Below are 57671 nucleotides of genomic sequence, written 5' to 3' on the forward strand. Positions count from 1 at the left end.
GTAGCGTCGGTTGCAGTAGCGTCCATGAAACGTCAGTCCCTTACAGCAGAATTCATGCGGCAATATACAGACGGCCCGGTCGTGGAATCGACCGGGCCGTCTGTATCACGATGCCGTCACGTTACCACAAAGCGGCAAGATTGCTTTAGCCGCTCACTGCGCCAGCCGAGATGCATCCAAAGCGCTTCACGCGGGCACGAAGCGCAGTGCGACGCCGTTGTTGCACCAGCGCAGGCCGGTGGGCTTGGGGCCATCCTCGAAGACATGCCCCTGGTGCCCGCCACAGCGCGCACAGTGATATTCGGTGCGCGGCCAGACAAGTCCGTAGTCGGTCTTGGTCAGAAGGCGTCCTTCGATATGATCGAAGAAGCTGGGCCAGCCGGTGCCGGATTCAAACTTGGTGGCAGAAGAGAACAACGCCAGATCACAGCCGGCACAGCGATACTCACCCTCGCGATGCTCCTTGTTGAGCTCGCTGGAGCCAGAACGTTCGGTGCCCTCCTCGCGCAGTACGCGATACTGCTCCGGACTCAGGCGTGCGCGCCATTCGTCTTCCTCGAGGGTCAGCGGCGTGATGTCCGAACCACGCTCGAGTTCCAGCTCCGGGCGCGCGGCAGACAGCCTGGGCAGCGCCAGCATCGCTCCGCCTCCCAGCACCAGCCCCATGAATTGGCGACGTTGCATGACATATCTCCTTGTAGCAATGAACGGCAACACTGACTTCTACGCGCAGCAGCCAGCGTTGGATGCATGCGCCATGAGAAAGCCCCCACGATGCTGCCATCGCGGGGGCTTGGGTCTCATCGGCTGACGCCAGCCATCGGGTCAGATGCGCAGACCACCATCACACTCGATCACTCGCCCGGTGAAGTAGTCATTGTCGAAGATGAAGGCCACGCTGCTGGCGATATCTTCCGGGCGGCCCAGGTCGCGCATCGGGATGCCACTCTTGATCTTGTCGAGCATCTCGGGCTTCATGCCGGCGGTCATCTCGGTGGCGATGAAGCCCGGCGCCACGGCACCGACGCGAATCTTGTAGCGTGCCAGCTCCTTGGCCCAGGTCACGCTCAGCGCCGCGACACCGGACTTGGCAGCGGTGTAGTTGCTCTGCCCCATGTTGCCGGCGCGCGAGATGCTGGAGATATTGACGATCACCCCCGGCTGGCCGGCCTCGATCATCTGGCTGGCCGCTTCACGCGTGCACAGGAAGACACCGGTCAGATTGACATCGATGACCTGCTGCCAGCTGGACAGCGACATGGTCTTCTCCACCACGCCATCACGCGCCTTGATCAGCAGCCCATCGCGGGTGATGCCAGCATTGTTGACCAGACCGCTCACCGGCCCCAATGCGCCCTTGATGGCCGAGAAGGCCGCGGTGACGGAGTCCTCTTCCGCGACATTGGTCACGAAGCCCTGCGCCTTGATGCCGGCAGCCTCCAGACTCGCGACGGCGTCATCCAGGCCGTCCTGCTCGATGTCCAGCAGCGCCAATACCGCTCCCTTATCGCCCAGATAGCGCGCCATGGCCAACCCCAGCCCACGAGCGCCGCCCGTAATCGCGATGACCTTGTCGTCAAGCTTCATGTCCCGTCTCCCAGGTTGTCTGCCGGCAGTGAGGAACGTCTGCCGGATGCGAGGCCCGCATGCCGTACGGGCGTCACGATCTATGTGTCGAGTGACCCGCACCGCGTCCTTCAGTGTTGAGCGTCATCGTGACAGAGAATGCCTCGGGATGACGCCTGCTGCCAGCTCGCGGTGAGTTTTCATGATGCAGTGCAACAGATCGCGGCGTGTCCTGCCTCAACGCAGGCGAGATCCGCCAACGCAACGCACTGACGGCGTCAACAGCGTGCACGAAAGCAGGGAATGCTGATGAGTGAGCCTCGGCCCGCCCCCTGCGGCCGTCATGGGCTCGGCCTGTCCGGCTATCCCTGCTCAGCTCTCGCTGCCCAACTCGCCCTGTCCGGCTCTCTCTGTCCAGCCCTTCTATTGTGCACTGCAACATACAGCATGGCACCGCTACTCCTACAGCGCCAGCCATGCACGCCGCCGACCATCAGTGGCTCATCAGTGGCTCATCAGCGGTTCATCAACAGTTCAGGGCCCGTTCATGAGCCCGATTCGACTGTTCCCCATCCGGCGGCTGGTTTACCCTTGACGCATTGGCGCAACCTGCTATCTACCTGCTTCGGGAGAGACGATGCCCATACTGTTAGTGATTACCCTGTTCGGGTTATTGGATTTCGTGGTGCTGTTCAGCCTCGGCAGCCAGATCGGCCTGCTGCCGACCCTGGCGCTGGTGCTGATCACCGGCGCCGTCGGCCTGCATCTGATTCGCCGTGAAGGTCGCGCGACACTGTTGCGCGCCCAGGAGCGCCTGCAACGTGGCGAGATGCCTTCCGGCGAGCTGATGGAAGGCGCGGCGCTCATCTTCGGCGGCGCCCTGTTGATGGCGCCGGGCTTTCTGTCTGACGCCTTAGGCCTGCTGTGCCTGCTCCCCGCCTCACGGGGACTGTTGACGCGCGGCCTGAGCGGCAACGGCGCGATCGCACGCTTCTTCAAGGGCCGCTTCTCGGCTGCGGGAAGCTCGCGCAGCACCCGCACGGGCGACTGGGAAGCCGACGCCAGTGCTGACAGTGCATCACGCAGCGATGGCGATCAGCAGCACGCAAGCGGCAACCGTGCAGGACAGCAAGGCAACAGCCAGCAGACCGGCGAGCCGCTGGAAGGCGATTACATCAGCCGTGACGAGCCGCGCCTCTAGCGCCTTGTCACGCACAAGCACCACGCGCAATCGCCTGCTTGAGAGTCATGTTTGAAAGTCTTGCATGAGAACGATGGGCCCGGTACTGGAAGCCAGTGCCGGGCCTTCTTGATTCGGGATACCTCGCCTCACAGGCCCCATCATGCTCTTCTGTCCTCTTCTGTTCTGTAATGACCTGCCCTGTCCTGCCCCTGTGCCAATGCCAGTCACTGGTCGGATTCGCGCTCCGTGAGCTACCCGTCCGAACCTCGCATCCTGCAAGGACGCTCCCCCTGACCGATGACCACCCTCTGGCGTCTTGTACCAATGGACACCGTCTGGAGGCTGCCAGCTATATGCCTACGGTGAACGGCTCGGATACACTCAAACCGTTGATTCATCTAGTGGAACCTTGCGGAAGACAGACTGCACTCAGGGTGCGTAGCTTTCATGCGACGCACGAGATGCGCCGATTTGAAATTTTTTTATGATCGCCTACTTGAAAGCTGTCCCCCCGCCACCATAAAAGCGGTGCAATGGATAACGGCCACGCCCCCAGCGGCGGGGCCCAACACTCGGTAGGCAACCCCATTGAACGCCAGACTCACCGACAAAGAACGGGAGCTGGCGGGATTTACCATCAGGAGAACGTGAGCAATGAACATTCGTCCCTTGCACGATCGCGTCGTGGTTCGTCGCGTGGAAGAAGAACAGAAAACTGCAGGTGGCATCGTTCTGCCCGGCAGCGCCCAGGAAAAGCCGACCCGTGGCGAGATTCTCGCCGCCGGTAACGGTCGCATCCTCGAAAACGGTGAAGTTCGCCCGCTGGACGTGAAAGTCGGCGATACCGTGATCTTCAAGGATGGCTACGGCGTCGAGAAGCAGAAAATCGACGGCGAAGAGGTGCTGATCATGAGCGAGAGCGACATCCTCGCCGTGGTGGAAGGCTGAGTTTCAGCTTTTTCGGGTTCCAACGCTTCGACTTACTGATTAAAGGTAGAGATAAACATGGCTGCAAAAGACGTTCGTTTCTCCGATGATGCACGCAAGCGCATGGCGCGTGGTGTCAATGTCCTGGCCGACGCGGTCAAGACTACCCTCGGCCCGAAAGGCCGTAACGTGGTACTGGAAAAATCCTTCGGTGCTCCGACCGTCACCAAGGACGGCGTTTCCGTCGCCAAGGAAATCGAGCTGAAGGACCGCTTCGAGAACATGGGCGCCCAGATGGTCAAGGAAGTCGCTTCCAAGACGTCTGACGTGGCTGGCGACGGTACCACCACCGCCACCGTGCTGGCTCAGTCCATCGTCAACGAAGGCCTGAAAGGCGTGACCGCGGGCATGAACCCGATGGACCTGAAGCGCGGCATCGACAAGGCCGTCATCGAAGCCGTCAAGGCCGTGCGTGAGCTGTCCGTGCCGTGCACCGACACCAAGGCCATCGCCCAGGTCGGCACCATCTCCGCCAACGGCGACTCTCGCATCGGCGAGATCATCGCGGAAGCGATGGAGAAGGTCGGCAAGGAAGGCGTCATCACCGTCGATGAAGGTCGTGGCTTCGAAGACGAGCTGGAAGTGGTCGAAGGCATGCAGTTCGATCGCGGTTACCTGTCTCCGTACTTCGTCACCAACCAGGACACCATGGCGGTCGAACTCGAAGACCCGTACATCCTGCTGGTCGACAAGAAGATCTCCAACATCCGCGAACTGCTGCCGGTGCTGGAAGGCGTTGCCAAGTCCGGCAAGCCGCTGGCGATCATCGCCGAAGACATCGAAGGCGAAGCGCTGGCGACTCTGGTCGTCAACACCATGCGCGGTATCGTCAAGGTCGCTGCCGTCAAGGCACCGGGCTTCGGTGACCGTCGCAAGGCCATGCTGCAGGACATCGCTGTCCTGACCGGTGGCACCGTGATTTCCGAAGAAGTCGGCCTCAACCTCGAGCAGGCCAACCTGGATCACCTGGGCACCGCCAAGCGCGTGACCATGTCCAAGGAAAACACCACCATCATCGATGGCGCCGGCAACGAAGGCGATATCGAAGCTCGCGTTTCCCAGATCCGCGCTCAGATCGAGGAAACCTCCTCTGATTACGACCGCGAGAAGCTGCAGGAACGTGTCGCCAAGCTGGCCGGCGGCGTTGCCGTCATCCGCGTCGGTGCTGCCACCGAAGTCGAGATGAAAGAGAAGAAGGCTCGCGTCGAAGACGCCCTGCACTCCACTCGTGCAGCCGTCGAAGAAGGCGTCGTGCCTGGCGGTGGTACTGCCCTGGTTCGCGTACTGGGTCAGCTGGTCGACCTGAAAGGCGACAACGAAGATCAGACTCACGGTATCGCCATCGCACTGCGTGCCATGGAAGCGCCGCTGCGTCAGATCGTCACCAACGCCGGTGAAGAAGCCTCTGTCGTGCTCAACAACGTCAAGGCTGGCGAAGGCAACTACGGTTACAATGCCTCTACCGGTGTCTACGGTGACATGTTCGAGATGGGCGTTCTGGACCCGGCCAAGGTAACCCGTTCTGCACTGCAGTCCGCGGCCTCCATCGGCGGTCTGATGATCACCACCGAATGCATGATCGCTGAAGATCCGGAAGACAAGGCCGCTGCCGGCGGCGGCGACATGGGTGGTATGGGTGGCATGGGTGGCATGGGCGGCATGATGTAAGCCAGCCTCACCCCACGACTCCCCCGTCGTGACCCGAACCGCTCCTGCGCAAGCAGGGGCGGTTTTTTCATGCCTGTCATCCGGCGAGCGCTGCGAGCTCCGCACGGTGAGCAGCGCGGCTCTCGGCACCTGACGCCTCCCGCTCACCACGCTACACTAGGCGCCACTTTTTGCCGCGACCCGAGTCATTGCGCTTGGTGATGACAGTGCATCGAGGCTGACGATGTATTGATGCTGAAATGCATACGGTCACGACCGATGACGCCAACCGCTCAGGCCGCGCGCCTCGCTTGCCCAGGACCTTCTCATGACTGATACCCCCGCCGCTTCCCCGACCACTAGCGCCCTCGACAATGTGCGTGTCGTGCTGGTGCAGACCTTCCACCCCGGCAATATCGGCGCCACCGCTCGCGCCATCCTGACCATGGGCATCAAGGACCTGGTGCTGGTCAATCCGCGCTGCTTCCCCGATGAGGAAGCGACACGCATGGCCAGCGGTGCCGCGGAGCTGCTGGAAAATGCGCGCGTGGTCGAACGCCTGGAAGACGCCGTCAATGACTGCCAGCTGGTCATCGGGGCCAGTGCTCGCCTGCGCAGCGTTCCGCTGCCCCACTTCGATGAGCCACGCGAGATGGCGGCGCACGCCATGGATATCGCGCGCGATGGCAAGGTGGCGCTGGTATTCGGCCGCGAGCGCTTCGGACTGACCAACGAGGAGATCGCCTGCTGCACGCATCAGGTATCGATCCCCACCAACCCGGACTACGGTATCCTCAACGTCTCACAGGCCGTCCAGGTGCTGGCGCACGAGTGCCGCAGTGCATGGCGCCTGACGCTCGACAAGCCTCAGGAGGCGCCTGTTGCGCGCCGTGAGGATGATCAGCTGCCGACCCGCGAACAGCTCGGCTACTTCCATGAGCATCTCGGTCGCGCCCTGCAGGGCTCCGGCTTCCTCAACCAGCCCCACTCCCAGACCGAAGAACGCCTGCGCGCCCTGTTCGCGCGTGCCGAGCCGACACGCCGCGAGCTCTCCATCCTGCGTGGCATGCTCTCCAATCTTGAGCGCCAGACGGCAGCGGCGAACGCTGGCACAGACAGCGAGCAGAGCGACCACGAGGCGTCCTGAGTCGTGCACGGCCGCCCCGTCATGTACCGAGACTCGGGCCGTTGCCACTTGGCTCTTGCCCACTTGGCTCTTGCCACTTCGCAACAGCCTGTCAGCGCAACGTCATCCTTCTGACATGGATCAAGGTGCACTGTAGACCTTCCGCTATGCTTGGTAGGCAAGACGTCAGGCACCGCAGAACCCGTCACACAGCTTAGGTATAGCGATACCGGCACAGACATACGGCACAGACCCATGCAGTAGCTGCAGCCCAGCAAGGAGTTCACGTGCGAAGGCTGCAGTGTCAGGCAAAGGCTCCTATGCGACCTTGAGACCTGCCATGCAGGTCGAGAACTGCCGCAAGAGCAGGCAGACGCCGCCACGCCAGCACATGAAAGGCCGCGTGGCGACGCCCCTTGAGCACCCACACGAAGAGCCGACCCTGATCCCATCCACGACCATGGACTCACGGAGCGCCTTTACATGACTCAGACAGCCGCACGACAGACTCAGACCCCGGACGCGGAACAGCTGGCCAGCGACATCCACCAGCTGGAAGCTCGCCTGCTCAAGACCGACCCGACGCAGGAACCGACGCTCTACCGCAGCCTGTACTGCACGATCTCGCTACGCCAGATGCAACTGCTGGCCAAGGTCAGTCAGCCCGCAGCCTCGCAGGCGCATTGAACAATGCCAGATCAGGTGGTTGGCAGGTGGCGACTGCTAATGGCCAGCAACGATCAGCAATGACCAGCAGCCACCCGTAACGACCAGGCATGAAAAAACCGCCACCCCGAGGGGTGGCGGTTTTTTTCGTCCCCGCATGAGGGAGAACCTCAGACAGGATACCGATTCGGAGACGCTGAGGTGGCAACCAGAGGCATGTCACCTCAGCGTGGATCCGGACACCCCACCTCACGAGGAGGCGAAGTGTCTCGGGATCACTCCTGACCCAGCTGCTGCTTGATCAGATCACCGATGGTAGTCGGGCCGTTGCTCTCGACTTCCTGGGTACGCGGCTTGGCAGCATCGCGACGCGGTGCTTCAACCTGGTCCTTGGACTTGACGGACAGGTTGATCAGGCGGCTCTTGCGATCCACACCGACGATCTTGGCTTCGACAGCATCGCCGACGCTCAGGACGTTGCGTGCGTCTTCGACACGGTCAGCGCTGATTTCAGAAGCCTTCAGGATAGCGATGACGTCAGTCGCCAGCTCTACCTGAACTTCCTTGGCATCGATGTCGACAACACGACCGGACACGATGGCGCCCTTGTCGTTGACGGCCAGGTACTCGGAGACCGGATCGCTCTCGAGCTGCTTGACGCCCAGAGAGATGCGCTCACGTTCCGGATCGATGGACAGGATGACCGCTTCAGCTTCTTCGCCCTTCTTGTAACGACGCACGGCTTCTTCGCCAGCTTCGTTCCAGGAAATGTCGGAGAGGTGAACCAGGCCGTCGATGCCGCCTTCCAGACCGATGAAGATACCGAAGTCAGTGATTGACTTGATGGTACCGGAGACACGGTCGCCCTTGTTGTGCTTGCCGCTGAAGTCTTCCCACGGGTTGGTGGTGCACTGCTTGATACCCAGGGAGATACGACGACGCTCTTCGTCGATGTCCAGAATCATCACTTCCACGTCATCGCCGACATTGACGACCTTGGACGGGTGGATGTTCTTGTTGGTCCAATCCATTTCGGATACGTGGACCAGACCTTCGACGCCCTCTTCCAGCTCGGCGAAGCAGCCGTAGTCGGTGAGGTTGGTGACGCGTGCGTTGATCTTGGCGCCTTCCGGGTAGCGAGCCTTGATGTTGACCCACGGATCTTCGCCCAGCTGCTTGAGACCCAGAGACACACGGTTGCGCTCGCGGTCGAACTTCAGCACCTTGACATTGATCTCGTCGCCGACAGCAACGATCTCGGACGGATGCTTGATGCGCTTCCATGCCATGTCGGTGATGTGCAGCAGGCCGTCAACGCCGCCGAGGTCGACGAAGGCGCCGTAGTCGGTCAGGTTCTTGACGATACCCTGAATCTGCTGACCTTCCTGCAGAGTGGCCAGGAGGGCTTCACGCTCAGCGCTGTTCTCGGCTTCGAGGACGGCACGACGAGACACGACAACGTTGTTGCGCTTGGCGTCGAGCTTGATGACCTTGAAGTCCAGTTCCTTGTTCTCGAGGTGGGCGGTGTCGCGCACAGGGCGGACATCGACCAGAGAACCCGGCAGGAAGGCACGGATGGTGTTGATGTCGACGGTAAAGCCACCTTTGACCTTGCCGTTGATCACGCCCTTGACGATCTCGTCTTTCTCGAAGGCGGCTTCCAGCTCTTTCCACGCTTCGGCACGCTTGGCCTTCTCGCGGGACAGGCGGGTCTCACCGAAGCCATCTTCCACGGCTTCCAGTGCAACCATGACTTCGTCGCCGATGCTGATGGACAGCTGGCCACTTTCATCACGGAACTGTTCAGACGGAATCTGACCTTCAGACTTCAGACCGGCATTGACAGTGATCCAGTCGCCATCGATATCCACGATGGTAGCGGACACGATTGCGCCCGGCTCCATGTTGATGTCCTGGAGTGACTGTTCAAATAAATCAGCAAAGCTCTCGCTCATGGTATTCCTACATGATCAACGTTTGGGGCGGCTTGCACCGCAGTCTCCGTACCACCAGCAAGCACGGGCCATATCTACATATCCCCGGGGGCGTTGACGCTGGTTCGAGATACACCGGCTTTCCGCTTGCCGCCGATGCACCCCATGACACCTTGCCGGGGGGTTGATGACACCTCGGTGTCATCTGGGTTCTGCATCATCACTCGCGAAGCGAGCGAAACCCGCTGCTGCCCGACCCGGAGGCCGTATTGCAACAGCAGGCGATCAATCCGTTGTTCTGACGATTCACAGGCTGAGACTCGAGTCTCAGCGCGCCGCTACCAGGCCGTATTCGACCAGCAGCTGCTGGATGCGTTCGATCACCTGGTCGATGTCGAGATCCGTCGTATCGAGGATCACGCCGTCGTCTGCAGGCTTGAGCGGGGCGACTGCCCGGCCCATGTCACGCGCATCGCGCGCCTGTATTTCTGTCAAAAGGCTCGAAATATTAGCATCGACACCCGCTTCCTGCAACTGGGCATGACGACGACGCGCACGCTCCTCGGCGCTTGCCGTCAGGAAGATCTTGAGCGGCGCACCGGTGAAGACCACCGTGCCCATGTCGCGACCATCGGCCACCAGGCCCGGCGCACGCGCGAAGGCACGCTGACGCGCCAGCAGTGCGGTGCGCACGCGCGGCTGGGCCGCGATGATGGAGGCATTGTTGCCGACCGACTCGAGACGGATGTCGCGGGTGACGTCCTCGCCTTCCAGAATTACGCTGGTGGCATCGCCTTCGGCATCGAACTGCACATCGAGGTGCTCGGCGATGGTCGCCACGGCATCCTCGTCTTCCAGCGCCACGCCATGACGCTCGGCGGCCAGCGCCGTCAGGCGATACAGCGCACCGGAATCCAGCAGATGCCAGCCCAGGCTCGCTGCCACCAGCCGGCTGATGGTGCCCTTGCCGGCCCCGCCGGGGCCATCAAGGGTCAGCACAGGCGCGTCGCAGATCTGACTGTGATGAGGTGTCGCTTCCCCGCTCATGAAGCCTCCTGGCCGGGTGCCACGGCACCGAGATTCTCGACCTGCATGCCGACTTCCGTTGCCAGCGCGACGAAGTTCGGGAAGGAGGTCGCGACATTGGCGCAGTCATCGATCAGGATCTCGCCCTGGGCGCGCAGCGCCGCCACGCTGAAGGCCATCGCGATGCGGTGATCGCCGTGGCTGTCGACCAGACCGCCACCGTAGGCGCCGCCACGGATGTCGATACCGTCCGCGACCACTTCGTGCTCGACGCCGATCTGCGCCAGGCCATCCGCCATCACCTGGATGCGATCGGATTCCTTGACGCGCAGTTCCTCGGCGCCACGCAGACGGGTCATGCCCTCGGCGTTGGCGGCGGCGATGAACAGCGCCGGGAATTCGTCGATGGCCAGCGGCACCTGGTCTTCCGGAATGTCGATACCCTTGAGCGGCGCATAGCGGATGTGCAGGTCTGCCACCGGCTCGCCGCCGACTTCGCGCTCATTGGAGACGCTCAGGTCGGCACCCATCGCCTTGAGGATGTTGATCACACCGATGCGTGTCGGGTTGATGCCGACGTGTTCCAGCACCAGATCGGAGCCCGGCGTGATGGCCGCAGCGACCAGGAAGAAGGTCGCGGAGGAGATGTCGGCCGGCACGTCGATCGGGCAGGCTTCGAGGCTGCCACCACCGGTCAGCCACGCCTCGGCGCCCTGACGCTCGACCTTGTAGCCGAAGCCATTGAGCATGCGCTCGGTGTGGTCACGCGTCGGCGCCGGCTCGATGGCACGCGTCTCGCCTTCGGCGTAGAGACCGGCCAGCAACAGGCAGGACTTGACCTGGGCGGACGCCATCGGCATCTCGTAACGGATGCCCTTGAGCGGCTGGCCACCGTGGATACGCAGCGGCGGACGGCCGTTCTCGGCAGTATCGATCACCGCCCCCATCTCGCGCAGCGGGTTGGCGACGCGATCCATCGGACGCTTGGTCAGCGAGGCATCACCGGTCAGCTCGGTATCGAAGGCCTGACCGGCCAGCAGACCGGCGAACAGACGCATCGCGGTGCCGGAGTTGCCGACATACAGCGGGCCCGGCGGCTGCTTCAGGCCGTTGAGGCCCACGCCATGAATGGTCACACGCCCCTGATGCGGGCCCTCGATGACCACGCCCATGTCGCGGAAGGCCTGCAGCGTGGCCAGGCTGTCTTCACCCTCGAGGAAGCCCTCGACCTCGGTCACGCCGTTCGCCAGCGCGCCCAGCATGATGGAGCGATGTGACATGGACTTGTCACCCGGCACACGAATGCGCCCCTGAACCTGCCCACCCGGCAGTGCACGGTACCGCACGTTCTGCTGTTCCATTGTCTGATAACTCGTCTGTTTCAAGAGGGTATTGAAGTAGTGTCGGGCGTGGCTTGCGCGGGTGAATATCCCCAGCATCGCCTCACCATCGCCCGCGGTCACGGCAGCGCGCACCCGCGCTACCCCGGCCTCGAATTCATCCAACGCCTCCAGCACCGCATCGCGGTTGGCCAGATAGACGTCGCGCCACATCACCGGGTCACTGCCCGCGATGCGCGTAAAATCACGGAAACCGCCCGCCGCGTAGCGGAAGATCTCCAGCCGCTCATCCTGACGCGCCAGGCTGTCGACCAGCGAGAACGCCAGCAGGTGAGGCAGATGGCTGGTACGCGCCAGCACTTCATCGTGGCGCGCCACGCTCATGTTCAGAAGCTGGGCACCACATACCGACCACATGGCCGCCACACGTGCCACGGCCTCGGGGTCGCTGTCCGGCTCCGGCGTCAGAATCACCTTGTGATCGAGATAGAGCTCGGGATTGGACGCCGCGACACCGCTCTTCTCGGACCCGGCGATCGGGTGACCGAGCACCAGATTCGGCGGCATGCGACCGAAAACGCCGAGCGCCGCGTCGCGGATCGCGCCCTTGGTACTGCCGACATCGGTGATGACGGCGTCATCCTCCAGCAACGGCGCCAGTTCGGCCATCACGCTTTGCATCGCCATCACCGGTACGCACAGCACGATCAGCGAGGCGCCCGGTACCAACGCCGCCAGCTGCGTGCTGCCACCGTCGATCAGCCCCATGCGTTGACCGAGGCAGATCTCGTTGGAGTCACGATCACAGGCGAGAATCTCGCCGCGATGGCCCGCCGCGCGCAATGCCGCGGCCAGCGAGCCACCGATCAGACCCAGCCCGACCAGCAGGATACGCCGCTCGCCGGCCAGGCGCTCCGCTGACGGCAGCGAGGACAGCAGGTCAGACGACGCAGCATGGCGCACGTGGTCAACCTCGCTCACAGCACACCGGCCGGGTAGGACCCGAGCACCTTGACGTCCGCCGCGCATTGACGCAGCTCTTCCAGCGTCGCCGTGATGAGCGGGTCATCGCGGTGGCCACGGAAGTCGATGAAGAAGACATAGTTCCAGGCACCGGAACGTGACGGACGCGTCTCGACACGCGTCAGGTCGATCTGGTGGCGGTGGAACGGCGCCAGCAGGTCGTGCAGTGCCCCCGGCTGGTTGCGCATCGCCACCACGATGGAGGTCTTGTCATCGCCGGACGCCGGCACCGAGCTGTCACCGATGATCAGGAAGCGCGTGGAGTTGTCGGGGCTGTCCTCGATCTTCTCCTCGACCTTCTCCAGCTCATAGAGCTTGGCCGCCATGTCACCGGCAATCGCCGCACTGTGCCACTCGGTGCGCACCTGACGCGCGGCCTCGGCATTCGAGGACACCGCGATGCGCTCGGCGTGCGGGAAGTGGGCATCCAGCCACTTGCGGCACTGGGCCAGCGACTGGGCGTGGGAATAGATGCGCGAGATCTTCTCGCGACGCGTGTTCGGGCCCACCAGCAGGTGGTGGTGAATGCGCAGCACCACTTCGCCGGAGATCTTGAGCTGCGAGCCCATGAACGAATCCAGCGTGTGGTTGATGACGCCCTCGGTGGAGTTTTCCACCGGCACCACACCGTACTGCACCGCACCCGCTTCCACTTCGCGGAACACCTCGTCGATGGCGGCCATCGGCTTGGTCACGGCGCTGTCACCGAAGTGCTTGAGCGCGGCCTGCTGGGTGAAGGTGCCTTCCGGGCCGAGATAGGCCAGGCGGATCGGCTGTTCCAGCGCCAGACAGGCGGACATGATCTCGCGGAACAGACGCGCCATCTCCTCGCCTTTCAGCGGGCCGGGGTTGTTGGCCATGATGCGGCGCAACACCTGGGCTTCGCGCTCCGGGCGGTAGAACTGGACCTGGCCGTCCTCGCCCACGTCACCGGCCGCCAGCTTGACCTCAGCGACCTGCTGCGCGCAGCCCGCGCGCTCGCTGATCAGGTTCAGCAGCTCGTTGTCGATGGCGTCGATGCGCTGACGCAGGTCGTCCAGCGTCACCGGCTTGCCCGTCGCCTGCGACACGGGACTCTGCTTGGAATCCGACATCTCACCTCCTCCCTTAGCCGTGACGGCGCGCGAAGTCGCCCATGAAGTCCACCAGCGCAGTGACGGCAGCTTCCGGCACGGCGTTGTAGAGGCTGGCACGCATGCCACCAACGCTGCGGTGACCGGCCAGATTCAAGAGACCCGCCGCTTCGGACTCGGCGAGGAAGGTCTTGTCGAGACGGTCATCGGCCAGCACGAACGGCACGTTCATGCGTGAGCGGTTCTCGGTCACGATCGGGTTGGAATAGAAGTCGCTGCCATCGATGGCGGCATAGAGCGCCTGCGCCTTGCGATCATTGATCGCGTCCATGGCGGCAAGGCCACCGACCTCGTCCTTGAGCCACTCGAACACCAGCCCGGAGAGATACCAGGCATAGGTCGGCGGGGTGTTGAACATGGAATTGGCCTCGGCGGCCGTCTTCCAGTTCAGCATGGTCGGACAGTCCTTGCGGGCGCGATCGAGCAGGTCTTCGCGCACGATGACCAGCGTCAGACCCGCCGGACCGATGTTCTTCTGGGCGCCGGCGTAGATGACGCCGAAACGGCTGACATCCAGCGGGCCGGACAGGATGGAAGACGACATGTCACATACCAGCGGCACGCCATCCGCTGCCACCTCGGGGATGTAGTCGAACTCGAGGCCGCCGATGGTCTCGTTGGCGGTGTAGTGCAGATAGCCTACATCACCCGAGAGCTGGATCGCGTTCTGGCGCGGCACGGCGATCAGGCCATTGCTCTCGCTGGAGGCCGCCACGTGGCTGCCCACCGCCAGATGCTCGGCTTCCTTGATCGCCTTCTTGCCCCAGATACCGGTGTACAGATAGTTGGCACTGCCACCCGCGCCCAGCAGGTTCAGCGGCACACCCGCAAACTGGGTCGAGGCGCCACCCTGCATGAACAACACGCGATAGTTGGACGGAATCTCGAGCAGTTCGCGCAGGTCCGCCTCGGCCTTCTCGGCGATGGCCACGAATTCGTCGGAGCGATGACTCATCTCCATGACGGACAGTCCGCGGCCCTGATAATCCAGCATCTCGGCGCGGGCGCGCTCCAGGACAGCGGTCGGCAGTGCAGCAGGACCGGCGCAGAAGTTGAACTTGCGTGTCATGTCGTCTTATTTCCCGAAAGTGAAGCGACCGCCCCGAAGGCGGTCGCAATCCAGCGTCTTATTCCGCGTCTGTCGGCGGGGTATCCGTCGACTCGGAATCATCTCCCGCCTGCACCTGTTCATCGGTGCTCAGCGCCTCTTCGTCCAGCTCATCCTGCACCACGACGACCTCTTCCGGCTCGTCGACACGCACCGTCGTCACCAGACGCTCCTCTTCCGCGGTGCGGATCAAGGTCACGCCCTGGGTGTTGCGCGAGGTGGTGGACACCTCGGCGACGCGGGTACGTACCAGGGTGCCGCGGTCGGTGATCAGCATCAGTTCGTCGTTGTCGCTGACCTGCACCGCGCTGACCAGGTCACCGTTGCGCTCGCTGGTCTGCATCGCGATCACGCCCTGGCCACCACGGCCACGCAGCGGGAACTCTTCCAGACGCGTGCGCTTGCCGAAGCCATTGGCGGATGCGGTCAGGATGTAGCACTGCGGCACCTCACCGTTGGCGACGCCGCCTTCCGTCATTCCATCGGTGGCTGCCACATCAGCGCTATCGACACCTTCCGCCGTCGCGTCCGCCGCCTCATCGACCTCGATCTCATTGTCATCGATCGCGGTGGTGCGCGGAATGATCAGACTGATGACCTGTGCATCGTCGAGCAGACGCATGCCGCGTACACCACGGGCGGTACGGCCCATCACGCGCACGTTCTGCTCTTCGAAGCGGATCGCCTTGCCGTTGGAGGACACCAGCATGACGTGGTCGGAACCGGACGTGATATCGGCGCCGATCAGACGGTCACCTTCCTCGATATCCAGCGCGATCAGGCCGACACTGCGCGGACGCGAGAACTGGCTCAGCGCGGTGCGCTTGACCGTGCCGTTGGCCGTCGCGAAGAAGATGTAGCTGTCGGCAGCGTAGTCACGCACCGGCAGGATGGTGGTGACCCACTCGCCGTCATCCAGCGGAATCAGGTTGACCAGCGGCTTGCCGCGCGAGCCACGTGACGCCTGCGGCATCTCGTAGACCTTGAGCCAGTACACCTTGCCCTTGTTGGAGAACAGCAGCACGGTGTCGTGGGTAGAGGCGACCAGCAGGTGCTCGATGACATCCTCGTCCTTCATCGCGGTGGCGGACTTGCCGCGACCACCACGCTTCTGGGCCTGGTAGTCAGACAGCGGCTGGGTCTTGGCATAACCACTGCGCGAGACCGTCACCACCATGTCTTCCTCGTTGATGAGGTCTTCGATGGTCAGGTCACGACGGCTGGTCATGATCTCGGTGCGGCGCTCATCGGCGTACTGGGCACGCACTTCGCGCAGCTCTTCGCGGATGACTTCCATCAGGCGGTCGGCAGAGGACAGGATCTCCATCAGCTCGGCGATGCGCTCGAGGATGGAGGAGTACTCGGCCAGCAGCTTCTCGGTCTCGAGGCCGGTCAGGCGATGCAGGCGCAACTCGAGGATAGCCTGAGCCTGGGCCGGCGACAGACGATAATGCTTGGCGTCCTCGGACAGACCCAGACCTTCCGGCAGATCTTCCGGACGGCAGGAAGTGGCACCGGCGCGCTCGAGCATCTCGACCACCTGGCCCGGCTGCCATTCACGATCGATCAGCTTTTCCTTGGCTTCCGCCGCGCTCGGCGAGCCCTTGATCAGCTCGATCACCTCATCGATGTTCGAGATCGCCACTGCCAGACCTTCAAGAATGTGGCCACGCTCACGCGCCTTCTTGAGTTCGAACAGCGTACGACGGGTGACGACTTCACGACGGTGACGCACGAAGGATTCCAGGATCTGCTTGAGATTCAGGATCTTCGGCTGACCTTCGTGCAGCGCGACCATGTTGATGCCGAACACCGTCTCGAGCTGGGTCTGGGAGAAGAGGTTGTTGACGACCACTTCACCGGACTCGCCACGCTTGGTCTCGATGACCACGCGCAGACCGTCCTTGTCGGACTCGTCACGCAGCTCGGCGATGCCCTCGATCTTCTTGTCCTTGACCAGTTCGGCGATCTTCTCGATCAGACGCGCCTTGTTCACCTGGTAGGGAAGCTCGGTGATGATGATGTGATCACGGCCGTTCTTGTCGTTGTGCTCGATGGTATGCACGGCACGCACGTAGATACGACCACGACCGGTGCGGTAGGCATCGAGGATGCCGGCACGGCCGTTGATGATACCGGCGGTCGGGAAGTCCGGCCCCGGAATGAATTCCATCAGCTCATCGACGGTCAGATCGCCGTTGTCGATCAGCGCCAGACAGCCGTCGATGACCTCGCCCATGTTGTGGGGCGGGATGTTGGTGGCCATGCCCACGGCGATACCGGAGGAGCCGTTGACCAGCAGGTTCGGGGTCTTGGTCGGCAGCACGGCAGGAATGCGCTCGGTGCCGTCATAGTTGTCGACCCAATCGACGGTGTCCTTCTCGAGGTCGGCCAGCAGCTCGTGCGCCAGGCGCGCCATGCGCACCTCGGTGTAACGCATCGCCGCGGCACTGTCGCCATCGATGGAACCGAAGTTGCCCTGACCATCCACCAGCACATAACGCATGGAGAAGTGCTGGGCCATGCGGACGATGGTGTCATAGACCGCACTGTCACCGTGCGGGTGGTATTTACCGATCACATCGCCGACGACACGGGCAGATTTCTTGTAGGCCTTGTTCCAGTCATTGTTCAGCTCGTGCATCGCGAACAGTACGCGACGGTGAACCGGTTTGAGGCCATCGCGGACATCCGGCAAGGCACGCCCGATGATGACGCTCATCGCGTAATCGAGATACGACTGTTTGAGCTCGTCCTCGATGTTGACTGGCAGTATCTCTCTGGCGATCTCACCCATGATTCGTCAAATCCTTGAACTCAACTGTTGGCGCCACTGCAGCAACGACGCATGCTCCGTCGTTACTGCAGCGCGGCAGTGGCGTGAAGCAGACACGGGGTGCCAGCTCCGCGGCACCGAAGTGGCGGCATTATATCACTTGCGAGCGCGCCTAGCAGCTCACACGACGCCGCAAGGACACCTCAGTACGGTAGTACGGCCGTCAATGTGCGCGGCCTGCTGACTCATGCCTCGCCGCTGAGGACGATCAGGCCGTTTCTTCACTGACCAACGCGCCCAGCAGCGCGCCGATCTCGCCGTCCAGCGGCATGGCGCGACCGGTGTCGGTATTCATCAGCACGAAGGTGAAGTCCGCCCTGGAGACCAGCGCTCCGGAGCGCGGATGCACCTCGCCCATGCGCCGCTCCCCCAGATGGATCTCCTGGCGCATGATCATCTTGCGTCGCCCGAGCTCTGACAGCCGCGTGGTGATGACCAGCTCATCATGGACAGTGGCGGGATAGTGCCAATCCAGGTTGAGGTTGACCGCCACCATCGCGATGCCTTCTCGCTTGAGCGCGGCCAGGTCGAGATGCGCGAGCATGAACTCCCAGCGCCCTTCCTCATAGAACTCCAGATAACGGGCATTGTTGACGTGCCCATAGCCATCCAGATGGTAGCCACGCACCGTCAGGGTCGTGCGACTGACGACGTCTGTGTGACTGCCGACGTCTGTATGACTGGCGTCCGCTGCCTGCGGTGGATTGCTGTCGTGTTGCATCCCTGTCTCCCGTCCGTGAAACGATCGCGTCGTGTGGCCATTCTCAGCTGATCTTATGCCTGTGACTGACAGAAAAACAAACGCTTGGCTGAATGATCGTGCCCGCCCCGCTCACCAGCCCGGCAAGACGGCTACTCGCCGGGCGGACCTTGCGGCGGTCTCTCGCCGCCCTCCTCGTCGAGGAAGTGCCCCTTCTCACCCATGAAGCAGCCGAAGATCTGGTTAACCCCCGGTGCGGAGGCGTGATAGTGATAGCCACGCACCGGGTCCGTCTCGCCGCCACACTCATCCAGGTCAGCGGGAACATTGCCTTCCTTGTCCTCTCTGGCATAGATGGCATAGCCATCCAGCGCATAGCCGATCATCGGCGAATGGCCATCCTCCTGAATGCCGATCTCGGAGCAGCCGGTGGCGGTGTGATAGTGATAGCCCTCATGCGGGTTGGCATGCGCGCCACAATCATCGAGCACCCCCAGGGTGTGAGAGCTCAGGATCAGCTCCAGCGGCGCCGGTGGGCCGTACATCACGCCATTGAGCGCCACGCCGGTATTGGAGTGGCCGGCAAGCGAGGTCGGCTCGGCGGCCGGTACCGGCACCTTGGGGATCACGACCGTCTTCTCGATGCCGCCGCCCAGTTCCTCAAGCGGACACTCGAGACAGAAATTGTCGAAGCCGTCGATGGGGTTCGGGTTCCCCGCCACCTCACAACCACGCGCGCCATCGATCACGGTGATCTCGCCCGTGTTGACGTCGTACATCTGCCACTCCTTGTCCTTGTAGAGAGTGGCCAGATTCTTGATGAATTCGCCGTCCACCTGATAAAGGGTGCCCTCGCCATCCATCCAGGTGCCGCCTTCCTCTTCACCGGAGTGGATATTGGGCGGGCAGAATGGCCCCACCGGCGAAGTTTCCGGGTCCGCGGGCGCACCGGCCACACGGAACTGATAGCAGGTCGTCTGCGTGCCGCCGCTCAGGGTGCAATCGACGGTCTCGACCTCGCCGACGATCGCGCCCTCGGCAAACATCTCAGGATCCAGCCCGACCGCCGCCGGGGCAGGCTCGCCGTCCGTGACTTCCTCTGCAACGACTGTCTCTTTCGTGACCGTTGCACTGGTCTCGGCTGCACTGGCCGCCTTGTCGTTGGCGTCATGCTCCTCGCTGCAGCCGAACAGCAACAGGGTCAGCGCCGCCAGCGTCAGTGGTCGTGCCCGTTTCAGCGCGCTCGCGCCCGATGCTCTGCTCTTCACAAAAGCCTCCACTACCGTCTCCTCAGCAGTCCCCACAGCAGTCTCCACAACAACGTCATCGATCACTCTACCGCCCTCCGCGTCTCAAGTCTGATGGTCTATGCCTACAGGTCGATGCCTGCTGATCGATATCTACTGATCTTTGCCTGGTGAGCGATACCGCAAACCGCCAGACCGCGCACCGCCAGGTCGACTCGAGACTAGCGCCACAGCGTGCACACAGTATGTCCTTGCGATCGCATGAGATGGTCGGCAACCGCAGTGTGACGCAGGGTCACGTCCATGGCGGATGACCCGCCGCATGAGTTTCGCCATAATATGCGCCATTCAGACGGGCAGCCCCCGTTCACCGGACTCAAGGACTGGTCGCATGTGGTTCAAGAACCTGCAACTGTATCGCCTGCACGATAGCGCACCGCTGGAAGAGGGTCGTCTCGCCGATGCCCTGCCGGAGCATGTCTTCCGCCCTGTCACCGGCGTCGAAGCCAAGCGTATCGGCTGGGTGGCACCGGGCGGCCGCAACAGCGATCTGCTGGTGCACGAGATTCAGGGCCATTTCCTGATCAGCGCCCTGCGCCAGGAGCGCGTACTGCCCTCCGCCGTGGTCAAGGAAGAGCTGGAGGAGCGCGTGGCCGAGCGCGAGACCGCCGAAGGTCGTCCGCTGCGTCGCCGCGAGAAGCTGACCCTCAAGGAGCAGATCTACGAGGAGCTGCTGCCGCGCGCCTTCACGCGCTCCTCGCGCACCGACCTGTGGTGGGACAGCCGTCGCGGCCTGATCGCCGTCAACGCCTCGAATGCCAAGCGCGCCGAGGAAGTGCTGGACCTGCTGCGCCAGACTCTGGGCACGCTCAAGGTCACCCCGCTAGCCGTCGCGCAGCCGCCATCCCAGGTGATGACCACCTGGCTCAAGGATGTCAGCTCGCGCCCGGAAGACCTGATCGTCGGTGATCAGGTCGAACTCAAGGCGCCGGGCGGCGAAGATGGCGTACTGCGTGCGCGCCAGTTCGATCTCGACGGCGAGGAAATCCAGACGGCGCTGAATCTCGGCCGCGTGGTCAGCAAGTTGGCACTGGAAGTCGATGGCCGCGTCGCGCTGGTGCTCGGTGAGGACATGGCACTCAAGAGCCTCAAGTTCGCTGATGCCGTGGTCGATGAAGCCAACGCCCAGGATGATGGCGAAGACCCCATCCTGCGTCTGGAGACCGACTTCGCGTTGATGGCCCAGGTGTTGTCCGGCGTGATCGAGCAGATGACCGCCTGGCTGGGTGGTGAAGCCCAGCCCGCCAGCTGAGCCTTGGGCCCGCTGCCGACCTTCTCTTTTTTTCAGAATGACAAACCCGGATGACGTGCGTCGATGACTGACACTGCAACACCCAAGCCTGCCACGACCAGCGAACAGGACCCGTTCGCCGATATTCGCCCCTACCATGACGACGAGGTAGCGGAGGTGCTGGTACGCCTGGAGCAGGACCGCGAGCTGCTCGACACCCTGACGCGTTTCCGCCTGCCGGGCCTGACCCAGCGCTTCCCGTGGCTGGCACGCCAGATCGCGCGCCTGGCCATAAAGCGCGAGATGATTGGCGTCAAGGATGTTGCCAGTTTCCAGAGCCGCATTGCCGTCTACATGGCGCGCATGATCCACACCACCACCACCAGCTTCGAGACGGTGGGACTGGAGCGTCTGTCGCCGGACACGCCGTATCTATTCCTGTCCAACCATCGCGACATCTCGCTGGACCCGGCCTTCGTCAACTACGCCCTCTATCGTCACGGGCGTGACACGGTGCGCATCGCCATCGGTGACAACCTTCTGCAGAAACCCTTCGTCACCGACCTGATGCGCCTCAACAAGAGCTTCATCGTGCCGCGCTCCGCCAAGGGCAAGCGCGCGATGCTGGCCGCCTACCAGTCACTGTCGGGCTATATCCGCCACTCGCTGACCCACGACCAGCACTCCATCTGGCTGGCCCAGCGTGAAGGGCGCGCCAAGGACGGCCGTGACGGCACCGAAAGCGCCATCATCAAGATGCTGACCATGGCGGCACGCACCGCCGACAAGACGCGTCCGTTCAGCGAGGCGGTCAGCGAGCTCAACATCGTGCCGGTGTCGATCAGCTACGAGTTCGACCCCTGCGACCTGCAGAAGGCGCGTGAGCTGGCGGCCGTCGCCAATGAAGGCCGTTACGAGAAGGTGCAGTACGAGGACATCAAGTCCATCGCAGCGGGCATCAGCGGCCACAAGGGGCGCGTCAAGCTGGTGTTCGGCGAGCCGCTCAAGGGCGACTTCGAGACCCCGGAAGATGTGGTGAAGGAAGTCGACCGTCAGGTGCTGGCCTACTACACCCTCTACCCGAGCCATCAGCTGGCACTCGAGAAGCTGGCCGCCAGCCGCCCGCAGCTGCGAGAGGAGCCGCGCCTGGCCTCGGCGCTGGATGTCTCGGCCATCAGCGGTGCCGAGCGCGCCACCTTCGAGAACCGCCTCGCAGAGGTGCCCGCAGAGCTCAAGGACTGGTGGCTGGTGCAATACGCCAACCCGATCCTCAATCGCGAAGGGCTCTCCATCGATCTCGATGAGAAGCTCGATGCCGCCGAGGCGACGGACGGCGAGAAGGTCGCACAGTAAGACGGCGCCAGACACTTCGCCCCCGCACTTGGCACGACCAAAGCCACGAAAAAGCCACCGTCAATCGACGGTGGCTTTTTCGTTGGGCAGGACTGGACAGTACTACTTGCGCCAGAAGCTGGGCGAGAACAGCACCAGCACGGTCAATATCTCGAGACGCCCCATCAGCATGCCGATGCACAGCAACCACTTGGCGCTGTCCGGCAGGCTCGAGAAGTTGCCCGCCGGGCCGATGATCTCACCCAACCCCGGGCCGACGTTGGTGACGGCCGTGGCGGCGCCGGTCACCGCGGTGACCAGATCCAGCCCGATGAACGACAGCGCCAGCGCCAGGCCACCGATGGTGATGAAGAAGAAGAACGAGAAGGCGATCACCGCGCGCACCACCTCGTCGGGCAGCGCACGGCCGTTGTAGCGCTGCGAGAAGACGCCGTTGGCATGGATCAGCGAGCGCAGATGATTGCCGAGCATGATCAGCCCGATCTGCAGGCGGAAGATCTTCATGCCGCCGCTGGTCGAGCCGCTGCAGCCGCCGACGAAGGTCAGATAGAAGAAGGCCACCACCGCAAAGGGCCCCCAGGCACTATAGTCGTCGCTGGCGTAGCCGGTGGTCGTCACCACCGAGATGACATTGAAGGTCACCTGGGTCAGCGCCGTGAAGATGGCCTCGCCATTGACGACGCGATACAGCGTCAGCAAGGCGATCACCCATCCCAGCAGCCGCAGGAAGCCGCGCACCTGGGCATCACGCCACAGGACGCCGGCCTGATCCTGCCAGGCACGGATGAACAGCACGAAGGGCAGCGCCCCCAGCAACATGAAAGCCGAGGCCATCCACAGCAGATAGGGCCGGTCGGAATAGACGCCCATCGAGCTGTCGTAATTGGAGAACCCGCCGGTGGCCAGCGACGTCATGCCATGCACCAGCGCATCCAGCCAGTGCATGCCACCCAGCCAGTAACAGACGATGGCCAGCAAGGTCAGCCCGACGTAGACCAGTCCGATGGCCTTGGCCACGCCACCGGCACGCGGCAGCACCTTGTCGGACCAGTCCGAGGATTCGGTCTGGAACAGGCGCATGCCGCCGACCTTCAGAAACGGCAGGATCGCGATCGCCATCACGATGATGCCGATGCCGCCGACCCACTGCATCAGGCCGCGCCACAGCTTGAGACCATCCGAGAGCCCTTCGATGTCTGACAGCACGGTCGAGCCGGTGGTGGTGATCGCCGACACCGATTCGAACACGGCATCGGTCACGCCCAGGTGGGTGGCCCCGAAGATCAACGGCAGGCTCGAGTAGGCCGATACCAGTACCCAGCTCAGCGTGGTCAGCACGAACATCGCACGTGGCTTGAGCTGCAGCTCCACCTTGCGCGATACCGTCAGCATGATGGCCGCCGAGCCGAGCGTGATGCCCAGCGAGATCAGGAAGGCGCTGGCATCCGCATCCGCTTCGCCGAGCAACACCAGCAAGGGCGCCAGCATCATCAAGGCCACCACGCACAGCAGCAGGCCGAGCACCCGGATGACCGGCAACCACTCCGAGAGCGAGAGAAGGCGAACCAGCGCCTGCGAGTGCGCTCGGGTCGCCTGCCCTGCGCGCGCCCGTCTGCGCCGCCGTTTCGGCGCGCCAGCCTTCATGCCACCGACCTGTTGATGACAGTCATCATTGTGCGTCCTCAGCGTTTTACCCCATGACGCCCCGGGCGCCAGTCTCAGTGCGGCGATACCCTACACCCTCTTCCGCCGCTGTCCAGCGCCGCCACAGCGGTGACCCGCCGCAGGACATCACGCCCCGACACCTCACGTCAGGCGCCTTGTGCCGCCCCGCAAGCTGCTATCCTGCCAACGACACGCGTAGCCACGCCGCCTGCTCAGTGCCAACACGCCTGAGTCCGGTTGGGCTGCCCAACCCCTGTACGGTACACTGAGGCCCCAATATGGCAACGATGCGTTCACGGACAAGAACCTCATGCGTCTGACTGATTGGCGAGCCTGGCAGGCGAGTGCGACCCGCACCGCCCACGACAGCCGCGTAGATATCACCCCCTCCCCGCGTGCCGAGCAAGTCCCGGCCATGCAGCGTCGTCGACTCAGCCCGGTCGGCCAGGCCTGCTGCAAGCTGCTGTTCGCGCTCGACCCTGACGCCGACCTGCCCATCATCCATGCCTCGCGCCATGGCGATACCGGCAAGATTCTCGCCCTGCTGGATGCCGCCACCCAGTCCGACGAGGCCCTGTCACCGGCGCGCTTCTCGCTCTCGGTGCACAACGCCGTGCTGGGCATGTACTCGATCACCGGCAAGTCCCATCAGCCGCTGGAAGCCCTCGCCGCCTGTGGCAACGAATTCGAGGCGCTGATGAGCGAGGCGCTCGGCTATCTGAGCGAGCGCGAGGACGTCATCGTGCTGTTCTCCGATATCGCCGCACCGGAGGCTTTCCTGCACCACGGTGACTACCCGGCCTGTGCCAGCGCCGTCGCCCTGCGCCTGAGCCGCAGCAGTGACGAAGACAGTGCATGGACACTGAGTGCCACGCCGGGCGAGACGTTGACGGACAGCGCCCCGACGCCACTTGAGGTCATCGCCTGGCTTGAGCAGGCCGGGAGCAAGACGCTCGCCTGTCGCCGCCATCACTGGCAGCTGAGCCGCGCTCACGCCGCCTCACCGACGCCACCAGCAGACTGATGCCGCGCATGCTGTCGTCTCCCCTCGGACGCCTGTGGCGTGGCATCGCCACGGCCATCAGCTTCCTGACCTTCGGGCTGGGCGGTTTGCTGGTGGGGGGAATGTGGCCACTGCTGACACTGGTGGTGCGCCGCCCCGACAAGCGACAGAAGCTTGCGCGCAGCATCATCCATCACTGCATGCGCGGCTTCGTGGCTCTGATGCGCGGCCTGGGCGTGCTCGACTATCGCCTGCACGACTGCGAGCGCCTGCAACGTCCGGGCCTGCTGGTCCTGGCCAATCACCCAACACTGATCGATGTGGTCTTCCTGCTCGCGCTGATTCCCCACGCCGACTGCGTGGTCAAGGGGCGGCTGGCGCGCAACCCCTTCACCCGTGGCCCCATCCGTGCCGCAGGCTACATCACCAATGAAGAGCCGCAGGGCGTGCTGGATGCCGCCCGCGAGAGCCTGGCCAAGGGCAACGCCCTGATCCTGTTCCCCGAAGGCACACGCAGCGTGCCGGGCCGCGCCCTGAAATTCCGCCGTGGCGCCGCCAACATCGCACTGCGCACGCCAAGCGAGATCACCCCCGTGCTGATCGACTGCCAGCCCAGCACCCTGACCAAGGGCGAACCCTGGTATCACATCCCGGCCCGGCGGGTGATGCTCAACATCAAGGTGCTGCCGGACATGACGTCACATGTCGCACCGCCACCGGCAACAGAAGATGAGGTACCGCTGTCACGCGATGCCCGCCAGTTGACGCGCCGCCTGGCCAGCGACTTTGCCGCTGAACTGGCCGCCTTTCAGCAACGGATCCGCGAGTCATGACAGCGCGGACAGCCATGCTGCCCTGATCTCGCTATTGATCCGATAGCGAGAAAAAGCGATTAAGATATTCGGCCTTCCCGCCGTTAATAAAGCCTGCTGCCATTCATACCGGCCATTATCGGTACGCCGACACGAGGAATACTCATGAGCGATAGCGCCAAGCTGGAACTGGAACTCAAGCAACTGATCATCGACACCCTGGAGCTTGAAGACATCACCCCGGACGACATCGTCGCCGATGAGCCGCTGTTCGTGGACGGCCTGGGGCTGGATTCGATTGACGCCCTGGAACTCGGTCTCGCGCTGCAGAAGCAATACGGCATCACGCTGGACGCCGAAGCCGAGGACACCCGCGCGCATTTCGCCAGCCTCAATGCCCTGCGTGAACTCGTGGAGGCCCGTCGTGAGCGCTGAGCAACAGACCGCGTCCCGCGAAGAGATCTACGCGCATGTCCGCAGCACCCTGATCGAGCTGTTCGAGATCGATGCCGCTGACATCCACCCCGAGGCGCTGCTCTATGAAGACCTCGACATCGACAGCATCGATGCGGTGGATCTGGTGGTCGAACTCAAGAAGTTCACCGGCCGACGCATCGACGCCAATGACTTCAAGAGCGTACGCAGCCTCGATGACGTCGTGACCGCCGTCGAGCAGCTGATGCAGCGCCAGGCATGACATCATTGTCCTCTGGTCGAAGGCGGCGCCCGTCACTGCCGAGCCTGCTGCTCGGCGGGCTGGGTGTCGTGGCCGCCGTAGGCTGGCCGCTGCTGGTCTATGCCCTGCTCTCGCGGCTGACGGCAGACCCGGCGGGCGATGCGACCAGCGGACATGTCTCGCCCTGGGTGTGGGCACTGATCGCGCTGGGCGCCTTGCTGATCCAGCGTCTGCCCCTGCCGTTGATCCTGCGCCTGACGCTGGCCGCGCTGCTGATCATCATCAGCCTGCTCAGCGAGGCGGAACTGGGGTTGCGCGCCTATCCGGTGCTGGTCAATCTGGCCATGCTCAGCGTGTTCGCCACCAGTCTGTGGCGTGGCATGCCGGTCATCGAGCGCCTGGCACGTCTCAAGGAGCCTGATCTGCCTGCCGCCGGCGTGCGTTATACCCGCAAGGTCACCCGAGTGTGGTGCGGCTTCTTCGTCTTCAATGCCAGTGTGGCCGCGGCCACGGCGCTGTATGCCGACCTTGCGACCTGGACGCTCTACAACGGCCTGGTGAGCTACGTGCTGATGGGGCTGCTGTTCTGCGGCGAATGGCTGGTACGCCGTCGCCTGCGCCGCGCCGATGACTGAGCGCTCAGGCTGTCGCCCGCCAGCCGCCCGCTCCCGATGAATCCGACTTTCTGAAGAGTTGCCTGCCTCACATGCCTGATGCCCGCCAGCCTGCCAGCCGCGCCACTGAGCAAGACGCCGCCCAGCGCGCCACCCCCCTCATACGTCAGGGCTGGCGTCAGCTCGCCCGACTCGCGCCCGAAGCACCGGCCTGCTGGCTGGCCAGTCCCGGTCAGCCGCTGCGCCCACTGAGTCGTGCCGCGCTGATGGCACGCGTCGATGCCTGGCATCAGTGGCTGGACAACCTGCCCGCTGCACATGCTGGCCGCCGGCCCGGCGCACGTTGGGTGCTGTTCCAGCCCACGGCGCTTGGCGCCTGCGTGCAGCTGCTGGCGCTGTGGGAGCGCGGCATGCTCGCCGTGCTGCCCGGCGATGACCGTCCGGATACCCTGGCCCGTCTGGCCGCGAGCAGTGATGGCCAGCTGCCCGAGACCAGCCCCGCAGGCTGGCCGACCGAGCCGCTCGATTCGAGCGCCGCGCCCGGCACACGCCCCGAGATCACGCCTGATGGCGCGCGTCTCGCGCTGGAGCTTTGCACCTCCGGCTCCACCGGCGAGCCGCTGCGCATCGCCAAGCGCTTCGATCAGCTCGAGGCCGAACTGGCCGTGCATCGCGCGTTGTGGCCGCTGGCGCCGGGCCCTTCAGACACCGACTCAGCGTCTGGGCCAGGCACAGACACCGTCAGCCTCAGCCAGGTCAGCCATCAGCACATCTATGGTCTGCTGGTGTCGCTGCTGCGCCCGCTCAGCGAAGGGATGCCCTTTCTCAGCGAAGCCTGCCACTACCCGGAGCAGTTGGCCGCCGCCATCGCGCAGCTGTCCGGCCTCGGGCATCGCTGCCAGCTGGTCAGCTCGCCGGCCCAGCTGGCGCGCCTGCCCCAGGCCAGTGACGAAAGCCGCGTGGCGGGACAGGTTCAGGATCAGGCTCAGGTGCTGCGGGTCTTCTCTTCGGGTGCTCCGCTACCGGCCGAGGCCGCCCGCCACGCCGAGCATTGCCTGCAGGCACCGGTGATCGAGATCTACGGCAGCACCGAAACGGGCGGCATCGCGCATCGTCGCCAGCACGAGACGCCCCACTGGACACCACTGCCGGAAGTCGAGCTGCGCTTCTCGCCCGCCTTCGCGGTGCGCTCGCCGTTTCTGGAGCAGCCGGACCAGTGGTGGCAGCAGGCCGACAACGCCGCGCCGCTGACGACTGAACCACAGTCGCCGGGCGATCAGAGTGAAGCGCCACGCTTCCAGCTGCTGGGGCGCAGTGATCGACTGGTCAAGCTGGCCGGCAAGCGTGTCTCGTTGAGCGCGGTGGAGCGCTGCCTCAGAGAGCAAGCGCAGGTGGTGGAGGTGCGATGCCTGCCGATGCCCACCCGCGATCATCGCCTGGGCGCAGTCGTGGTGATGGAGGAGCGCGCGCTGCCGCAGAACCACGCCAGCCGCCGCGACCTGATCGCGCGTCTGCGCCGCGCGCTGATGCCGGGCTTCGAGCGCATCGCCCTGCCGCGCTACTGGCGCTTCGTCACGCGCCTGCCGCTGAATGCCCAGGGCAAGTTCACTGCGGACTCCGTCGCGCGGCTGTTTGCCGATCTCGACGATCATCGTCTGCCACGCTGGCTGGGCGAAACCTCCAGCGGCCCGCAGCAGCTGACGCTGGAAGCCGAGGTGCCCGACAGCCTGTGCTATCTCGAGGGGCATTTCGTCGCCCAGCCACTGGTGCCCGGCGTGGTGATGCTCAAGTGGGCACGCGATCTCGGCCGCCGCCTGCGCCTGGCGGGCGCCGGCGTGGCGGAAAGTCGTTTTCAGCGCCTGGAGCGCATCAAGTTCTCCAACCTGTTGCTGCCGGGCATGCGCTTCACGCTGGCCACGACACTGGTCGCCGACAGCCACGGTCTGCGCGTCGACTTCCGTCTGGAATCCCGCGCGGGACTGCACGCCAGTGGCCGCTTGCGCTACGGTGCTGATACCGATGACACACCTTTCAGTTCACCCCGGCCGACACCCACACCGGAGGCGTCATGAGCCAACCCCAGGCGCCGATGACCGGCCACACATCCTCGCCCCCCGTCAGCGAGTCGCCACTGCGCGCCTGCGTGGTGATTCCGGTCTACGACCACCCCGCTACCATCGCCGGCGTGTGTGCGGGTCTGGCACCGCTCGGGCTGCCCATCGTGCTGGTGGATGATGGCTGCAGCGCGCCCTGCGCCGAGGTGCTGGATCAGCTGGCAGCCGAGGGTCATCACCTGGTGCGTCGTGAGCGCAATGGCGGCAAGGGTGCTGCAGTGCGCAGTGGGCTGCAGGCCGCCCAGCAGCTCGGCTTCACCCATGCCCTGCAGGTGGACGCCGATGGACAGCACGACGTCAGTGACCTGCCCGCCTTCCTCAACGGCATGCAGGAGAATCCCGACTGCCTGCAGATCGGCTATCCGCAATACGACGCCAGCGTGCCGCGCATCCGTTTCTATGGCCGCTACGCCTCACACATCTGGGTGTGGATCAACACCCTGTCGCTGGCCATCCGCGACACCATGTGCGGCGTCCGCCTCTATCCGCTGGCCGCCACCAACCGGCTGCTGGCGCGTCATGACTGTGGCGACCGCATGTCCTTCGACACCGAGGTGCTGGTGCGCTGGTACTGGGCCGATGGTCAGGTCGCCAACCTGCCGGTGCATGTCAGCTACCCCACCGGAGGCGTCAGCCACTTCCGCCCCGGTCACGACAACCTGTTGATCAGCGCCATGCACACGCGGCTGTTCCTCGGCATGCTGCTGCGCTCACCGAGACTTGCCTGGCGCACGCTGTCGGGACGCAATGGCAAGACATCATCCACTCATGTCAGTCGCCCCTCGCAGCCTGACGACGCGAAGGGGAAACACGAATGACCCATTGGGCACGCCTGTCGGAAACCGGCTCCACCACTGGCATGCGCCTGATGGTGACGATTCGTCGTCGCCTCGGTGCCTGGCCGTTTCGCATCGCGCTGTTTCCGGTGCTGGTGTGGTACTTCCTGCTGCGCGGGGTGGCGCGGCGTGCTTCCTTCGACTTCCTCAAGCGCCTTGAGCCAGAGCTTGGCGGCGTGCGCCTGTGGACGAGAAGCTTTGCCCACTTCATGCAGTTCGGTGAGGCGATCATGGACAAGGTCTCGGCCTGGAGCGGCGAGATTCCGCTGTCCTCGCTGACCGGCACCGGTCCGGAAGACCTGCGCGACGCCGCGCTGCGTGGCGAGGGCGGCATCATCCTCGTCGCCCACCACGGCAATCTGGATGTGATCAATGCCATCGGCGAGCGCCACGACATCGACCTGTGCGCGCTGGTGCACACGCGCCACGCCGAGAAGTTCAATCAGCTGCTGGAGCAGGCCACCGGCCGCAAGCCGCCGCAGATGATCGAGGTCAGCGAGATCACGCCTGCCACTGCCATGGCACTGGGCGATCGCGTCAATCGCGGCGGCTTCGTGGTCATCGCCGCCGACCGCGTGCCGATTCCGCCCACCGTCGACGATGCCAAGGCAGACTCCCCTTCGGTAGCAGGCAGCAGACCCGCGTCGCCGGCCAGTGCCGCGGCCTCACCGCGCGTGCTGCACTGTGACTTCATCGATCAGCCCGCGCCCTTCCCGCAGGGGCCCTTCATGCTGGCCGCGCTGCTGCGCTGTCACGTCTATACCCTGAGCTGCATTCGCGAGCAGGGTGGCGCCCATCCGCGTTTCCGGGTCGACTTCGCGCCCTTCGATGACAGCCGCGCCGTCAAGCGCAGCGGTCGCGAGGCGTGGATCCAGCAGGCCATGCAGCGCCACGCCCGTCATCTGGAAGCGCGCGTGAAGCGCCATCCGCTGCAGTGGTTCAACTTCTTCGATTTCTGGCATCAGGCGCCAGACAGCGCGTCGGCTCCGAAACAGGACACCTGATCCGCGCCGGGCCTGCGACGACGCTGCTTCGCGCCCGGCTCTGCGGCCTTCACCTTGTTCGGTCTTCACGTTCAGCGCATTTTCACGCTTCTCTACTTCGCCAGGTACCTCGTCATGTCACAGCCCGCCACCTCTTCCTCCGCCCTGATGCTCGACGGCAGTGATATCACCCTCGAGCAGTTGATCGATGTCGCCGAAGGCCGCCGTGAGGTGCGCCTGACCCCGGATGCCGCCTTCCGCGCCCGTATCGAGGCCGGCCCGGCCCTGCTGGAACGCCTGCTGGAAGAGGAAGGCGTGGTCTACGGCGTCACCACCGGTTACGGCGATTCCGTGACGCGTGCCGTGCAGGGGGCCGATGACCTCGAAGCCCTGCCGCGCCACCTCTATACCTTCCACGGCTGTGGCATGGGCGCGGACCTGGATGTGGTCAGCAGTCGCGCGGTGGTGATGGTGCGCCTCGTCTCGCTGTGTCGTGGTGTCTCCGGGGTCAGCATGGCGCTGCTGGAGCGCCTCGTATGGCTGCTCAATCACGACATCCTGCCGCGCATTCCCGAGGAAGGCTCGGTGGGCGCCAGCGGTGACCTCACCCCGCTGTCCTATGTGGCCGCCGTGCTGTGTGGCGAGCGGGAAGTCTGGGTGTGCCCCAGTGCTGATCAGCCCCACGCGCTGCGCCCGACAGCCGAGGTCTTCGCCGAGCACGGCCTGACGCCCTATGTACTGCGCCCCAAGGAAGGCCTGGCACTGATGAACGGCACCGCCGTGATGACGGCCCTCGCCGCACTGGCCTATGGCCGCACCACCTACCTCAGCCGCCTGAGCGCGCGCATCACCGCGCTCAGTGTGCAGGCGCTGGAAGGCAACCCCTACCACTTCGATGCCGACCTGTTCGCTGCCAAGCCGCATCCCGGCCAGGCCCGCGTAGCGCAGTGGCTGCGCGATGATCTGGCCCACCCGGCAGCGCCGGAAGTCGACGCCACGCCGATCAACTCACCGCGCCTGCAGGACCGCTACTCGACGCGTTGTGCGCCGCATGTCATCGGCGTGGTCGAGGACAGCCTGAACTGGTGGCGCAGCTTCCTGGAGACCGAGCTCAACAGCGCCAACGACAACCCGCTGATCGATGTCGAGGCGGGCAAGATTCTCCACGGCGGCCACTTCTACGGCGGCCATGTGGCGATGGTGATGGACAGCCTCAAGACGGCGGTCGCCAACCTGGCCGACCTGCTCGACCGCCAGCTGGCCCTGCTGGTCGACAGCCGCTACAACCGTGGCCTGCCCAGCAACCTCAGCGGTGCCACGCCCGAACGCGCGCCACTCAATCACGGCTACAAGGCGGTGCAGATCGGCGCCTCGGCCTGGACGGCGGAAGCCCTCAAGCTGACCATGCCCGCCAGCGTCTTCTCGCGCTCCACCGAATGCCACAATCAGGACAAGGTCAGCATGGGCACCATCGCCGCGCGGGATGCGCTGCGCGTGCTGACACTGGTGGAGCAGGTCGCAGCCGCCACCCTGCATGCCGCCGTGCAGGGCAGCGAGCAGCGCGCCGACATCACGGGCCAAGCCGCCACGCCGCCCAGACTGGCCGCCTTCACCCGTGAGCTGCGTGAAGGCATCGCACCCCTCGAGGAAGACCGCGCTCTGGAAGCCGACCTGCGCCTGCTGTGCGCGCGCATCCGTGAACGTCATTGGACCCTGAGCGCCGGCGAGGCCAACGCATGAGCGAGCGGACAGCCTTGAGCGAAACAGCCTTGAGCGAGAAACAAGCCATGAATCAGCCCACAGACACGCCGATGCCGACCGCCACGGTAGAGATGGAAGTGCCCTTCCACGACGTCGACATGATGGAAGTCGCCTGGCACGGCCATTACGTGCGCTATCTCGAGATCGCGCGCTGCAAGCTGCTCGACATGCTCGATTACAACTACCCGCAGATGCGCGATTCCGGCTACGCCTGGCCGGTGATCGACCTGCGCCTGCGCTATGCCGGCCCGGCGCGCTTCGGTCAGCGCATTGCCGTCACCGCACGGCTGCGCGAGTGGGAGAACCGCCTCAAGCTCGACTACGTGATCCGCGATGTCGAGAGCGGCAAGCGCCTGACCCGTGGCTACAGCGTGCAGGTCGCCGTCGGGTTGGAGGATGGCGAGATGCTGCTGGCCTCACCGCCTGCGCTCAGCGAGCGGCTGGCGAAGTGGCAAGCCGAACAAGCGCTGACACACGCAAGCGATTCACCTGACTCCCCTTCCGACACCCGAGGAACGCCGTGATGACGTCACGCCTTGCCATTGCCGCCACTGCCCTGTTGATCGGAGCTGCCTCGCTGGCCCAGGCCGCTGAATTCGACGCCCGTGCCCTGACACAACAGCTGGCGCGCACCGCCCCGGTCTGCGGTGATTTCCAGCAGACGCGCTGGCTCGAGGATGTCGGCGCAGAGCTCGAGAGCCGGGGTCACTTCCGCCTGATCGGCGACCCTAACGCACCCGAAGGCCTGGTGTGGGAAACCACTTCGCCGATTGAAGACCGTCTCGAGATGCGCCCCGATGCCAGCCAAGGCCCGAATGGCGAACCGCTGCCGGCCGACCAGCAGGCGATGGCGGAGCTGCTGATCAGCTTCTTCCACGGCGACTGGCAGGCGCTGGAGGAGCACTTCTCCCTGACATTGACGGGTACGCCGGATGACTGGCAGGCCAGCCTGACGCCCAACGATGCTCGCCTCGCCGAGGCCATCGAGCACCTCGAGATCGACGGTGGCAGCTGGCTGGAACACGTGAACCTCGCCAGCGGCGACGGCGACCGTCTCGAGTTGACCCTCACCGCCGGCGGTCACTGCGAACGATGACATCACCCAGCCGTGAGTCACGCAATGGGCTGGATCGCGCCGTCTGGCGCTGGCTGTGGGCCGCCGCCCTGCTGCTGTGCGCGCTGCTGCTGGCCGCGAAGATCATCCCGCAGAGCCCATGGCGTGGGGCGATCGATACCCGCATCACCGCCATGCTGCCAGAGCAGGAACGCAGCCCGCTGGCGGCGCGCGCCGAATCGCTGGATGACACCGCCAACCGACTGGTGATTCTGGTCGGCGCAGACGATGCCAGCGCCGCCGCACGCAAGCAGCGTGACGCTGCCGCCCAGGCGCTGCGTCAGGCGCTCGCGCCCATCGCGAGGCTGGATGACAGCAAGAGCCTCGAAAGCCTGCGCCTGCCAGCAGAGGACCAGCCGGCGCTGATCGCCCCGTCGCTTGCAGGCCTGAGTGACGATGAGTGGCAGGCACGCGCCCTCAGACAGCTGTTCCAGCCCGGCGGCCAGCGTGATCTGATCCGCGACCCCTTCGGTCTCGCCGGCGCCTGGCAAAGCTGGCTGACACCCGCCAACCTGTCGCTGTCCGGCGGTCAGCTGTTGCTGCGCGCGCCGACGTCAAGCGCTGACCAACCCGACAACGGTTACCGCCTGATCAGCGCCACCCTCACCGGCAGCGCCTACGCGATGGGTGATCAGCAGGCGCTGGAGCAGGCCGTGAATGGCGTGAAGGCCGACTATCCCGACATCCGGCTGCTGCGCTCCGGGCTGGTCTTCCATGCAAGCTCAGGTGCCAAACAGGCCAAGCAGGAGATGTCGACCATCGGGCTCGGCTCGCTGATCGGCGTGCTGCTGTTGCTGTGGGCGGTGTTCGACACCCCACGGCGGCTGCCGTTGCTGCTGGTGCCGGTGGCCACGGGCGTGCTGTTCGCGCTGCCGCTGACCTGGTGGGCCTTCGGCAGCCTGCATGTGCTGACGCTGGCCTTCGGCGCCAGCCTGATCGGCATCTCCATCGATTACGTGCTGCATCTGGAATGCATGCGCCGCCTGGCGACGACGAAGGGCCGTGACGGACTCGCCGCGCTATGGCCGGGCCTGACGCTGGGGCTGTGCTCCAGCCTCGCCGCCTATCTGGCCATCACCCTGACGCCGATGCCCGGGCTGCGCCAGATGGGCATGTTCGCGGCGCTCGGCTTGATCGGTGCCTGGCTGAGCGTGCGCCTGTGGCTGCCGCAACTGCCACTGCCGGCACAGGCCACTCGCGAGGGCTCCCCCGCCGCCCGCGCCGCAGTCTGTCTGGCGCGCGCCATTCCCGGCAGGCGCAGCTGGCAGGCGCTGGGTCTGCTGCTGGTGGCCGCGCTGGCCAGCCTCTACGCCCTGCGCAGCGATGACCGCCTCACTCAGCTCAACCCCTCGCCTGCATCGCTGATCAACGAGCAGCGCGAGGTCCAGCGTCTGCTCGCCGAACCGGACGGCCTGCGCTACCTGATCGTGCAGGCCGAGAATGACGCCGCCCTGCTCTCGCGCCTGCATGCGCTGGAAGACACCTTTCAGCAGCTGAATGCCCAACAGCAGCTGGGCCACTGGGCAAGCCTCGCCCAGCAACTGCCGACGCTTGAACAGCAGCAGGTCAACCTCGTCGCCATGCGTGAGCGCACCCGCACCCTGCTGCCCCAGGTGCTGAGCACCGCAGGCCTGCCGCCCGAACTGGTCAAGCGCGCCGAGCAGGCCATCGCTGACGCCCACCCGCTGCGCCCGGCCGATTGGGTCGCGCTGCCCGCCGGTGAGATGGGCCAGCGACTGTGGCTCGACTCCCGCACCACCGCCATCGGCATCGTGCGCTTCGGCGATGTCACGGCTGAGGGCGGCGCAGCGCTTGCGCGCCTCGCCGCGGATGACGACAGCCTCGAGTATGTCGACCAGGTCGCCAGGCTCTCGACGACGCTGGGCAGAATTCGCAGCGAGATGGCCTGGCTGGTCGGCGGCGCGGTGGTCTTGATCAGCCTGCTGCTGGCGCTGCGCTATCGCCACAGCACCTGGCGCGCCCTGCTGCCGCCACTGGGCGGACTGGTACTGACGCTGGCGACCCTGACGCTGGCAGGCGTCGGCCTCAACCTGTTCCACCTGCTGGGTCTGTTGCTGGTTCTGGGGATTGGCCTCGATGCCGGCATCTTCTGTGCCGAGCATCCGGCGCGCAGCGCAGAAAAAGACAGGATCGGAGACACCGCCAGCCGCGCCTCGCAGGCCAGCCTGCTGGCGATTTCGCTGTCGTGCGCCTCCAGCCTGCTAGCCTTTGGATTGTTGAGCTTCAGTCAGACACCCGCGCTGGCGGCACTGGGGCTGGCTTGCCTGCTGGGGCTGAGCGCCACCTGGTGCCTGGTGCCCTTCGCACGCAGTTGAGGCGGGTCTGAAGCGAGAGGCAAGCAAGCCGCAGGGAACGCAGCGCAACATCAACACATAACGACAACGATATCGATATCGACAACAACAGGGGACGAGGCCATGGAATCGGCAGATCGCAGCAACAACCCACCACGCAAGGAAGTCATCATCATCGGCGCTGGGCCCGCCGGTGCGGCGGCGGCAGCGTGGCTGGCGCGCGCAGGCCACGCGGTGCGGGTACTGGAGCGCAGTCACTTCCCGCGCTTCTCCATCGGCGAAAGCCTGCTGCCACGTTGCATGCAGCATCTGGAGGCCTGCGGCCTGCTGGAGGCCGCCGCTGCCGGAGGCTATCAGCGCAAGACCGGTGCGGCCTTCACCCGCCGCGGTGAGCATCGCGTCATCGACTTCCGCGACAAGTTCAGCGACGGCCCCGGCACCACCTGGCAGGTGGAGCGCGCCGACTTTGATCAGCGTCTGATCGAGGGCGCGCGGGCGGCAGGTGCCGAGGTCGAATTCGGCGTCACGGTCACGGGCTTCACTCCTGATCGCGCCGCCCAGAGCGACACCACCGGCCATGCCCAGGGGCCTTGCCTCACGCTGGAAGATGGCCGCGAGCTCAAGGCCGGCTTCGTGCTGGATGCCAGCGGCTATGGCCGCGTGCTGGCGCGGCTCGAATCGCTTGAGCGTGACCCTCGTCTGGAGCCGCGCATGGCGCTGTTCGGTCATGTTCACGATGGCATCGCCGATCTTGCGCCGCCCGCCGAGGGCTATCGCCGCGACAATATCCTGATCGCCTCGCACCCGGTGCATCCCGATGTCTGGTACTGGCTGATTCCCTTCGCCAATGGCCGCGCCTCGCTGGGCGTGGTCGGTCCGCGCGAGCTGATCGAGCCTGCCGCCGAAGACGATGCGCAGACACGCCTGTGGCAGTGGGTGATGGAAGAACCGCGCCTGGCGGAGCTGCTGCGTGATGCCACGCCCGCCAACGCCGTGCAGTCGCTGGGCGGTTACAGCGCCGATGTCAGCCGCCTGCATGGCCCGGGCTATGCCCTGCTCGGCAATGCCGGCGAGTTTCTGGACCCGGTGTTCTCCTCCGGCGTGACCATCGCGCTGGAATCGGCGCTGCGTGCCGCACCACTGGTCGAGCGCGAGCTTACCGCGTCCCGCGATGAGCAGCGCCCCGACTGGGACAGCGAATACGAGCAGCCATTGCGGTGGGGCATCGAGGTCTTCCGCGAGTTCGTCACCGCCTGGTATGACAGCCGCCTGACCGACATCATCTATCATCCTCGCTCGCCGGACCGCATTCGCCAGATGATCAGCTCGGTGCTCGCCGGCTACGCCTGGGACACGGCCAATCCCTTCGTCAGCGCCAGTCGCCGCCGTCTGACGGCCCTTGCCAGACTGACCGCGCCCGAGCAGGCACTCACGCCTGACAGGGTGCAGGAAAGCGACCCGGTCGCTGGCCTGAGCGCCTTCGGCCGCACAGCAAGCGTCGGCGAGAACAGGTAAAGTAGCCTCATGAACAACATGCCTTTCGCCTCTCACGCTGATTCCACAGGGCTGCGCAGCCGCCTCAGGCTGGCCAGCCTTGCCGTGGCCGCCGGTCTGCTGTTGAGCGGCTGCAGCCTGCTCGCCCCGCAGCCGCTACAGGCTGCCAGCCCGATGCCGACGCTTGCGAGTCTCGAGAAGACCAGTACCCAACGTCTGATTCTGCGTGTGGCGCGTATAGAGAGTGAAGGCGGCGCGCAGCGTGCTGTTGATGCTGACGAGAGTGCGCAGGAGCGCAACCTGCCGCCTCTCATCGGCGTACTGCACCAATCGCCCGAGGCCATGCGGCTGGTCATGCTCAGCGTGCAGGGCCAACGCCTGCTGACGCTGGTACATGACGCCGACGGCAGCCGTTTCGAGAAGGCACGCCCGGAAGTGCTCGAGAAGCTGCCCTTCACCGCCGACTGGCTGGCACGGCGTATCGCCTGGGTGCACTGGCCGCAGGCCGCGATCGATACCGCCTTTGCGAACACAGGCTGGCAGCTGGTACAACGCGGCGACTGGCAGCAACCTCGTCAGCCCGCGCAGCGCATCATCCTGCAAGACGATGTGACCATCGCCGAGCTGACCCGCGATGCCAGCGGCCGCGTGACACTGCGCGACCCGGCGGCCGACATGCAGCTGACGCTGGAACCGCTGGCAGCGCCCAGCACACAGAACGCCCCTGACGACTCACCGGAAGCTCCCGCGCATGACTGAATCTGTTGCAACCGTGGCCACTGCTACCACGAAGGGCCGCGACACTGGCAACGCCTGCCGCCTGTCACGCCCCGGCATCGTCTGTCCGCTGGGCGCAGACCACGGCCTGATCAGCAGTGCGCTGTTCAGCGCCAGCCGTGGCCTGCGTGTCAGCGATGACTTCAGCCCCGGCACGCCGCTGTCACTGGGACGCGTCACCGCGCGGCTGGTGGATGACAGTGACTGGCCGGCCCCGCTGCGCTCACGCAACAATCGGCTGCTGGCCACCGCGCTTGAGCAGCTGGCACCGGAGCTTGAGGCTCTCAAGCGCCAGGGCATCGCGCCGGAGCGCATCGGCGTGGTGCTCGGTACCAGCACCTCCGGCATCGGGGAAACGGAAGCCGCAATGGACGCCCAGCGCGCCGCCGTCGCTCAGGGCACGCCGAGCGCCGACAGCTGGCCGGAAAACTTTGAATACCGCCGTCAGGAACTGGGCGCACCCGCCGAGTGCGTGGCCTGGCTGAGCGGCGCGCGCGGGCCGGTCTACACCCTGTCCACCGCCTGCACCTCCAGCGCCAAGGCCCTGGCCAGTGCACGGCGTCTGCTGGCCTCCGGCCAGTGCGATGCGGTGATCGCCGGCGGTGCCGACAGCCTGTGCCACATGACGGTGAAGGGTTTCATGAGCCTGGAGGCCGTCAGCCGCAAGGAGAGCCTGCCGCTGGGAGCCGAGCGCGATGGCATCAATCTGGGCGAGGCCGCAGTGCTGTTCGTGGTCACACCTGAAGGCGGTGGCGTGCAACTGACCGGTGTCGGTGAGTCCAGTGATGCCCATCACATCTCCGCGCCCTGCCCCGAAGGCAGCGGCGCCGAGGCCGCCATGCGCGGCGCGCTCGCCAGTGCCGGTCGCGCCCCCGGCGAGATCGACTACATCAACCTGCACGGCACCGCCACGCCACTCAATGATGCGATGGAAAGCCTCGCCATCAGCCGTCTGTTCGGTGCCACTGTCGATCCTGACAGCGGTTCTGATGCCGGTGCCGGTTCTGATATCGAACAGCCCCGTCTGCCCGCCGTCAGCTCGACCAAGGCCCTCACCGGCCACACGCTGGGCGCCTGCGGGGCACTGGAAGCCGCCTTCTGCTGGCTGGCGCTGGAACATGGCCGTCTGCCGCCGCATGCCACGCCACGTGAGGCGCTGGACCCGACACTGCCCGCGCTCAACATCGTCTATCGTGACCGCCCCGAGACCCCGCCGCTCAGAGTGATGAGCAATGCCTTCGCCTTCGGCGGCAACAATATCTCGCTGGTGCTGGAGCGCCACACCCCCGACCCGGAGTCCTCTGCATGCTGACCCCGAGCACCGACCCCGACTCAACGACTGCCCCTGACACACCTGCTGGCGAGGCGTGCTATCCCGCCATGCCCTGCGCCATCGCCCCCTATGTGCCCCATGATGCCGGCATGTGCCTGCTGGATAGCGTGCTGCGTTGTGACGAGCACTCGCTGAGCGCCGACATCACCCCGACGCCAGACAATCTGTTCGCCGAGCAGAATGCCGACGGCCAGGCCGTGATTCCCGCCTGGGTCGGGCTTGAATGGATGGCGCAGGCCATCGCCGCCTGGTCGGGTATGCAGGCCGCGCGCAGCGATCAGCCGCCACGGGTCGGCTTTCTGCTCGGCAGTCGCCGCTATGAGAGCGAAGTCGCCGCCTTTTCCTGCGACTGTCGCTGGCAGATTCATGTTCAGCTCGACTATCGCGCCGACAACGGTCTGGGCGCCTTCGAGGCCACCATCAGCGACGAGCACGGCACCACTGTCGCCCGTGCCGGCGTCAATGTCTTCGAACCCGCGCCCGAGGCGCTGTCCTCAGCGGCGTCTACACAAGCCCCCGCTCAAGAATCCTCACCCGGACAGCAGGATGCTGCCGGTGCCTCATCGCAAGGTAATGTCTGATGTCTGTCACATCCCCCACTACTGAAACTGCCACCGCCGCCCCTGAGACACGCGAGTGGATTCTGGTCACCGGCTCCAGCCGGGGTATCGGCCGCGCCATCGCGCTGCGTCTGGCCCGCGAAGGCTACAACCTGGTGCTGCATTGTCGCTCGCGCCGTGACGCCGCCGAGGAGGTCGCGCGTGAGATCAGCGCCCTGGGCGGTGAATCGCGCATCCTGAGCTTCGATGTCGCCGATCGCGAGGCCGCGCGCAGCGCGCTGGAAGCCGATATCGAGGCCCACGGCTGCTACTACGGAGTGGTCTGCAATGCCGGTATCCATGCCGACAACGCCTTCCCGGCGCTCACCGATGAAGACTGGGACAGCGTGATCCGCACCAACCTCGATGGCTTCTACAACGTCATCAAGCCGCTTTCCATGCCGCTGGTACGCCGCCGCAAGCCGGGGCGCATCATCGTGATGTCCTCGGTGTCGGGCATGATGGGCAATCGGGGTCAGGTCAACTATTCCGCCGCCAAGGCGGGGTTGATCGGCGCGGTCAAGGCACTGGCGGTGGAGCTGGCCAAGCGCCGCATCACCGTCAATGCCGTCGCCCCGGGCGTCATCGCCACCGAGATGACCGAAGGCGTCGAGATGGAAGAGGCGCTGAAGATGATTCCCATGCGCCGCGCGGGGGAAGCCGAGGAAGTCGCCGCCACCGTGGCCTTCCTGTGCTCGAAGGATGCCGGCTACATCACCCGCCAGACCATCGCGGTGAACGGGGGCATGTTCTGATGACGGCTTCCTCTCACGCACTGCGCGGCAGACGTGTCGTGGTCACCGGCATGCATGGCTTCTCGCCCATCGGCAATGACTGGCCGACACTGCGCGCCAATCTGGCCGCCGGGCGCACCGGCATCCGCTATATCGAGGACTGGGACAAGTACGACGGCCTCAACACCCGTCTCGGCGCGCCGGTCAACGATTTCGAACTGCCGAAACACTACAACCGTCGCGCGCTGCGCAGCATGGGGCGTGTGGCGCAGCTGGCGACCCGCTCCAGCGAGCTGGCGCTGGAAGCGGCGGGCCTGAGTGACAGCCCGCTCAAGGAGAGCGGCCAGATGGGCATCGCCTACGGCGCCTCCGCCGGGGAGCCGGATGCGGTGGCCGACTTCGGCAACATGCTGATCAATCACTCCACCGACGGGCTCAGCGCCAATTCCTATATCCGCATGATGGCGCATACCGCGCCGGTCAATATCGGCGTCTTCCTCGGTATCAAGGGGCGGATTCACACCACCTCCAGCGCCTGCACCTCGGGCAGTCAGGGCATCGGTTACGCCTATGAGGCGATCCGCTTCGGTCGCCAGACCGCGATGGTCGCCGGTGGCTGCGAGGAGCTGTCTGCCGCCGACGCCGCCGTGTTCGATACCCTGTTCGCCACCAGCACCTGCAATGAGCGCCCGGACCTGTCACCGCGGCCCTTCGATGCCGAACGTGATGGCCTGGTGATCGGCGAAGGCGCCGGCACGCTGATTCTGGAAGAGCTGGAACACGCCCTGGCGCGCGGCGCGACCATCCACGCCGAGATTCTCGGCTTCGGCACCAACTCCGATGGCCGTCACGTCACCCAGCCGGACGCCAACATGATGGAAGCCGCGATGCGCATGGCGCTGGAGGATGCCGGTGTCGAGGCCTCACAGATCGGCTATGTCAGCGCCCATGGCACCGCCACCGAGCGCGGCGATATCGCCGAGAGCCACGCCACCCATGCCGTGTTCGGCGATTCCACGCCGATCAGCGCCTTCAAGAGTTTCACCGGCCATACCCTGGGCGCCTGTGGCGCGCTGGAGGCCTGGATCGCCATCGAGATGATGCGTGAGGGCTGGTTCCACGGCACCGCCAATCTCACCAGTCTCGACCCGCGCTGTGCGCAGCTCGACTACCTCACCGGCGCAGGCCGCGAGATCGAGACGGACACCGTGATGAGCAACAACTTCGCCTTCGGTGGCATCAATACCTCGCTGATTCTGCGTCGCTGGCAGGAGTGACTTCACCGCGAGCGAGCTAGTGCACGACTGTCGCTACCAGACGACTTTGCAGCGGGTCAGTTCTGGCGCAAGATACGCGCCCGCTGCATGGTCTATGGTGTGATTGGCTCACGCCTTTGGCTGTCTGACGGCGATATTCGTTGGCATCGAGCCAGTCAATCACACGGTAAGGAGAGGTTTCACATGGCGTCATCCGTTGCTCAGTCATTCTCTTGGGTGTTGCGTGCCACTCGCTCTGCACGAGGCATGGCAATGGGCACCGCCCTGGTGATCGGCACTGCCAGCCTGCTGGCCTCCGCGCCGGCAGAGGCGCGGGACACGCAGCACTTCCTGCCGATCATGCCAGTGATGGCCAGCACTGCGGCCAGTCAGCGACTGGGCAAGGACGTGGCCTTCTTCTTCGGTGACAAGCAGCCCTACGAGCGCATCGAGAAGCGCGGCTGGGCGCGGGTGAACCCGAAGACCAACGCGACCAACAAGAGCGATGCGGAAGCCTGTCGCTGGGTGTTCCTGTCGGCGCTGCGTGAGCTGCAGGAAAAGGCGCGCGAATACGGGGCCAATGCGGTCATCAACATTCGCAGCGACTATGACAAGGTGCCCTATTCCAGCAGCGAGAAGTACGAGTGCCATGCAGGCAATATCGTCGCGGGCGTCGCGTTGCGTGGGGATCTGGTGATCCTGCATCCGAAGAACTGATTCGCCATCATGACGGCCAGGGAAGGCAAGAATGTGAGCGAGGCAGGCGAGCCGGTTGAGGATAACTCGGCAGGCGAGCCAGCGACGCGCCCGACCGATCACCCCGCCTATCGCTGCGTGGTGCTGGGGCATGCTGCAGCGGATGGCTCAGGCTCACTGAACACTGATTCGCTGAGTATTGGTTCGCGGAGCAGTGGTTCGCCAAGTCTTGAGCCGCTGAGTGCTGAGCCGCTGAGCGCCGACTTGTCCAACGGCGAGCCGCTGATCTCGCATGATCCCCACGCCCTCGCCGCCGCCCTGGCATCTGCGGCAGCCTGCGCCTTGCCAAATACCTGCTCTGAATCTCCCCCTCGGCCAGCCCGCCTGTGGCTGGCCGAGGCGTGTGTACTGCCAGCATCCTGTGCTGATTCGGTTGCTCCCTCTATCAACTCCTCGGCTGAGGCTTCCCGCCGTCGCTCACTGCACACTCGCCATGCGGATGTGGATAACGCGAACACCCCCGTGTCATCTGCCAAGGCCCGCCGTCGCCAGCAACGTGAAGCCGAGTCCCACCTCGCCCGCGTGCTGCTCGGTGAACTCGCCGCCGCCCAGGGTATCCAGCTTGCGATGGCGGACTGGTCACCGCGTGGCCAGGCGCCCCATCACCCTGCACTGCCATCAGGCTTTCACGTCTCCATCGCCCACCGCCACGGCCATGTCCTCGTCGGCCTCGCCACCGCCCCGCTCGGGCTGGACCTCGAATATCGCAACCCCCGCCACATCCACGACCTCGACGCCCGCATCGCCATGCTGCCTGCAGACGCACGCGAACGCCTCGCTGGAGCATTGCACCTCAGCGAGACAGAACGACTGGACGAGTTTTATCGGGAATGGGTGAGATATGAGTGTAAATTAAAGTATTTATAAAACTAATTCAGCAATAAAACAAAACAATAATCAAGGCTGCATTTAAGAAATATAACCATAAAATAGCTATGCTGCAAGCTTATAAGAGCTGAATTTAGCCAAGAAATCCTGTAAGCACTGTGGTGTGTCCGCATACTGACTTATATCTGAGAGAATATTATCTTTAGTTAAGGTAATTCGTACAGTACTTCTCCTAGAAAAGAAGACTCTAGCAGGCTCCCTACTATTACGATCATTTTTTAACTTCTCAATAAATCTTCGGAAAAACTCTAAATTCTGCTTACCTCTCAACTTCATGCCATTCGAGTCTTGTTGTAAAAAATCAGCATTATGATCAGCAGGATCTATTTCGTAGCCATTTAATTTATTAAAAATAGATTGAGGATTAAATTCATCATAGACCTTTGTAACACTTCCAATATTCACATCAACTAAAGACTCAAACTTAATATCAGATAGATTTAAACCTCCAGAAAAAGCACCTTCCTTTTTCTTATTTTTCAAATTATACACAAGACAATTAAAAGGCTTAATAGCTTCTATATATTGCGAAACTGTTTCTCTATATAAGTCTAAAACCGTTCTGTAACATTCAGAATCTTCATTGAATTCACTGACACCGAACTCAGCACTTAAAATAGAGATAAAGACTTTCTCGGAAAAATAAAAATTTTCCACAGAGTAGCAGGGTGTGACGTATACATCTTCATAAGCTGCTAATTTTGAATTATCATCAAAATCAGCATCAACAAAAAACATACTGTTAATATCCTTATACCTTGGATGTTTTTTTATTTTCTCTCTTAAAGCTAGAACATTGGTTTTTCCCTTAGCATTCACCCCTACCCAGTCAATACCTCTATAGTAATTGTTAACCCTAATTGTATAATATTTTTCATCTTCACCTTCAAAAAAGACGGGTCTCTTGTTATTTGCAACAATCCTCATAAACTCTTTGAACTTGACACTATCACTAGACTTAGCATCTTTCAACTGATCAACTCTAGACATTATAGCTCCTGAATATACTCAGCAAGATCCACAGTGCAAGACTCTAAGGAATTATCAAAGATAAATGGAGAGTGCGTGGTAGCAAATAAAAAAGCACATGTACCTGAGTCTATAATGTCGGGCAATAGCAATCTTTGCCATTCAATAGAGAGAGAGAGCTCAGGCTCATCGAAGAATATTGCGATATCTGTATTTTTTCTGAGATATAAAATTGCGAATAATGAAAGAATCTGCTTTTCACCTGAAGATAAACTTTCAATATCAACTAACTTTCGACTCTTTTTTCGTACTACATCCACTGTAACCTTACTTTCGTCATAAACTATTTCCTTATCCACTAAGTACTTGTTGCTAATTTTAGCAAACATTTGCAGGGCAACATCATTATCTTGCTGCTGTTTATATACAGTTAACAGGTTACAAAGAAAATAAACTAAAGGATCATGTCCACTTCGAATTTCACCGCTTCCAACAAGCTCAAGTATATTAACTTTATGTGCTTCAGAAATATTATCACCTATTCGCTCCAACACAATGCTAACTTCATCCGCACTAACAACCTGATCCTTCATTTCATCGGTTACAGAAAATCCATCAACTAACTGAGACAACATCTGACCATTGATTTTTGAAAACCACTCTACAGATGAGTTTTTTATTTCAGAAGTTATATCATGAATATTTTTCTTAACATCTGACATACCAAAATTTATTGATGATTGATCCAATAACTCTTCACTCATAAGTCCTGGCAAGTAACCAGCCTTTTCCTCAACTCGCCGGTAAGTAGGAAGATGCAAGCTCTCATAACCAAACTTTTCTTTCACTCTCGCTAGCTTTACTTGAACGGGACTTTTTAACTCTTCCTCTTTCCTAGCCGCCATGAAGCTCCTCAAATAGCGACGTAATCTTGCAGGAGATACATCATACTTATGCACCACACTTCTAAATAAGCTCGACCTATGACCACTACTATAGTTGCTATAGCCATTATATAATGTAGATAGCCTCTCCTCCTCAATCAAAGCATCTAAAACATCATCTCCTATAAGCTCAATAAATCCGTATTCCGTATCATTCAAAATGCCACTATGATCAATTGCTAGTTCATCTTTAGAGATACTAATTGTTTCGCCATCTCGAAAAGTCACGCCTACACTATCAAATACTACTTTGCGCAGCTTAGAAGTATCACCCGAGAGTAGCGAGTACAACATATTCAAGATTGTGGTTTTACCGTATCCATTCTCAGCAACAATCACCTTACAATTATCTTCGAATGTTATTCTAACATTTCTTTCTTCATATAGGCCTAACACGAAAAATTCCGTAATCATACAAACCTCCATAACAAAAAGAAAAAGTATAATAACAATAAAAAACCCGCCAGAGAAAACTCTGGCGGGCTTAGAAAAATCATACTGCGAGTCACTTAACGGCGGCGACCACGGTAATTTCACACAGCAATTCCGGGCTGGCCATGGCGGCTTGGACGCAGGCGCGGGCGGGGGCGTGACCTTGTGGCACCCAGGAGTCCCAGATGTCGTTGAAGGTCTTGAAGTCGTCCATTGTCTTGAGATAGACGGTGGTGGAGAGCAGGTGCTCGCGGTCGGTGCCGACTTCTTCCAGCAGCGCATCGACACGCGCGAGCATGCTGTTGGCTTGATCGGTGATATCACTGAAGCGTTGTTCCGGCCCGGCGACCTGACCACACAGGTAGATGGTGTTGTTGTGGATCACGGCGCGGCTCATGCGCGGCTTGGTGTCATGGCGCTGGATGTTCATCGAGAGTGTCCTTGTGCTGTTCTTCTTGGGTAGTGGAAAAATGTCGCCAGCGGCGCTGATGCAGAAAAGACCGCTGTCGAAGCAGGGTGAAATCAGTCCATCAGCGTTCCAGATTCGCGCGAGCGGCGCAACGCGACCTGCGGGGAATATTGCCCTGCATCAGAGGAACCTGTGGTTTCACGCGTGCTGCCACTGATGCAGGAAATACGAGCAGACGTGCGTGCACTCACGGCCCTCGATATACCCAGCCAACGGTAGGCCGGTACTAGCACGAAGATACCCGCCAGACAGAAAGACGCCGCGCCCGAGAGATTTCGGAAGCGCGGCGTCACGGCAATGATGGAATGGCTCGCTCATCAGCCAATGCTCAGAGAGCCACAAAAGCGACTCAGAGATGGCTCAGCGCAGAATCAGCAGCGGCACCGTGGCGTTGCGAATCATCTCGGTGGTGGTGCTGCCGACCAGCAACTGACGGATGCGCGAGTGGCCGTAGGCGCCCATCACCAGCATGTCGATGGCGTGCTCCTTGGCATATTCGCGCAGGCAGGCTTCCACCTCCCCTGCTCTGAAGCTGGCCTGCACGCTGAAACCTGCCGCGGTGAGGGTGTCGCGCGCGGCGTCCAGCGGGGCCTGATGTTCCACAGTTTCCGCGCCGACCATCACCAGATGCAGCTCAGCGCCTTGCAGCAGCGGGCTTGCCGCCAACACCTCGACGGCGCGCTTGATGGTGGTGCTGCAATCGAAGGCGATCAGCACCCGCGTCGGCACAGCGAACTCACCCGGCACCACCAGCACGGGGCGATGCAGGCTGCGAATCACGCGCTCCAGATTGCTGCCCAGGTGCTCGCTGGCCTGCTCCGCCCCTTCACCGCGCTTGCCGATCACCAGCAGGCGGATCTCGTCCTCAAGCTCAGCCAGGGTCTCGACCAGCTCTCCATTGCGCTGGCGTGGGCGCGGCTCCGCGATACCTGCCTGCACGGCGCGCTCGTAGGCGGCCTCCAGCATCAGGCGGCCCTGCTCCTGGGCGATACGCCCGCGTTGCTCATCCAGGGTGGCGAGTTCTTCCAGGAGATGCTCGCGCGCGCCGAGCCCGATGCTGCCGGAGAGATCACTGTTGGTCTCGCCCACCCCTTCCTGGCGGTCGATCACATGCAGGAAGCTCAGCGGCGCCGAGAGACGTTGGCTTGCCCATACGGCGGCATCACACACGGAGACGGCAAAGGCGGAGCCGTCAATGCAGGCGGTGACCTTGTCATGGCCTGTCAGGGCACTGGCAGAGGATTGGCTCATGGCGTGCTTCCTTATGCTGACGATCAAGGTGGCGCTTCAGGCGCCTGTTTCGAGATTACCACTTTCCGACCCCACCAACGCAAACGGCGGGCAGCCTGTGAAGGACTGCCCGCCGTCTTTACGCATCAATCACGCTGCTGACACCACCGCCCTCGTTCAGGCGGGTGGCGCCAATGCGATCAATGACCCATCAGCTTCTCGACCGCATCCGGCTTGTCATGCACCGCGAAGCGATCCACCAGCGTGGCGCTGGCTTCGTTGAGGCCACGTACCTCGACCTCGGTCCCCTCACGACGGAACTTGACCACCACGGTGTCCAGCGCGCCGATGGCGGTGATGTCCCAGAAGTGCGCACGGCTGACGTCGATGACGACACGCTCGACGGTCTCCTTGAGATCGAAACCAGCCTGGAACTGCTCGCTGGAGGCGAAGAACACCTGACCGACCACGCGGTATTCGCGGGTACGGCCATCGGCATTCATGTCGCTGCCGATATGCAGCACCTGACCGATCTTGTTGGCGAAGAACAGCGCCGAGAGCAGCACGCCGACCAGCACGCCGATCGCCAGGTTGTGGGTCGCGACCACGACGGCCACGGTCCCCAGCATGACGATGTTGGTGGACATCGGGTGAGTCTTGAGGTCACGGATCGACTGCCAGGAGAAGGTGCCGATGGAGACCATGATCATCACCGCGACCAGTGCGGCCATCGGAATCTGCGAGACCCACGGGCCGAGGAACACGACCAGAATCAGCAGCACGACACCCGCCACCATGGTGGAGAGACGCGTACGACCGCCGGACTTCACGTTGATCATCGTCTGGCCGATCATCGCGCAACCTGCCATGCCGCCGAGGAAGCCGGTGACGACGTTGGCCGCGCCCTGGCCCTTGCACTCACGGTTCTTGTCGGACGGCGTATCGGTCAGATCATCGACCAGCGTGGCCGTCATCAGGGATTCCAGCAGACCCACGACCGCCAGCGGCAGCGAGTACGGCAGGATGATCCACAGGGTTTCGAGATTGAAGGGGATGTCCGGAATCAGGAACACCGGCAGACTGTCCGGTAGCTCGCCCATGTCGCCGACGGTGCGGATATCCAGACCGACGACCATGGCGAAGATGGTCAGCACGATGATGCAGACCAGCGGCGACGGCAGCAGCTTGCCGACCTTCGGCACCAGCGGCAGCAGGTAGATGATGCCGAGACCGGCCGCCGTCATGGCGTAGACGTGCCAGGTGACGTTGGTCAGTTCCGGCAGCTGGGCCATGAAGATCAGGATCGCCAGCGCATTGACGAAGCCAGTGACCACCGAGCGCGACACGAAACGCATCAGCGAGCCGAGCTTGAAGTAGCCGAAGATGATCTGGATCACGCCGGTCAGCACGGTGGCGGCCAGCAGGTATTCCAGGCCGTGGTCCTTGACCAGGTCGACCATCAGCAGTGCCATGGCACCGGTGGCGGCGGAGATCATGCCCGGACGGCCACCGGCGATGGCGGTCACCACGGCGATGGAGAAGGAGGCATACAGGCCGACCTTGGGGTCGACACCGGCAATGATGGAGAAGGCGATGGCTTCGGGGATCAGGGCCAACGCCACCACCAGGCCGGACAGGATGTCGGGCCGGAGGTTGGAGAGCCACTGCTGTTTGAGGCTGCTTGTCATCGAGTCGTCCGCAACAGGTTGGGGAAGGTGGTGTGCGTGCTGAATCCTGGCGCTGTCGAGTCAGTCTGGCGTCCGGTTGTGGCACTCTTCATCACTGCCGTCAGGGGCAGTGCCGCTCGCGCCTGGCTCGCGTCGTGAAGTCGTCGCCGTTTCCGGTCGCCCTGTGGCTTTCTTCGCGCCATGAGCTATTCGCTCCGGTCGCCGTGAGGCGTCCAGAGGGCTGTCATTTGACAGTGAATAAACTCGGGGATGGGCGGGATTGTATCAGCTGCCGCCCGCAGACGCATCCGCAGAAGGCGTACGCGTGGCCGGCATGTGACGCAGGCGGCGGTCGATCAGACTCTTGATCAGCATCGCGCCCAGCACCATGGCGCCGCCTACCCAGCCGCGCAGGGTCAGCGATTCCTCCAGCACCCACCACACCCACAGGATGCCGAACACGCTTTCCAGCAGCATCAGCAGCGCCACCTCGGCGGACGGCAGATACAGCGGGCCACGCTGGATCAGCGTGAAGCCCAGCGGCGAAAGCACCAGGCACAGCAGCACCAGCCAGCCGGCGCGCTGAGCGAAATCATCGCTCTGCGAGGGCCATAACTGGGTGAGCACGCTCTCGGCACCATTGGCCGTAAGCCATGCACAGGCCAGCAGGCCGCACAGCCCGGTGAGCAATCCAGACAGCGCCAGCATCGGGCTCATGTCGAGGGCAGGACGCGTACGACACAATGTGAAATTGGCCGCCATGGACAGACTGCACACCAACGCCAGCAGATTGCCGATCAGGCTACCGCTGCCAGCATCATCCATCACCAGCAGCGTGACGCCTACCAGGGAGACAAGGATTGCCCCCCAGACATGCGCTGGCTGACGCTCGCCCAACCAGAGACGCGACATCACGGCGGCAAACAGCGGCCCCGCCGCCAGGATGATCAAGACATTGCCAGCGCGGGTGTATTGATTGGCGAGCACGAAGCCCAGCGTGGAGCCGGTGAACAGCAGCGCGACCCACAGTCCCGTGCGTCCGCAGCCACGCATGCGCGACAGACTGGCAGTGAAACGCTGCGCCAGGTTGCCACGCTGACTTGCCAGCAGAATCAGCGCAAAACCGATCGCCGTCAGCAGCCCTCGCCAGAACACCAGCGGGCCATCCGCCACATCCGCCAGCCGGATCAACAGGGCATCCGGTGAGATCAGCAGCACGCCCAGCGCCGTCAGCGCGACGCCACGCGCCTGCAGGGCTCTGGCATCCGGGTTGTGATCGCGCGCGAGGTGGGAGTCATTTGACGGTTTCATGCACGCTCAGTCGGATTCGATGGACAGGTGCGACTGACGCCAGTCGACCACCGGCCAGCCACGCGCTTCGGCGAACTGGCGCAACGGCGCATCCGGCTGGGTGGCGTGGGGATGATCGACCCGCTCGAGCAGTGGCAGGTCGTTGTGGGAGTCGGAGTAGCCCCACAGTGCCTGCGGCGCACGCTTGAGCTGGCTTGCGTCTTCCAGCCAGGCATCCAGCGCCGCCAGCTTGCCTTCGCGGAAGGTGACGATGCCAGTGGTCTCGCCGGTGAAGCGGCCCTCATCATCGAAGGCAGGATGGGTGGCCAGCGCACCATCGGCGGTCAGACGACTGGCGATGGGGCCGACCAGGTGATGCATGGAGGCGGAAATGATCAGGGTGCGATGGCCCGCCTCGCCGTGTTCGGCCAGCCGCGCGATGCCACCTTCCAGCAGACGTGGCATCACCATTTCTTCCACGAAATCATCGACTTCGCGACGCACCTCATCGCGATGCCGCCCGATGAGCGGGCTGAGCAGATGGCCGGTGTGCTCGTGGATGTCCAGGGTGCCGGCGTGATACTCGCTCTGGTGGCGCTCGCCAATGGCCATGAAGGCCTCGACATCCTCGATCCAGCCGCAGGCGGCCATCCAGCGCATCCACATGCCGGTGCAGTCGCCATCGAGCAGGGTATCGTCGAGATCGAACACCGCCAGCGGGGAATCCAGCTGGCAGAAATGACGCAGATAACCCTCACCCGGCGGGGATAGCGGTGGCAGCAGCGTCACGGCATCGCAGTCGGCACAGAGGTCCGCCAGCGGCGAGCGGCGGACCTCTACCCCGGGGGCAGCATTGAGGGCGCGCGGCGCAGCAGAGGGTGAAGGCATGGTTCGAGTCACGACAGGCTCCGAGTGGACGAGGGAGTCAACGGCTTCCTGCCGTTACTGCGTGACCCTCGCATGCGCCGCCGCGCTGGGCAAGTCCGTCGCACCTTCGTGACCCGCTGTCGCTGCGTGCGGCGCTAGCGCTGGGCGAGTCGAGCCAGCGCCAGGCTGGCAATCGCGGTGTCCTGTACGCCGGTGCCGGTAAGATCCGCCACCGTAATGGAGGTTTCAGCCTCATCACCCTCACGCAGACGACGCCCATCGGCCAGCAGCTTGCCCAGCTCGTACACCTCGCATGCCTTGGCCTGGTCGTCATCCAGCCCCTTGAGCTCGCCATTGATTTCCGACTGGGCGCGGCTGTCACACACGAAGTAGTCGCAATCGGTCAGCACATCGGCTTCCAGCTCGCGCTTCTCTGGGCTGTCCGAGCCCATCGCGGTGACATGCACGCCTTCCGGCAGCATCGAGTATTCCAGCAGCGGCGTGTGGGACGGCGTGGCGGTGATGATGATATCGGCGTTCTGACACACCGCATGCAGGCTGTCATGACTGCGCACGGTGAGGCCCAGCCGCTCCTCCGTCTCACGCGCAAAGCGCTCGGCGCGCTCCTTGTCGCGTGCCCAGACATCGACACTCTCGATGTCGCGTACCAGCCGCAGCGCCTCCAGCTGCAGGCTCGCCTGCTCACCGGCACCGATCAGCGCGACGCGCTTGCTGTCGGGGCGTGACAGGGCCTCTGCCGCCACGGCACCGGCCAGCGCGGTACGAATGGCGGTGAGATAGCCGCCGTCATCCAGCAGGGCCTTGGCCAGCCCCGTCTCGGCGGAGAACACCACCATCAGACCATTGAGGCTTGGCAGGCCGCGGGCGGGATTGTTGAAGAAGCCGGGGCTGATCTTGATCGCGAAGTGCTTGAGCCCCTGGATGTGGGCGGTCTTGACGTCCACCTCGCCGTTGGCCTCCTCGATGGCCATCGACAGAATCGGTGGCTGTACCACTTCACCACGCCCCAGCGCGATGAAGGCATCGCGGATGGTGCCCAGTGCCGTGGTGTCCAGCCCCACGACCTGCTCGATCTGTTCACGGGAATACGTCTGCATCCTTTCTTGAGTCGGTTGTGTCATGCGCCCTCCTCCTGGTATGCCGCCATCTGTCTCACGCTGTGAGCCATGGGCGAAAAAATCACTGCTGAGCGTCCGCCAGCAGTGCTCTAGCCTGATCGAAGGTCTCCAGACTGACGCCGTTGCCGCTGATGATCAGCGCGACACGCTGGCCGCGGATCGACTCGGCGAGTGACGGGTCCATCTCGCCCAGCCGCGAGGCCTCGAGTGCGGCAAGCCCGACCACGGCAGCGCCCTCGACCAGCAGCTTCTCCTCTTCCAGCAGCATCAGCATGGCGCGGGCAATGGCGCGTTCACTGACCTGATGGTGTTCATCCATCACGCGGTGCACCAGCGGCAGCGTGGTGTGATTGCCAAGCCCGATGCCGCCGCCCAGTGAGTCTCCGAGACTTGCGACCTCTTCCACCTCCACCGGTGTGCCTGCCTGCAGGCTATGCCACATGGCAGCACCTTCGGTGAGGCTGATGCCATGCACCTGCGTCTCGGGACGAATCGCCTTGAGCGCCGCCCCGATACCGCCGAGCAGGCCGCCGCCGGACAGTCCGATCAGTACCCGATCGAGCTGCGGGCAATCCTCCATCAACTCAAGCCCGATGGTGCCCTGACCGGCTGCGATCAGCGGGTCATCGAAGGGCGGCACCGCCAGCATGCCCTCCTCCTCGACCAGCCGATTGACCTCGTGGAAGGCCTCGTCCTGACTGCGCCCGACCCGACGCACCTCGACACTGCCACCCGACGCGCCGCCCAGCTCCCCCAGCGCCTCGATGGCACGCACCTTGTTGGCGGGTACCTGCTCGGAGAGACAGATGACCGCCCTGAGGCCACGGCGCATCGCGGCGTAGGCCAGCGCACGACCATGATTGCCGGTCGAGGCAGTGGTCACGCCGCGCTGGAGGCGCTCGAAGGCCTGCCCAGCGGCCTGCTCCGCCACGGCGGCCAGCAGATTGCTGGCCCCGCGCAGCTTGAAGGCGCCGGTGGGCTGGCGGGTCTCCAGCTTGAGCAGAATCTCGGCATCGAAGCGTCGCGACAGCGCCGGTGAAGGCACCAGCGCCGTGCGTTCGACGCCCGTGGCTGTCAATGAATGAAACAGCCGCTGGCGCGCGGCATAGATATCGGCCAGCGCCAGCGGCGTTTCCCGTGTGCTCTTGAGCGGGGGTAGGGTCAATGCCATGGCCTTACTTTTCACCAGAAGCGGGGTCACCAGAAGCGGAAGCACCGGAAGCGAGGTCGCCGCTCGCGATCAGTTCCTGGTGCACCTTGTCCACGGCGCGGCGCGCGCGGGCGATGATGTCATCGATCTCCTCGGAGGTGACCACCAGCGGCGGCGCGAAGCCGAGAATGTCGCCCTGCGGCATGCCACGGGCGATCAGCCCCTCCTCGAGGGCTGCCGCCGAGATGCGCGGGCCGACCTTGAGCGCGGAATCGAACGCCTTGCGCTGTGACGGCTGCGGCGAGAACTCCAGCGCCGCCAGCAGGCCGATGCCACGCACGTCGCCGACGATGGGGTGATCGGCGAAGGCTTCCTTCATGGCTTTCTGCAGATAGGCACCGGTATCGCGGGCGTTGTCCACCAGACCCTCGCGACGGATGATCTCCAGGTTGGCGACACCGGCGGCGGCACCCAGCGCATGACCGGAGTAGGTCCAGCCGTGGCCGATGGGGCCGAATTCACCGGTGCCCTGCTCCAGCACCTTCCACACGCGGTCACCGACGATGACCCCGGACAGCGGCTGGTAGGCGCTGGTCAGGCCCTTGGCGATGGTGACCAGGTCCGGCTTGATGCCGAAGTGCTGATAGCCGAACTGGCTGCCGATGCGCCCGAAGCCGCACACCACCTCATCGCAGATCAACAGGATGTCGTGACGCTTGAGTACGGCCTGGATGGCGTCCCAGTAGCCCTCCGGCGGCGGCACGATGCCACCGGTGCCCAGCACCGGCTCGCCGATGAAGGCGCCGATGGTCTCCGGCCCTTCAGCCTGGATCATCGCCTCGAGCTTGTCGGCGCACCAGGTGGAGAATTCACGCTCGCTCATCTCGGCGCACTCGGCGGGACGACGATAGTAGTCAGGCGCCTCGGTGTGCAGGATGCCGGGAATCGGCAGATCGAAGTGATCATGGAAGGCCGCCAGCCCGGTCAGCGAGCCAGAAGCGATGCCGGAGCCGTGATAGCCACGCCAGCGCGAGATGACCTTCTTCTTCTCCGGCTTGCCGATCACGTTGTGGTAATAGCGCACCAGCTTGAGCTGGGTCTCATTGGCATCGCTGCCGGACATGCCGTAGTAGACCTTGGACATCCCAGGCCCGGCCAGTTCGAGAATCTTCTCGGACAGCGCGATCTGCGGCTCGTTCGAGTGGCCGACATAGGTGTGGTAATAGCTGAGCTTGAGGGCCTGCTCGTGGATGGCATCGGCGACTTCCGTGCGCCCGTAACCGATGTTGACGCAGTAGAGACCGGCGAAGCCGTCGATCAGCTCACGCCCGTCGCGCTCACGGATACGAATGCCTTCGCCGCCGGTGATCACGCGGCCCGGGGCATCGCCCTGGGCGAAATCACGCAGGTGGGTGGAGGCATGGAAGGTGACCTTGCGATCACGGCGAATCAGCTCGTCGGTGCTGATGCTGTCATCGAAGCCGACAGACTGACGTTGGGTGTTATCGGTGCTCATGTGACTCTCCGAATGCTCAACTAGGGGCGATCGACCGGTGGGGTTGCTCAATGACCACCGGTCGCCATGATCGACATGTGACAGTGAAGGGTGTCCGTCTCAACTTCCGGAGGCGCTTTCCAGTCCACCCAGACAGTAGTACTTGATATCGAGATATTCCTCGAGCCCCTGACGGCCACCTTCGCGACCCAGGCCAGATTGCTTGACGCCGCCGAAGGGAATCGGCGCGCCGGTCATCTTGACGGAATTGACCGAGACCATGCCGAAGCGCAGGCCACGCATCAGTTGCCAGATGCGGCGCACATCGTGGGTATAGACGTAGGCGGCAAGGCCATATTCAGTGTCGTTGGCCATCGCGATCACCTCTTCCTCATCGTGCCAGGCGGTGATGCCGGCCACCGGCGAGAAGGTCTCCTCGCGCCAGACGCGCATGTCGGGTGTGATGTCGGCCAGCAGTACCGGCATGAAGAAGTTGGGGCCCGGCGCCATGCTCTGGTCGCCGTGGATCAGCCGCGCGCCCCGCTCGACGGCGTCATCGACGATGGTCTGCGCCTTGGCGACGGCGTCGCGGTGGATCAACGGGCCAAGGTCGATCCCCTTCACCTGACCGTTGCCGACCTTGAGCTGCTTCATGATGCGCACGAAGTGGCTCAGGAAGTCCTCGTAGAGGCTGTCGTGGACCAGGATGCGGTCGGCCGCGAGGCAGTCCTGACCGGAGGTCTGGAACTTGGCATCGACGGCGGCCCGCGCCGCCTCCTCGGGGTCCATGTCCGGCCCGACGATGAAGGGCGCATTGCCGCCCAGTTCCAGCGAGACACGCTTGACGCTGTCGGCGCACTGGGAAAGCAGCAGACGCCCGACCCGAGTGGAGCCGGTGAACGAGAGCCCCGCGACACGCGGGTCATCACACAGCTGCCTGGAGACCTCGGAGGCCTCGCCGGTGATGACGCTGAAGACACCGGCGGGAATGCCGGCACGCTCGGCAAGCTCCGCCAGCGCCAGCGCCGAGAACGGCGTCTCGCCGGCCGGCTTGACCAGCACCGTGCAACCGGCCGCCAGCGCGGCGGCGGCCTTGCGGGTGATCATCGCGAGCGGGAAGTTCCACGGCGTGATCAGCGCAGCCACGCCGATGGGCTCACGCACGGTGCCCAGCGCAGCATTGGGGATGTGACTGGGGATGGTCTCGCCGAAGGCACGATTGCCCTCTTCGGCGAACCAGTGAACGAAGCTAGCGCCGTATTCCACCTCGCCACGCGCATCGTCCAGCGACTTGCCCTGCTCACGCGTCATCAGCATGGCCAGGTCTTCCTTGTGGGCGCGGATGAGGTCGTACCAGGCATCCAGCAACTCACCGCGCTGGTCGACGCGCAGCTTGCGCCATTCCCGCTGGGCCTCATCGGCGGTGGCGATGGCGGCGTCGATCTGCGCCTCCTCGAGCCACGGCACCTGGCCGAGGCGCTCACCGGTGGCGGGGTCGAAGACCGCCTCCTCACGTCCACCTTCGCCATGCACCCAACAGCCATTCACGTAGGCGAGTTGGCGAAACAGGCGCGGATCTTCCAGGGCAATGCCTTCGCTGGCGAACTGGGCGGGCTCGGACGTCGCTCCGTCCTGGGAAGTTGCCCACTGTCGTGCAAGAGATTGAGCACTCATCGCTTGTCTCCCGGGCCGCACGGCCGTCATCTGAGAAGGCGGAACACCGCCAAGGACGACGCCCACCGAAACGCGGCGGGCGTCATGTGATGACCTCAGTGTGGGGGAGATACGACATGGAGACTTTCGGAATACCCGCCAACGACTTGGCGTTCTTTCTGTTGTGGCGGGCAAAGTGCGGATTCTTTCTGTGGGGCGAGTCCCTGACATGACCGTTACAGATAGGACCGTCAAGGAACGAACAGACAAGGCTCAGGCGGTCACGACATCACTCTCGGTCAACTCGGCGTAGAGTTCCGGGTAGGCTTCCTGGAGGCGCTCAAGCTCGCTGCGCGCATGCGGGATGGCATCGGTCAGCTGCTGCCATTCCTCATCACTGAGGTTGTCGCGCATCAGCGGGAACAGCTCCTGGCGCTCGGCACGCAGATAGTCACGGTGTGCCTCCACAT

Annotated in this window: 51 protein-coding genes (2 of these 51 only partly in view); 27 read left to right on the forward strand and 24 right to left on the reverse strand. The window is 63.5% G+C overall.

Annotation, left to right across the window (positions count from 1 at the left end):
• The 3 genes from CDPAHKCJ_RS04825 to CDPAHKCJ_RS04835 all read right to left on the reverse strand — a co-directional run.
• Positions 1-26, reverse strand: partial view of a Tex family protein gene (locus CDPAHKCJ_RS04825; RefSeq protein WP_166018876.1) — the 5' end (the start) only. 2398 nt of this gene lie to the left of the window's left edge; 26 of the gene's 2424 nt are visible here — the first part of the coding sequence; it begins with the start codon at positions 24-26; the stop codon falls past the left edge of the window.
• 160 nt (positions 27-186) lie between these two features.
• The gene (gene msrB / locus CDPAHKCJ_RS04830) at positions 187-684 is read right to left on the reverse strand and encodes a peptide-methionine (R)-S-oxide reductase MsrB (protein WP_166018877.1); all 498 of its coding nucleotides are present in this window, start codon (positions 682-684) and stop codon (positions 187-189) included.
• Between the two features lie 141 nt (positions 685-825).
• Positions 826-1587 carry an SDR family oxidoreductase gene (locus CDPAHKCJ_RS04835; protein ID WP_166018878.1) on the reverse strand — a complete coding sequence of 254 codons (762 nt, stop codon included), beginning with the start codon at positions 1585-1587 and terminating at the stop codon, positions 826-828.
• Positions 1588-2203: 616 nt separating this feature from the next.
• Here CDPAHKCJ_RS04835 and CDPAHKCJ_RS04840 point away from each other — a divergent pair.
• The 5 genes from CDPAHKCJ_RS04840 (at position 2204) to CDPAHKCJ_RS04860 (ending at position 7196) form a co-directional block, all read left to right on the forward strand.
• Positions 2204-2767, forward strand: coding sequence for an FxsA family protein (locus CDPAHKCJ_RS04840; RefSeq protein ID WP_166018879.1), 564 nt, complete (start codon positions 2204-2206; stop codon positions 2765-2767).
• Between the two features lie 636 nt (positions 2768-3403).
• Positions 3404-3697: a co-chaperone GroES gene (locus CDPAHKCJ_RS04845; RefSeq protein ID WP_043331438.1), complete on the forward strand. Its 294-nt coding sequence runs from the start codon at positions 3404-3406 to the stop codon at positions 3695-3697.
• 57 nt (positions 3698-3754) lie between these two features.
• The gene (groL, locus tag CDPAHKCJ_RS04850) at positions 3755-5404 is read left to right on the forward strand and encodes a chaperonin GroEL (protein ID WP_166018880.1); all 1650 of its coding nucleotides are present in this window, start codon (positions 3755-3757) and stop codon (positions 5402-5404) included.
• Between the two features lie 307 nt (positions 5405-5711).
• Complete coding sequence (locus tag CDPAHKCJ_RS04855; protein ID WP_166018881.1) at positions 5712-6530, forward strand: RNA methyltransferase; 819 nt, start codon at positions 5712-5714, stop codon at positions 6528-6530.
• A 462-nt stretch (positions 6531-6992) separates the two neighbouring features.
• The gene (locus tag CDPAHKCJ_RS04860; RefSeq protein ID WP_043331440.1) at positions 6993-7196 is read left to right on the forward strand and encodes a hypothetical protein; all 204 of its coding nucleotides are present in this window, start codon (positions 6993-6995) and stop codon (positions 7194-7196) included.
• 254 nt (positions 7197-7450) lie between these two features.
• Here CDPAHKCJ_RS04860 and rpsA read toward each other — a convergent pair whose 3' ends face one another.
• The 8 genes from rpsA to CDPAHKCJ_RS13520 all read right to left on the reverse strand — a co-directional run bounded on the left by rpsA (position 7451) and on the right by CDPAHKCJ_RS13520 (position 19543).
• Positions 7451-9130 carry a 30S ribosomal protein S1 gene (rpsA, locus tag CDPAHKCJ_RS04865; RefSeq protein ID WP_043331442.1) on the reverse strand — a complete coding sequence of 560 codons (1680 nt, stop codon included), beginning with the start codon at positions 9128-9130 and terminating at the stop codon, positions 7451-7453.
• A gap of 306 nt (positions 9131-9436) precedes the next feature.
• Complete coding sequence (gene cmk / locus CDPAHKCJ_RS04870) at positions 9437-10156, reverse strand: (d)CMP kinase (protein ID WP_043331443.1); 720 nt, start codon at positions 10154-10156, stop codon at positions 9437-9439.
• Positions 10153-12384, reverse strand: a complete 2232-nt coding sequence (locus CDPAHKCJ_RS04875; RefSeq protein ID WP_240916669.1) for a bifunctional prephenate dehydrogenase/3-phosphoshikimate 1-carboxyvinyltransferase — start codon at positions 12382-12384, stop codon at positions 10153-10155. Before CDPAHKCJ_RS04875 ends, cmk begins: the two co-directional genes overlap by 4 nt.
• Positions 12385-12452: 68 nt before the next feature.
• Positions 12453-13592 carry a prephenate dehydratase gene (gene pheA / locus CDPAHKCJ_RS04880; RefSeq protein WP_166018883.1) on the reverse strand — a complete coding sequence of 380 codons (1140 nt, stop codon included), beginning with the start codon at positions 13590-13592 and terminating at the stop codon, positions 12453-12455.
• A gap of 13 nt (positions 13593-13605) precedes the next feature.
• Positions 13606-14700, reverse strand: a complete 1095-nt coding sequence (gene serC, locus CDPAHKCJ_RS04885) for a 3-phosphoserine/phosphohydroxythreonine transaminase (RefSeq protein WP_166018884.1) — start codon at positions 14698-14700, stop codon at positions 13606-13608.
• Between the two features lie 58 nt (positions 14701-14758).
• A complete protein-coding gene (gene gyrA, locus CDPAHKCJ_RS04890) occupies positions 14759-17536 on the reverse strand; it encodes a DNA gyrase subunit A (RefSeq protein ID WP_166018885.1) in 2778 nt (925 codons plus the stop codon).
• Between the two features lie 247 nt (positions 17537-17783).
• Positions 17784-18296, reverse strand: coding sequence for a thioesterase family protein (locus CDPAHKCJ_RS04895; protein WP_166018886.1), 513 nt, complete (start codon positions 18294-18296; stop codon positions 17784-17786).
• Positions 18297-18427: 131 nt separating this feature from the next.
• Positions 18428-19543 carry a YHYH protein gene (locus tag CDPAHKCJ_RS13520; RefSeq protein ID WP_166018887.1) on the reverse strand — a complete coding sequence of 372 codons (1116 nt, stop codon included), beginning with the start codon at positions 19541-19543 and terminating at the stop codon, positions 18428-18430.
• 370 nt (positions 19544-19913) lie between these two features.
• On the opposite strand from CDPAHKCJ_RS13520, the gene CDPAHKCJ_RS04905 reads away from it, so the two are divergent.
• Together CDPAHKCJ_RS04905 and CDPAHKCJ_RS04910 are read left to right on the forward strand one after the other, a co-directional pair.
• A complete protein-coding gene (locus CDPAHKCJ_RS04905; protein ID WP_043331446.1) occupies positions 19914-20834 on the forward strand; it encodes a recombination-associated protein RdgC in 921 nt (306 codons plus the stop codon).
• A 63-nt stretch (positions 20835-20897) separates the two neighbouring features.
• Positions 20898-22166, forward strand: coding sequence for a 1-acyl-sn-glycerol-3-phosphate acyltransferase (locus tag CDPAHKCJ_RS04910; RefSeq protein WP_052384259.1), 1269 nt, complete (start codon positions 20898-20900; stop codon positions 22164-22166).
• 102 nt (positions 22167-22268) lie between these two features.
• Here the strand turns inward: CDPAHKCJ_RS04910 and CDPAHKCJ_RS04915 are convergent, their stop codons facing one another.
• Entirely contained in the window at positions 22269-23810 is a 1542-nt protein-coding gene (locus tag CDPAHKCJ_RS04915; RefSeq protein WP_166018888.1) for a TrkH family potassium uptake protein, read from the reverse strand.
• 331 nt (positions 23811-24141) lie between these two features.
• Between CDPAHKCJ_RS04915 and CDPAHKCJ_RS04920 the strand changes: the two genes are divergently transcribed.
• From CDPAHKCJ_RS04920 to CDPAHKCJ_RS05015, 20 genes are all read left to right on the forward strand, one after another.
• Positions 24142-24855 carry a beta-ketoacyl synthase chain length factor gene (locus tag CDPAHKCJ_RS04920; protein WP_166018889.1) on the forward strand — a complete coding sequence of 238 codons (714 nt, stop codon included), beginning with the start codon at positions 24142-24144 and terminating at the stop codon, positions 24853-24855.
• 8 nt (positions 24856-24863) lie between these two features.
• Positions 24864-25667 carry a lysophospholipid acyltransferase family protein gene (locus CDPAHKCJ_RS04925; protein WP_166018890.1) on the forward strand — a complete coding sequence of 268 codons (804 nt, stop codon included), beginning with the start codon at positions 24864-24866 and terminating at the stop codon, positions 25665-25667.
• Positions 25668-25811: 144 nt separating this feature from the next.
• A complete protein-coding gene (locus CDPAHKCJ_RS04930; RefSeq protein WP_043331448.1) occupies positions 25812-26081 on the forward strand; it encodes a phosphopantetheine-binding protein in 270 nt (89 codons plus the stop codon).
• Positions 26071-26343: an acyl carrier protein gene (locus CDPAHKCJ_RS04935; protein WP_233593332.1), complete on the forward strand. Its 273-nt coding sequence runs from the start codon at positions 26071-26073 to the stop codon at positions 26341-26343. Before CDPAHKCJ_RS04930 ends, CDPAHKCJ_RS04935 begins: the two co-directional genes overlap by 11 nt.
• Positions 26340-26957, forward strand: a complete 618-nt coding sequence (locus tag CDPAHKCJ_RS04940) for a hypothetical protein (RefSeq protein ID WP_166018892.1) — start codon at positions 26340-26342, stop codon at positions 26955-26957. Before CDPAHKCJ_RS04935 ends, CDPAHKCJ_RS04940 begins: the two co-directional genes overlap by 4 nt.
• Positions 26958-27028: 71 nt before the next feature.
• Positions 27029-29008, forward strand: coding sequence for an AMP-binding protein (locus CDPAHKCJ_RS04945; RefSeq protein WP_166018893.1), 1980 nt, complete (start codon positions 27029-27031; stop codon positions 29006-29008).
• On the forward strand, positions 29005-29868 hold the full coding sequence (locus tag CDPAHKCJ_RS04950; protein WP_240916654.1) for a glycosyltransferase family 2 protein: 864 nt from the start codon (positions 29005-29007) through the stop codon (positions 29866-29868). Before CDPAHKCJ_RS04945 ends, CDPAHKCJ_RS04950 begins: the two co-directional genes overlap by 4 nt.
• Complete coding sequence (locus CDPAHKCJ_RS04955) at positions 29865-30890, forward strand: glycosyl transferase (protein WP_166018894.1); 1026 nt, start codon at positions 29865-29867, stop codon at positions 30888-30890. Before CDPAHKCJ_RS04950 ends, CDPAHKCJ_RS04955 begins: the two co-directional genes overlap by 4 nt.
• 114 nt (positions 30891-31004) lie before the next feature.
• Positions 31005-32609 carry an aromatic amino acid ammonia-lyase gene (locus tag CDPAHKCJ_RS04960; RefSeq protein WP_205700787.1) on the forward strand — a complete coding sequence of 535 codons (1605 nt, stop codon included), beginning with the start codon at positions 31005-31007 and terminating at the stop codon, positions 32607-32609.
• A 47-nt stretch (positions 32610-32656) separates the two neighbouring features.
• The gene (locus tag CDPAHKCJ_RS04965; protein ID WP_166018895.1) at positions 32657-33154 is read left to right on the forward strand and encodes an acyl-CoA thioesterase; all 498 of its coding nucleotides are present in this window, start codon (positions 32657-32659) and stop codon (positions 33152-33154) included.
• Positions 33154-33726 carry a LolA-related protein gene (locus CDPAHKCJ_RS04970; protein ID WP_166018896.1) on the forward strand — a complete coding sequence of 191 codons (573 nt, stop codon included), beginning with the start codon at positions 33154-33156 and terminating at the stop codon, positions 33724-33726. The genes CDPAHKCJ_RS04965 and CDPAHKCJ_RS04970 overlap by 1 nt, the downstream gene beginning before the upstream one ends.
• On the forward strand, positions 33723-36080 hold the full coding sequence (locus CDPAHKCJ_RS04975; RefSeq protein WP_166018897.1) for a hypothetical protein: 2358 nt from the start codon (positions 33723-33725) through the stop codon (positions 36078-36080). The genes CDPAHKCJ_RS04970 and CDPAHKCJ_RS04975 overlap by 4 nt, the downstream gene beginning before the upstream one ends.
• A gap of 102 nt (positions 36081-36182) precedes the next feature.
• Complete coding sequence (locus CDPAHKCJ_RS04980; protein WP_166018898.1) at positions 36183-37574, forward strand: tryptophan 7-halogenase; 1392 nt, start codon at positions 36183-36185, stop codon at positions 37572-37574.
• A gap of 9 nt (positions 37575-37583) precedes the next feature.
• A complete protein-coding gene (locus tag CDPAHKCJ_RS04985; RefSeq protein ID WP_166018899.1) occupies positions 37584-38312 on the forward strand; it encodes a DUF3261 domain-containing protein in 729 nt (242 codons plus the stop codon).
• Positions 38305-39642, forward strand: a complete 1338-nt coding sequence (locus tag CDPAHKCJ_RS04990; protein WP_166018900.1) for a beta-ketoacyl-ACP synthase — start codon at positions 38305-38307, stop codon at positions 39640-39642. Before CDPAHKCJ_RS04985 ends, CDPAHKCJ_RS04990 begins: the two co-directional genes overlap by 8 nt.
• Positions 39636-40244, forward strand: coding sequence for a hotdog family protein (locus CDPAHKCJ_RS04995; protein ID WP_205700788.1), 609 nt, complete (start codon positions 39636-39638; stop codon positions 40242-40244). The genes CDPAHKCJ_RS04990 and CDPAHKCJ_RS04995 overlap by 7 nt, the downstream gene beginning before the upstream one ends.
• A complete protein-coding gene (fabG, locus tag CDPAHKCJ_RS05000) occupies positions 40244-41017 on the forward strand; it encodes a 3-oxoacyl-ACP reductase FabG (RefSeq protein WP_166018901.1) in 774 nt (257 codons plus the stop codon). The genes CDPAHKCJ_RS04995 and fabG overlap by 1 nt, the downstream gene beginning before the upstream one ends.
• On the forward strand, positions 41017-42273 hold the full coding sequence (locus CDPAHKCJ_RS05005) for a beta-ketoacyl-ACP synthase (protein ID WP_166018902.1): 1257 nt from the start codon (positions 41017-41019) through the stop codon (positions 42271-42273). Before fabG ends, CDPAHKCJ_RS05005 begins: the two co-directional genes overlap by 1 nt.
• 252 nt (positions 42274-42525) lie before the next feature.
• The gene (locus CDPAHKCJ_RS05010; RefSeq protein ID WP_166018903.1) at positions 42526-42969 is read left to right on the forward strand and encodes a heavy metal-binding domain-containing protein; all 444 of its coding nucleotides are present in this window, start codon (positions 42526-42528) and stop codon (positions 42967-42969) included.
• Between the two features lie 9 nt (positions 42970-42978).
• Positions 42979-43875, forward strand: a complete 897-nt coding sequence (locus CDPAHKCJ_RS05015; RefSeq protein WP_166018904.1) for a hypothetical protein — start codon at positions 42979-42981, stop codon at positions 43873-43875.
• Between the two features lie 66 nt (positions 43876-43941).
• Here CDPAHKCJ_RS05015 and CDPAHKCJ_RS05020 read toward each other — a convergent pair whose 3' ends face one another.
• The 12 genes from CDPAHKCJ_RS05020 to CDPAHKCJ_RS05075 all read right to left on the reverse strand — a co-directional run.
• On the reverse strand, positions 43942-44886 hold the full coding sequence (locus tag CDPAHKCJ_RS05020) for a DUF4435 domain-containing protein (RefSeq protein WP_166018905.1): 945 nt from the start codon (positions 44884-44886) through the stop codon (positions 43942-43944).
• Positions 44886-46223, reverse strand: a complete 1338-nt coding sequence (locus tag CDPAHKCJ_RS05025) for an AAA family ATPase (RefSeq protein WP_166018906.1) — start codon at positions 46221-46223, stop codon at positions 44886-44888. Before CDPAHKCJ_RS05025 ends, CDPAHKCJ_RS05020 begins: the two co-directional genes overlap by 1 nt.
• 91 nt (positions 46224-46314) lie before the next feature.
• Positions 46315-46671 carry a RidA family protein gene (locus tag CDPAHKCJ_RS05030; RefSeq protein ID WP_166018907.1) on the reverse strand — a complete coding sequence of 119 codons (357 nt, stop codon included), beginning with the start codon at positions 46669-46671 and terminating at the stop codon, positions 46315-46317.
• Between the two features lie 399 nt (positions 46672-47070).
• A complete protein-coding gene (locus CDPAHKCJ_RS05035) occupies positions 47071-47961 on the reverse strand; it encodes a universal stress protein (protein WP_166018908.1) in 891 nt (296 codons plus the stop codon).
• A gap of 179 nt (positions 47962-48140) precedes the next feature.
• Positions 48141-49628 carry a SulP family inorganic anion transporter gene (locus CDPAHKCJ_RS05040; RefSeq protein ID WP_054555610.1) on the reverse strand — a complete coding sequence of 496 codons (1488 nt, stop codon included), beginning with the start codon at positions 49626-49628 and terminating at the stop codon, positions 48141-48143.
• Positions 49629-49892: 264 nt separating this feature from the next.
• Positions 49893-50918 carry a DMT family transporter gene (locus CDPAHKCJ_RS05045; protein ID WP_166018909.1) on the reverse strand — a complete coding sequence of 342 codons (1026 nt, stop codon included), beginning with the start codon at positions 50916-50918 and terminating at the stop codon, positions 49893-49895.
• Between the two features lie 6 nt (positions 50919-50924).
• Positions 50925-51785, reverse strand: coding sequence for an HAD-IB family hydrolase (locus CDPAHKCJ_RS05050; RefSeq protein WP_166018910.1), 861 nt, complete (start codon positions 51783-51785; stop codon positions 50925-50927).
• Positions 51786-51919: 134 nt separating this feature from the next.
• Positions 51920-52906: a cyclodeaminase gene (locus CDPAHKCJ_RS05055; RefSeq protein WP_240916655.1), complete on the reverse strand. Its 987-nt coding sequence runs from the start codon at positions 52904-52906 to the stop codon at positions 51920-51922.
• A gap of 58 nt (positions 52907-52964) precedes the next feature.
• Positions 52965-54074, reverse strand: a complete 1110-nt coding sequence (locus tag CDPAHKCJ_RS05060; protein ID WP_166018911.1) for a pyridoxal-phosphate dependent enzyme — start codon at positions 54072-54074, stop codon at positions 52965-52967.
• 4 nt (positions 54075-54078) lie between these two features.
• Entirely contained in the window at positions 54079-55569 is a 1491-nt protein-coding gene (locus CDPAHKCJ_RS05065) for an aminotransferase (protein ID WP_166018912.1), read from the reverse strand.
• Positions 55570-55668: 99 nt separating this feature from the next.
• Positions 55669-57222: an NAD-dependent succinate-semialdehyde dehydrogenase gene (locus CDPAHKCJ_RS05070; protein ID WP_166018913.1), complete on the reverse strand. Its 1554-nt coding sequence runs from the start codon at positions 57220-57222 to the stop codon at positions 55669-55671.
• A gap of 252 nt (positions 57223-57474) precedes the next feature.
• On the reverse strand, positions 57475-57671 hold the 3' portion of the coding sequence (locus tag CDPAHKCJ_RS05075) for a hemerythrin domain-containing protein (protein WP_166018914.1). It continues 352 nt past the right edge of the window; the window shows 197 of its 549 coding nt (coding positions 353-549); the start codon falls outside the window, past its right edge — the gene reads right to left on this strand; it ends in the stop codon at positions 57475-57477.

Source organism: Cobetia sp. MB87, from assembly GCF_011319755.1.
In the GTDB taxonomy this organism is placed as follows: domain Bacteria; phylum Pseudomonadota; class Gammaproteobacteria; order Pseudomonadales; family Halomonadaceae; genus Cobetia.

Coding starts and splice junctions, on each gene's coding strand:
- msrB (WP_166018877.1), bottom strand. CDS start 684: ATGCAACGTCGCCAATTCATGGGGCTGGTGCTGGGAGGCGGAGCGATG.
- CDPAHKCJ_RS04835 (WP_166018878.1), bottom strand. CDS start 1,587: ATGAAGCTTGACGACAAGGTCATCGCGATTACGGGCGGCGCTCGTGGG.
- CDPAHKCJ_RS04840 (WP_166018879.1), top strand. CDS start 2,204: ATGCCCATACTGTTAGTGATTACCCTGTTCGGGTTATTGGATTTCGTG.
- CDPAHKCJ_RS04845 (WP_043331438.1), top strand. CDS start 3,404: ATGAACATTCGTCCCTTGCACGATCGCGTCGTGGTTCGTCGCGTGGAA.
- groL (WP_166018880.1), top strand. CDS start 3,755: ATGGCTGCAAAAGACGTTCGTTTCTCCGATGATGCACGCAAGCGCATG.
- CDPAHKCJ_RS04855 (WP_166018881.1), top strand. CDS start 5,712: ATGACTGATACCCCCGCCGCTTCCCCGACCACTAGCGCCCTCGACAAT.
- CDPAHKCJ_RS04860 (WP_043331440.1), top strand. CDS start 6,993: ATGACTCAGACAGCCGCACGACAGACTCAGACCCCGGACGCGGAACAG.
- rpsA (WP_043331442.1), bottom strand. CDS start 9,130: ATGAGCGAGAGCTTTGCTGATTTATTTGAACAGTCACTCCAGGACATC.
- cmk (WP_043331443.1), bottom strand. CDS start 10,156: ATGAGCGGGGAAGCGACACCTCATCACAGTCAGATCTGCGACGCGCCT.
- pheA (WP_166018883.1), bottom strand. CDS start 13,592: ATGTCGGATTCCAAGCAGAGTCCCGTGTCGCAGGCGACGGGCAAGCCG.
- serC (WP_166018884.1), bottom strand. CDS start 14,700: ATGACACGCAAGTTCAACTTCTGCGCCGGTCCTGCTGCACTGCCGACC.
- gyrA (WP_166018885.1), bottom strand. CDS start 17,536: ATGGGTGAGATCGCCAGAGAGATACTGCCAGTCAACATCGAGGACGAG.
- CDPAHKCJ_RS04895 (WP_166018886.1), bottom strand. CDS start 18,296: ATGCAACACGACAGCAATCCACCGCAGGCAGCGGACGCCAGTCATACA.
- CDPAHKCJ_RS04905 (WP_043331446.1), top strand. CDS start 19,914: ATGTGGTTCAAGAACCTGCAACTGTATCGCCTGCACGATAGCGCACCG.
- CDPAHKCJ_RS04910 (WP_052384259.1), top strand. CDS start 20,898: ATGACTGACACTGCAACACCCAAGCCTGCCACGACCAGCGAACAGGAC.
- CDPAHKCJ_RS04915 (WP_166018888.1), bottom strand. CDS start 23,810: ATGAAGGCTGGCGCGCCGAAACGGCGGCGCAGACGGGCGCGCGCAGGG.
- CDPAHKCJ_RS04920 (WP_166018889.1), top strand. CDS start 24,142: ATGCGTCTGACTGATTGGCGAGCCTGGCAGGCGAGTGCGACCCGCACC.
- CDPAHKCJ_RS04925 (WP_166018890.1), top strand. CDS start 24,864: ATGCTGTCGTCTCCCCTCGGACGCCTGTGGCGTGGCATCGCCACGGCC.
- CDPAHKCJ_RS04930 (WP_043331448.1), top strand. CDS start 25,812: ATGAGCGATAGCGCCAAGCTGGAACTGGAACTCAAGCAACTGATCATC.
- CDPAHKCJ_RS04940 (WP_166018892.1), top strand. CDS start 26,340: ATGACATCATTGTCCTCTGGTCGAAGGCGGCGCCCGTCACTGCCGAGC.
- CDPAHKCJ_RS04945 (WP_166018893.1), top strand. CDS start 27,029: ATGCCTGATGCCCGCCAGCCTGCCAGCCGCGCCACTGAGCAAGACGCC.
- CDPAHKCJ_RS04950 (WP_240916654.1), top strand. CDS start 29,005: ATGAGCCAACCCCAGGCGCCGATGACCGGCCACACATCCTCGCCCCCC.
- CDPAHKCJ_RS04955 (WP_166018894.1), top strand. CDS start 29,865: ATGACCCATTGGGCACGCCTGTCGGAAACCGGCTCCACCACTGGCATG.
- CDPAHKCJ_RS04960 (WP_205700787.1), top strand. CDS start 31,005: ATGTCACAGCCCGCCACCTCTTCCTCCGCCCTGATGCTCGACGGCAGT.
- CDPAHKCJ_RS04965 (WP_166018895.1), top strand. CDS start 32,657: ATGAATCAGCCCACAGACACGCCGATGCCGACCGCCACGGTAGAGATG.
- CDPAHKCJ_RS04970 (WP_166018896.1), top strand. CDS start 33,154: ATGACGTCACGCCTTGCCATTGCCGCCACTGCCCTGTTGATCGGAGCT.
- CDPAHKCJ_RS04975 (WP_166018897.1), top strand. CDS start 33,723: ATGACATCACCCAGCCGTGAGTCACGCAATGGGCTGGATCGCGCCGTC.
- CDPAHKCJ_RS04980 (WP_166018898.1), top strand. CDS start 36,183: ATGGAATCGGCAGATCGCAGCAACAACCCACCACGCAAGGAAGTCATC.
- CDPAHKCJ_RS04985 (WP_166018899.1), top strand. CDS start 37,584: ATGAACAACATGCCTTTCGCCTCTCACGCTGATTCCACAGGGCTGCGC.
- CDPAHKCJ_RS04990 (WP_166018900.1), top strand. CDS start 38,305: ATGACTGAATCTGTTGCAACCGTGGCCACTGCTACCACGAAGGGCCGC.
- CDPAHKCJ_RS04995 (WP_205700788.1), top strand. CDS start 39,636: ATGCTGACCCCGAGCACCGACCCCGACTCAACGACTGCCCCTGACACA.
- fabG (WP_166018901.1), top strand. CDS start 40,244: ATGTCTGTCACATCCCCCACTACTGAAACTGCCACCGCCGCCCCTGAG.
- CDPAHKCJ_RS05005 (WP_166018902.1), top strand. CDS start 41,017: ATGACGGCTTCCTCTCACGCACTGCGCGGCAGACGTGTCGTGGTCACC.
- CDPAHKCJ_RS05010 (WP_166018903.1), top strand. CDS start 42,526: ATGGGCACCGCCCTGGTGATCGGCACTGCCAGCCTGCTGGCCTCCGCG.
- CDPAHKCJ_RS05015 (WP_166018904.1), top strand. CDS start 42,979: ATGACGGCCAGGGAAGGCAAGAATGTGAGCGAGGCAGGCGAGCCGGTT.
- CDPAHKCJ_RS05020 (WP_166018905.1), bottom strand. CDS start 44,886: ATGTCTAGAGTTGATCAGTTGAAAGATGCTAAGTCTAGTGATAGTGTC.
- CDPAHKCJ_RS05025 (WP_166018906.1), bottom strand. CDS start 46,223: ATGATTACGGAATTTTTCGTGTTAGGCCTATATGAAGAAAGAAATGTT.
- CDPAHKCJ_RS05030 (WP_166018907.1), bottom strand. CDS start 46,671: ATGAACATCCAGCGCCATGACACCAAGCCGCGCATGAGCCGCGCCGTG.
- CDPAHKCJ_RS05035 (WP_166018908.1), bottom strand. CDS start 47,961: ATGAGCCAATCCTCTGCCAGTGCCCTGACAGGCCATGACAAGGTCACC.
- CDPAHKCJ_RS05040 (WP_054555610.1), bottom strand. CDS start 49,628: ATGACAAGCAGCCTCAAACAGCAGTGGCTCTCCAACCTCCGGCCCGAC.
- CDPAHKCJ_RS05045 (WP_166018909.1), bottom strand. CDS start 50,918: ATGAAACCGTCAAATGACTCCCACCTCGCGCGCGATCACAACCCGGAT.
- CDPAHKCJ_RS05050 (WP_166018910.1), bottom strand. CDS start 51,785: ATGCCTTCACCCTCTGCTGCGCCGCGCGCCCTCAATGCTGCCCCCGGG.
- CDPAHKCJ_RS05055 (WP_240916655.1), bottom strand. CDS start 52,906: ATGACACAACCGACTCAAGAAAGGATGCAGACGTATTCCCGTGAACAG.
- CDPAHKCJ_RS05060 (WP_166018911.1), bottom strand. CDS start 54,074: ATGGCATTGACCCTACCCCCGCTCAAGAGCACACGGGAAACGCCGCTG.
- CDPAHKCJ_RS05065 (WP_166018912.1), bottom strand. CDS start 55,569: ATGAGCACCGATAACACCCAACGTCAGTCTGTCGGCTTCGATGACAGC.
- CDPAHKCJ_RS05070 (WP_166018913.1), bottom strand. CDS start 57,222: ATGAGTGCTCAATCTCTTGCACGACAGTGGGCAACTTCCCAGGACGGA.